The 53,435-nt window shown below is 67.7% G+C and carries 61 protein-coding genes, 4 tRNA genes and 2 pseudogenes; 49 read left to right on the top strand and 18 right to left on the bottom strand.

Annotated features, from left to right (window positions below):
- Positions 1-58: 58 nt before the first annotated feature.
- Together B4A39_RS05055 and B4A39_RS05050 are read right to left on the bottom strand one after the other, a co-directional pair.
- Positions 59-607, bottom strand: a complete 549-nt coding sequence (locus tag B4A39_RS05055) for a DUF924 family protein (RefSeq protein WP_292033986.1) — start codon at positions 605-607, stop codon at positions 59-61.
- 79 nt (positions 608-686) lie between these two features.
- Positions 687-763: transfer RNA gene (locus B4A39_RS05050), tRNA-Pro, on the bottom strand.
- Positions 764-975: 212 nt separating this feature from the next.
- Here B4A39_RS05050 and B4A39_RS05045 point away from each other — a divergent pair.
- Positions 976-1,049: transfer RNA gene (locus B4A39_RS05045), tRNA-Gln, on the top strand.
- 181 nt (positions 1,050-1,230) lie between these two features.
- On the opposite strand, the pseudogene B4A39_RS16450 reads toward B4A39_RS05045, so the two are convergent.
- From B4A39_RS16450 to B4A39_RS05030, 4 genes and pseudogenes are all read right to left on the bottom strand, one after another.
- A pseudogene (locus B4A39_RS16450) lies at positions 1,231-1,986 on the bottom strand (tyrosine-type recombinase/integrase); the annotation flags it as partial.
- Between the two features lie 223 nt (positions 1,987-2,209).
- The gene (locus B4A39_RS05040; RefSeq protein ID WP_292033983.1) at positions 2,210-2,461 is read right to left on the bottom strand and encodes a helix-turn-helix domain-containing protein; all 252 of its coding nucleotides are present in this window, start codon (positions 2,459-2,461) and stop codon (positions 2,210-2,212) included.
- The gene (locus B4A39_RS05035; RefSeq protein WP_292033980.1) at positions 2,461-2,829 is read right to left on the bottom strand and encodes a hypothetical protein; all 369 of its coding nucleotides are present in this window, start codon (positions 2,827-2,829) and stop codon (positions 2,461-2,463) included. Before B4A39_RS05035 ends, B4A39_RS05040 begins: the two co-directional genes overlap by 1 nt.
- 283 nt (positions 2,830-3,112) lie before the next feature.
- Positions 3,113-3,574: a helix-turn-helix domain-containing protein gene (locus tag B4A39_RS05030; RefSeq protein WP_292033977.1), complete on the bottom strand. Its 462-nt coding sequence runs from the start codon at positions 3,572-3,574 to the stop codon at positions 3,113-3,115.
- A 249-nt stretch (positions 3,575-3,823) separates the two neighbouring features.
- Between B4A39_RS05030 and B4A39_RS05025 the strand changes: the two genes are divergently transcribed.
- The 17 genes from B4A39_RS05025 (at position 3,824) to B4A39_RS04945 (ending at position 18,281) form a co-directional block, all read left to right on the top strand.
- On the top strand, positions 3,824-4,435 hold the full coding sequence (locus tag B4A39_RS05025; RefSeq protein WP_292033975.1) for a GntR family transcriptional regulator: 612 nt from the start codon (positions 3,824-3,826) through the stop codon (positions 4,433-4,435).
- Entirely contained in the window at positions 4,432-6,315 is a 1,884-nt protein-coding gene (locus B4A39_RS05020) for a type IV secretory system conjugative DNA transfer family protein (protein ID WP_292033972.1), read from the top strand. The genes B4A39_RS05025 and B4A39_RS05020 overlap by 4 nt, the downstream gene beginning before the upstream one ends.
- The gene (locus B4A39_RS05015; protein ID WP_292033970.1) at positions 6,308-6,724 is read left to right on the top strand and encodes a hypothetical protein; all 417 of its coding nucleotides are present in this window, start codon (positions 6,308-6,310) and stop codon (positions 6,722-6,724) included. The genes B4A39_RS05020 and B4A39_RS05015 overlap by 8 nt, the downstream gene beginning before the upstream one ends.
- Positions 6,721-7,680, top strand: coding sequence for a P-type conjugative transfer ATPase TrbB (trbB, locus tag B4A39_RS05010; protein ID WP_292033968.1), 960 nt, complete (start codon positions 6,721-6,723; stop codon positions 7,678-7,680). The genes B4A39_RS05015 and trbB overlap by 4 nt, the downstream gene beginning before the upstream one ends.
- 746 nt (positions 7,681-8,426) lie before the next feature.
- On the top strand, positions 8,427-8,747 hold the full coding sequence (locus B4A39_RS05005) for a TrbC/VirB2 family protein (protein ID WP_292033966.1): 321 nt from the start codon (positions 8,427-8,429) through the stop codon (positions 8,745-8,747).
- Positions 8,747-9,016 (top strand): VirB3 family type IV secretion system protein, encoded by a 270-nt coding sequence (locus B4A39_RS05000; protein ID WP_292033964.1) that lies wholly within the window; start codon positions 8,747-8,749, stop codon positions 9,014-9,016. The genes B4A39_RS05005 and B4A39_RS05000 overlap by 1 nt, the downstream gene beginning before the upstream one ends.
- Positions 8,955-11,438: a conjugal transfer protein TrbE gene (gene trbE, locus B4A39_RS04995; RefSeq protein ID WP_292033963.1), complete on the top strand. Its 2,484-nt coding sequence runs from the start codon at positions 8,955-8,957 to the stop codon at positions 11,436-11,438. The genes B4A39_RS05000 and trbE overlap by 62 nt, the downstream gene beginning before the upstream one ends.
- Positions 11,389-12,123 (top strand): conjugal transfer protein TrbJ, encoded by a 735-nt coding sequence (locus B4A39_RS04990; RefSeq protein ID WP_292033961.1) that lies wholly within the window; start codon positions 11,389-11,391, stop codon positions 12,121-12,123. Before trbE ends, B4A39_RS04990 begins: the two co-directional genes overlap by 50 nt.
- Positions 12,124-12,125: 2 nt before the next feature.
- Positions 12,126-13,514 carry a type IV secretion system protein gene (locus tag B4A39_RS04985; RefSeq protein WP_292033959.1) on the top strand — a complete coding sequence of 463 codons (1,389 nt, stop codon included), beginning with the start codon at positions 12,126-12,128 and terminating at the stop codon, positions 13,512-13,514.
- 1 nt (position 13,515) lies between these two features.
- Positions 13,516-14,199 (top strand): conjugal transfer protein TrbF, encoded by a 684-nt coding sequence (trbF, locus tag B4A39_RS04980; RefSeq protein ID WP_292033957.1) that lies wholly within the window; start codon positions 13,516-13,518, stop codon positions 14,197-14,199.
- The gene (trbG, locus tag B4A39_RS04975) at positions 14,178-15,056 is read left to right on the top strand and encodes a P-type conjugative transfer protein TrbG (RefSeq protein WP_292033956.1); all 879 of its coding nucleotides are present in this window, start codon (positions 14,178-14,180) and stop codon (positions 15,054-15,056) included. Before trbF ends, trbG begins: the two co-directional genes overlap by 22 nt.
- Positions 15,053-16,189 (top strand): TrbI/VirB10 family protein, encoded by a 1,137-nt coding sequence (locus B4A39_RS04970; RefSeq protein WP_292033954.1) that lies wholly within the window; start codon positions 15,053-15,055, stop codon positions 16,187-16,189. Before trbG ends, B4A39_RS04970 begins: the two co-directional genes overlap by 4 nt.
- Positions 16,186-16,689 carry a S26 family signal peptidase gene (locus B4A39_RS04965; RefSeq protein WP_292033952.1) on the top strand — a complete coding sequence of 168 codons (504 nt, stop codon included), beginning with the start codon at positions 16,186-16,188 and terminating at the stop codon, positions 16,687-16,689. Before B4A39_RS04970 ends, B4A39_RS04965 begins: the two co-directional genes overlap by 4 nt.
- Positions 16,686-17,285: a lytic transglycosylase domain-containing protein gene (locus B4A39_RS04960; protein ID WP_292033950.1), complete on the top strand. Its 600-nt coding sequence runs from the start codon at positions 16,686-16,688 to the stop codon at positions 17,283-17,285. Before B4A39_RS04965 ends, B4A39_RS04960 begins: the two co-directional genes overlap by 4 nt.
- Positions 17,282-17,557, top strand: a complete 276-nt coding sequence (locus B4A39_RS04955; RefSeq protein ID WP_292033948.1) for a hypothetical protein — start codon at positions 17,282-17,284, stop codon at positions 17,555-17,557. Before B4A39_RS04960 ends, B4A39_RS04955 begins: the two co-directional genes overlap by 4 nt.
- Positions 17,550-17,942: a helix-turn-helix transcriptional regulator gene (locus B4A39_RS04950; RefSeq protein WP_292033946.1), complete on the top strand. Its 393-nt coding sequence runs from the start codon at positions 17,550-17,552 to the stop codon at positions 17,940-17,942. The genes B4A39_RS04955 and B4A39_RS04950 overlap by 8 nt, the downstream gene beginning before the upstream one ends.
- A 90-nt stretch (positions 17,943-18,032) precedes the next feature.
- Positions 18,033-18,281 carry a DUF7662 domain-containing protein gene (locus tag B4A39_RS04945; protein ID WP_292033943.1) on the top strand — a complete coding sequence of 83 codons (249 nt, stop codon included), beginning with the start codon at positions 18,033-18,035 and terminating at the stop codon, positions 18,279-18,281.
- 13 nt (positions 18,282-18,294) lie between these two features.
- Here the strand turns inward: B4A39_RS04945 and B4A39_RS04940 are convergent, their stop codons facing one another.
- Together B4A39_RS04940 and B4A39_RS04935 are read right to left on the bottom strand one after the other, a co-directional pair.
- Entirely contained in the window at positions 18,295-18,552 is a 258-nt protein-coding gene (locus B4A39_RS04940; RefSeq protein ID WP_292033941.1) for a hypothetical protein, read from the bottom strand.
- A 59-nt stretch (positions 18,553-18,611) separates the two neighbouring features.
- Positions 18,612-18,848, bottom strand: coding sequence for a DUF378 domain-containing protein (locus B4A39_RS04935; protein ID WP_292033938.1), 237 nt, complete (start codon positions 18,846-18,848; stop codon positions 18,612-18,614).
- Between the two features lie 207 nt (positions 18,849-19,055).
- Here B4A39_RS04935 and B4A39_RS04930 point away from each other — a divergent pair, with 207 nt between their 5' ends.
- Positions 19,056-19,298 carry a hypothetical protein gene (locus B4A39_RS04930; protein WP_292033936.1) on the top strand — a complete coding sequence of 81 codons (243 nt, stop codon included), beginning with the start codon at positions 19,056-19,058 and terminating at the stop codon, positions 19,296-19,298.
- Between the two features lie 229 nt (positions 19,299-19,527).
- Here B4A39_RS04930 and B4A39_RS04925 read toward each other — a convergent pair whose 3' ends face one another.
- Positions 19,528-20,481, bottom strand: coding sequence for an NAD(P)/FAD-dependent oxidoreductase (locus tag B4A39_RS04925; RefSeq protein ID WP_292033932.1), 954 nt, complete (start codon positions 20,479-20,481; stop codon positions 19,528-19,530).
- A 238-nt stretch (positions 20,482-20,719) separates the two neighbouring features.
- Here B4A39_RS04925 and B4A39_RS04920 point away from each other — a divergent pair, with 238 nt between their 5' ends.
- The 3 genes from B4A39_RS04920 to B4A39_RS04910 all read left to right on the top strand — a co-directional run bounded on the left by B4A39_RS04920 (position 20,720) and on the right by B4A39_RS04910 (position 22,860).
- The gene (locus tag B4A39_RS04920) at positions 20,720-20,908 is read left to right on the top strand and encodes a hypothetical protein (protein WP_292033929.1); all 189 of its coding nucleotides are present in this window, start codon (positions 20,720-20,722) and stop codon (positions 20,906-20,908) included.
- A gap of 755 nt (positions 20,909-21,663) precedes the next feature.
- The gene (locus B4A39_RS04915) at positions 21,664-21,900 is read left to right on the top strand and encodes a DUF5961 family protein (protein WP_292033927.1); all 237 of its coding nucleotides are present in this window, start codon (positions 21,664-21,666) and stop codon (positions 21,898-21,900) included.
- Between the two features lie 96 nt (positions 21,901-21,996).
- Positions 21,997-22,860, top strand: coding sequence for a Ku protein (locus tag B4A39_RS04910; RefSeq protein ID WP_292033925.1), 864 nt, complete (start codon positions 21,997-21,999; stop codon positions 22,858-22,860).
- Positions 22,861-23,538: 678 nt separating this feature from the next.
- Here B4A39_RS04910 and B4A39_RS04905 read toward each other — a convergent pair.
- The 4 genes from B4A39_RS04905 to B4A39_RS04890 form a co-directional block, all read right to left on the bottom strand.
- A tRNA-Val gene (locus tag B4A39_RS04905) sits at positions 23,539-23,613 on the bottom strand.
- An 85-nt stretch (positions 23,614-23,698) separates the two neighbouring features.
- Positions 23,699-24,988: a dicarboxylate/amino acid:cation symporter gene (locus tag B4A39_RS04900; RefSeq protein ID WP_292033923.1), complete on the bottom strand. Its 1,290-nt coding sequence runs from the start codon at positions 24,986-24,988 to the stop codon at positions 23,699-23,701.
- A 117-nt stretch (positions 24,989-25,105) separates the two neighbouring features.
- On the bottom strand, positions 25,106-25,423 hold the full coding sequence (locus B4A39_RS04895; protein WP_292033921.1) for a DUF2834 domain-containing protein: 318 nt from the start codon (positions 25,421-25,423) through the stop codon (positions 25,106-25,108).
- Positions 25,424-25,449: 26 nt separating this feature from the next.
- A complete protein-coding gene (locus B4A39_RS04890; RefSeq protein WP_292033918.1) occupies positions 25,450-26,139 on the bottom strand; it encodes an HAD-IA family hydrolase in 690 nt (229 codons plus the stop codon).
- 72 nt (positions 26,140-26,211) lie between these two features.
- Between B4A39_RS04890 and glmU the strand changes: the two genes are divergently transcribed.
- Both glmU and rpiA read left to right on the top strand, forming a co-directional pair.
- Positions 26,212-27,567: a bifunctional UDP-N-acetylglucosamine diphosphorylase/glucosamine-1-phosphate N-acetyltransferase GlmU gene (gene glmU / locus B4A39_RS04885; RefSeq protein ID WP_292033916.1), complete on the top strand. Its 1,356-nt coding sequence runs from the start codon at positions 26,212-26,214 to the stop codon at positions 27,565-27,567.
- Positions 27,564-28,247 (top strand): ribose-5-phosphate isomerase RpiA, encoded by a 684-nt coding sequence (gene rpiA, locus B4A39_RS04880; protein ID WP_292033913.1) that lies wholly within the window; start codon positions 27,564-27,566, stop codon positions 28,245-28,247. The genes glmU and rpiA overlap by 4 nt, the downstream gene beginning before the upstream one ends.
- On the opposite strand, the gene B4A39_RS04875 is transcribed toward rpiA, so the two are convergent.
- On the bottom strand, positions 28,237-29,205 hold the full coding sequence (locus B4A39_RS04875) for a hypothetical protein (RefSeq protein ID WP_292033910.1): 969 nt from the start codon (positions 29,203-29,205) through the stop codon (positions 28,237-28,239). The genes rpiA and B4A39_RS04875 overlap by 11 nt on opposite strands.
- Before the next feature lie 333 nt (positions 29,206-29,538).
- Between B4A39_RS04875 and gor the strand changes: the two genes are divergently transcribed.
- From gor to B4A39_RS04790, 17 genes and pseudogenes are all read left to right on the top strand, one after another.
- Positions 29,539-30,924, top strand: a complete 1,386-nt coding sequence (gor, locus tag B4A39_RS04870) for a glutathione-disulfide reductase (protein ID WP_292033907.1) — start codon at positions 29,539-29,541, stop codon at positions 30,922-30,924.
- Between the two features lie 79 nt (positions 30,925-31,003).
- Positions 31,004-31,747, top strand: coding sequence for a class I SAM-dependent methyltransferase (locus B4A39_RS04865; RefSeq protein WP_292033904.1), 744 nt, complete (start codon positions 31,004-31,006; stop codon positions 31,745-31,747).
- Positions 31,748-31,775: 28 nt separating this feature from the next.
- Positions 31,776-32,525: a class I SAM-dependent methyltransferase gene (locus tag B4A39_RS04860; RefSeq protein WP_292033901.1), complete on the top strand. Its 750-nt coding sequence runs from the start codon at positions 31,776-31,778 to the stop codon at positions 32,523-32,525.
- Positions 32,526-32,551: 26 nt separating this feature from the next.
- A pseudogene (gene mmsB / locus B4A39_RS04855) lies at positions 32,552-33,508 on the top strand (3-hydroxyisobutyrate dehydrogenase); the annotation flags it as partial.
- A gap of 41 nt (positions 33,509-33,549) precedes the next feature.
- Complete coding sequence (locus B4A39_RS04850) at positions 33,550-34,701, top strand: sialidase family protein (protein WP_292033898.1); 1,152 nt, start codon at positions 33,550-33,552, stop codon at positions 34,699-34,701.
- Between the two features lie 201 nt (positions 34,702-34,902).
- The gene (gene hemA, locus B4A39_RS04845) at positions 34,903-36,129 is read left to right on the top strand and encodes a 5-aminolevulinate synthase (RefSeq protein WP_292033896.1); all 1,227 of its coding nucleotides are present in this window, start codon (positions 34,903-34,905) and stop codon (positions 36,127-36,129) included.
- Positions 36,129-36,311 (top strand): DUF6898 family protein, encoded by a 183-nt coding sequence (locus tag B4A39_RS04840; protein WP_292033893.1) that lies wholly within the window; start codon positions 36,129-36,131, stop codon positions 36,309-36,311. The genes hemA and B4A39_RS04840 overlap by 1 nt, the downstream gene beginning before the upstream one ends.
- Before the next feature lie 79 nt (positions 36,312-36,390).
- Positions 36,391-37,674, top strand: a complete 1,284-nt coding sequence (gene glyA / locus B4A39_RS04835) for a serine hydroxymethyltransferase (RefSeq protein ID WP_292033890.1) — start codon at positions 36,391-36,393, stop codon at positions 37,672-37,674.
- 12 nt (positions 37,675-37,686) lie between these two features.
- Positions 37,687-38,166 (top strand): transcriptional regulator NrdR, encoded by a 480-nt coding sequence (gene nrdR, locus B4A39_RS04830; protein ID WP_292033887.1) that lies wholly within the window; start codon positions 37,687-37,689, stop codon positions 38,164-38,166.
- A complete protein-coding gene (gene ribD / locus B4A39_RS04825; protein ID WP_292033884.1) occupies positions 38,166-38,798 on the top strand; it encodes a bifunctional diaminohydroxyphosphoribosylaminopyrimidine deaminase/5-amino-6-(5-phosphoribosylamino)uracil reductase RibD in 633 nt (210 codons plus the stop codon). The genes nrdR and ribD overlap by 1 nt, the downstream gene beginning before the upstream one ends.
- A 59-nt stretch (positions 38,799-38,857) precedes the next feature.
- The gene (locus B4A39_RS04820; protein WP_292033881.1) at positions 38,858-39,448 is read left to right on the top strand and encodes a riboflavin synthase; all 591 of its coding nucleotides are present in this window, start codon (positions 38,858-38,860) and stop codon (positions 39,446-39,448) included.
- Complete coding sequence (ribB, locus tag B4A39_RS04815) at positions 39,448-40,581, top strand: 3,4-dihydroxy-2-butanone-4-phosphate synthase (RefSeq protein ID WP_292033879.1); 1,134 nt, start codon at positions 39,448-39,450, stop codon at positions 40,579-40,581. The genes B4A39_RS04820 and ribB overlap by 1 nt, the downstream gene beginning before the upstream one ends.
- Positions 40,575-41,039: a 6,7-dimethyl-8-ribityllumazine synthase gene (ribH, locus tag B4A39_RS04810; RefSeq protein ID WP_409449568.1), complete on the top strand. Its 465-nt coding sequence runs from the start codon at positions 40,575-40,577 to the stop codon at positions 41,037-41,039. The genes ribB and ribH overlap by 7 nt, the downstream gene beginning before the upstream one ends.
- A gap of 41 nt (positions 41,040-41,080) precedes the next feature.
- Entirely contained in the window at positions 41,081-41,575 is a 495-nt protein-coding gene (gene nusB / locus B4A39_RS04805; RefSeq protein WP_292034198.1) for a transcription antitermination factor NusB, read from the top strand.
- On the top strand, positions 41,562-42,551 hold the full coding sequence (gene thiL, locus B4A39_RS04800) for a thiamine-phosphate kinase (protein ID WP_292033877.1): 990 nt from the start codon (positions 41,562-41,564) through the stop codon (positions 42,549-42,551). The genes nusB and thiL overlap by 14 nt, the downstream gene beginning before the upstream one ends.
- Positions 42,552-42,590: 39 nt before the next feature.
- Positions 42,591-43,016: a hypothetical protein gene (locus tag B4A39_RS04795; protein WP_292033874.1), complete on the top strand. Its 426-nt coding sequence runs from the start codon at positions 42,591-42,593 to the stop codon at positions 43,014-43,016.
- Between the two features lie 181 nt (positions 43,017-43,197).
- Complete coding sequence (locus tag B4A39_RS04790) at positions 43,198-45,348, top strand: sodium-translocating pyrophosphatase (protein ID WP_292033869.1); 2,151 nt, start codon at positions 43,198-43,200, stop codon at positions 45,346-45,348.
- 122 nt (positions 45,349-45,470) lie between these two features.
- Here the strand turns inward: B4A39_RS04790 and bamE are convergent, their stop codons facing one another.
- Positions 45,471-45,950, bottom strand: a complete 480-nt coding sequence (gene bamE, locus B4A39_RS04785; RefSeq protein ID WP_292033865.1) for an outer membrane protein assembly factor BamE domain-containing protein — start codon at positions 45,948-45,950, stop codon at positions 45,471-45,473.
- A 138-nt stretch (positions 45,951-46,088) separates the two neighbouring features.
- Here bamE and B4A39_RS04780 point away from each other — a divergent pair, with 138 nt between their 5' ends.
- The 7 genes from B4A39_RS04780 to B4A39_RS04750 all read left to right on the top strand — a co-directional run bounded on the left by B4A39_RS04780 (position 46,089) and on the right by B4A39_RS04750 (position 50,184).
- Positions 46,089-46,565, top strand: coding sequence for a ubiquinol-cytochrome C chaperone family protein (locus tag B4A39_RS04780; RefSeq protein ID WP_292033863.1), 477 nt, complete (start codon positions 46,089-46,091; stop codon positions 46,563-46,565).
- Complete coding sequence (locus B4A39_RS04775; RefSeq protein ID WP_292033861.1) at positions 46,562-47,095, top strand: YceD family protein; 534 nt, start codon at positions 46,562-46,564, stop codon at positions 47,093-47,095. Before B4A39_RS04780 ends, B4A39_RS04775 begins: the two co-directional genes overlap by 4 nt.
- 96 nt (positions 47,096-47,191) lie before the next feature.
- Positions 47,192-48,265, top strand: a complete 1,074-nt coding sequence (gene plsX, locus B4A39_RS04770; RefSeq protein WP_292033859.1) for a phosphate acyltransferase PlsX — start codon at positions 47,192-47,194, stop codon at positions 48,263-48,265.
- Positions 48,262-49,239 carry a beta-ketoacyl-ACP synthase III gene (locus B4A39_RS04765; protein WP_292033857.1) on the top strand — a complete coding sequence of 326 codons (978 nt, stop codon included), beginning with the start codon at positions 48,262-48,264 and terminating at the stop codon, positions 49,237-49,239. The genes plsX and B4A39_RS04765 overlap by 4 nt, the downstream gene beginning before the upstream one ends.
- A gap of 71 nt (positions 49,240-49,310) precedes the next feature.
- The gene (locus B4A39_RS04760; RefSeq protein ID WP_292033855.1) at positions 49,311-49,619 is read left to right on the top strand and encodes an integration host factor subunit alpha; all 309 of its coding nucleotides are present in this window, start codon (positions 49,311-49,313) and stop codon (positions 49,617-49,619) included.
- The gene (locus B4A39_RS04755) at positions 49,620-50,036 is read left to right on the top strand and encodes a MerR family transcriptional regulator (RefSeq protein WP_292033853.1); all 417 of its coding nucleotides are present in this window, start codon (positions 49,620-49,622) and stop codon (positions 50,034-50,036) included. It abuts the gene before it with no gap.
- A gap of 71 nt (positions 50,037-50,107) precedes the next feature.
- Positions 50,108-50,184, top strand: a tRNA-Pro gene (locus B4A39_RS04750).
- 64 nt (positions 50,185-50,248) lie between these two features.
- Here the strand turns inward: B4A39_RS04750 and B4A39_RS04745 are convergent.
- Complete coding sequence (locus B4A39_RS04745; protein WP_292033850.1) at positions 50,249-50,455, bottom strand: DUF2842 domain-containing protein; 207 nt, start codon at positions 50,453-50,455, stop codon at positions 50,249-50,251.
- Positions 50,455-50,709 (bottom strand): transglycosylase, encoded by a 255-nt coding sequence (locus B4A39_RS04740; protein ID WP_292033848.1) that lies wholly within the window; start codon positions 50,707-50,709, stop codon positions 50,455-50,457. Before B4A39_RS04740 ends, B4A39_RS04745 begins: the two co-directional genes overlap by 1 nt.
- A gap of 131 nt (positions 50,710-50,840) precedes the next feature.
- Between B4A39_RS04740 and B4A39_RS04735 the strand changes: the two genes are divergently transcribed.
- Positions 50,841-51,908, top strand: a complete 1,068-nt coding sequence (locus tag B4A39_RS04735; RefSeq protein WP_292033846.1) for a COX15/CtaA family protein — start codon at positions 50,841-50,843, stop codon at positions 51,906-51,908.
- Here the strand turns inward: B4A39_RS04735 and B4A39_RS04730 are convergent.
- Positions 51,877-53,286 carry an alkaline phosphatase PhoX gene (locus tag B4A39_RS04730; protein ID WP_292033843.1) on the bottom strand — a complete coding sequence of 470 codons (1,410 nt, stop codon included), beginning with the start codon at positions 53,284-53,286 and terminating at the stop codon, positions 51,877-51,879. The two genes, B4A39_RS04735 and B4A39_RS04730, sit on opposite strands and share 32 nt — an antisense overlap.
- Positions 53,287-53,435: the final 149 nt, after the last annotated feature.

The following is a 53,435-nucleotide window of genomic DNA, read 5'->3' as shown; positions in this document are numbered from 1 at the left end:
GAATCACCCATCCGCCAATCTCTGACCTTCATGCCGGCGATCACGATTGTGGATCGAATCAGCCCTTGAAGCCGTCGCCGGACAGGAAGGCGGCCTCGTCCGCCGTGGTCTCGCGTCCGAGGCAGGCGTTGCGGTGCGGGAAGCGGCCGAAGCGGGCGATGATGTCGCGATGGATCACGGCGAACTTGAAGGTGTCGGGCGATTCCGTTTCGTCCAGCAGGGTCAGCAGGGCCTCCTGGTCGGCCAGGGATTCCGAGTGCATCAGCGGCATCAGGATGAAGGGGCGCAGGTCGGCCGCTACCTGCCGGTCGTCGCCGCGTGCGATCGCAGACCTGGCGAACATCAGGGCCAGGGAGTCGGTGGCGAACATATGCGCCGTGTCGCGGAAGGCGTTTCGCGGCAACTGATCCAGCAGAATGATGAGGGCCAGCGCGCCCTCTGGCGTCCGGGTCCAGGAATCGAGCTGCCGAGCGGCGGCGGCGAAATGCGTGTCGCGGCATCGCTCGGTGAAGGCCGCATCAAAAGCGGCGTCCTTGGCGAACCATTTGTCGGGTCCGGCCTCGATCCAGAAGGCGACGACTTCGGCGGGGGTAAGCAGTTGGGTCATGGCCAGAAGTCTAGCGCGCACTCGCCGGCGAATGCACGACCCCGCGAGGGGGAAACCAACTGGCGATGGAAGGAAAAAATGGTCGGAGTGAGAGGATTCGAACCTCCGACCCCTGCGTCCCGAACGCAGTGCTCTACCAGACTGAGCCACACTCCGACATTTCGTCCCGACGCGGGCCAGGGGCCGTCGTTGCGTCGAGGAGGGGGCTTATAGCCACGGGTTCAGGACCTCGCAAGCGGGGAAATTGCCGCTTTCAAAAAAGTCGCTGCTCGATGAAAATTCTTCTGTTTTCAGGTGTTGCATCCCAGAAAGCCTTGGCGTATCTCACCGCTCCTCGCAGCAACGAACTGCGGGCGCACTGATCCTGCTGGGGAATGGTGTAATGGTAACACTACGGTTTTTGGTACCGTCATTCTAGGTTCGAGTCCTAGTTCCCCAGCCATCTCTCTCCCCGTATTTGAGCGCTTTTGACCCCTCCTGAGAGAGGCGGGTTTTACACTGGGTTTTACAGTTGGCCTTCTGTTCTGGGTCTCCTGAAGCCTCGCGATCATCCCTAATCCGATAGCTTCGCCGGTGACGTAACGCCGGGCGATCTCCCTCACCCGCTCGAGTTCCCAGCCCAGGATGGTCGCCACATCGTCGAGCGGCAGGCCGGCCAGAATGTAACTGGTCGCCGCCGTGCCGCGCAGGTCATGGAAGCGGAGGCCGTCCAGACCTGCGGTGGCTTGCGGCCCGGCCCCCTTGCGCGCCGACTCTTCCGCACCGTCTCTCGCGCGCTGAACGCCGCTGTCGAGGCCGCGACCCGGGGGCGTCCACGGTTCGCCATCAGAGGTCGCCAGGACAGTCGGGCAGGCGCCGCGCTCCAGTGAATCGAGGACTTCGCGAACGGCGTCGGTTATGGGCAGGACAACGGTCTTTCGGCCCCGGCTTTTGCCGGTTTGCCAGACGATCGCGTTCTCTTTCACAGCGGACCAGGGCAGGGCGATCAGATCGTTCTTTCTTAGCCCCGTCACCGCGGCGAGCCGGATCGCCGCCGCGATGGGCGGGTCGGCATGGGCCAGAATCGTTCCCAGGTGATGCGGCTCCCAGATGATGTCCGCCCGATTGACCTTGTAGATGCGCGGAAAGTTGGCGACCGGGTTTGACGGAAGCTCGCCACGATTCACGGCCCAGTTGAGCACCAGCGACAGCGCGCCCAGAAGTTCGTCTGCGGTCTTGGGGGTGTTGGCGCGCTTGTCGCGCCAGGTCAGGAGGAACGACCTCGCCTTGGGGGCGGTGAGGGCGGTCAAGGTCAGCTCGCCCAGTTCCGTGCGCACAATGTCGAGGTGCTTGCGTCGGTCGGTCTTGGTCCGCGGCGCCAGCGACTTGTCCCTATTCATAAGGTCGAGGTAGCGCGTGATCAGCGCGTACAGAATGTCTTCCTTGGCGACGGTCTTGTGCGTCTTCAGCTGCGACCGGTAGGCCTCCATGGCCGCCGAGGCCTTGCGGGCGACCTCACGCGCGAGCGACTTCGAACTGGAGGCCTGCGCCGCCAGAATCTGCGGACCGCCGCGCCAAGCGTACCAGTATTCGAAGACCCGGTTCGCCTTTGCGCGCTTGATCCTATGGACCCCCGGCAGCATCCGGGTGATCGGCAATGAATCGGGCGAGTTCGGCATTGGCCTTGTTCACGTTCGGTTCCTCAGAAGAATCCAATCCCGCCATCCGGTCAAGGGCGGCGTCCAAGGCTTTGCGATCATAGCGGTGACGGGTCCCCAGGCGCACGTGGCCGAAGGGCAGCTTCCTCACGGTCGCGGCCGGCAAGCCCAGGTATGCAGCGGCCTGGTCCTCGGTCAGGAGGCGTGGTGCCGTCATCATGCTCCTCCTGGCGGTCGCACAGCCCGCGGCGCGCGCTCGCCAGGGCCCTTGTTGCTCAGGCGACGGCCACGGCCATCTTCCAGAAGCGCAGCCTCCTCGAACTGACCCGGTTCAATCCCGGCCCACCGGTCGATCCCCCTCCCGAGGGCCGCGCCGCTGTCGCTGGGGCTCGCGACACCCATGTCGATCAGTGCTTCAGCCTTCTCGGTATCCCCGACCAGGAGACGGCCGTCCTCGTCCGTCGTCAGCCATGGGACGCAGTCCATCAGGCAGTCGTAGCGGTCCCGCGCAACGTCCAGGATGAGGATGTCGGTGTCGATCGTCGCGAAATGAACGTGCGGCGCGGGCCAGAGAGGGAGCGTCATGGATGGGGTCTCGCGCAGGGTAAGGCGGGGTGCGGGCGGCCGCGACGGCGGCCGCCCGCGGTCCGATCAGCCCATGGGCGGGTAGAGGCTGTCCCGGACTTCCTTCTCGGTGACTCGCCGATCAGGCCGTCGCGGGTCAGGACCCGGGCGCGACCGAAGCCGACGAGGCGGAGCTTGGAGGTGTTCATTGTCTCTCTCCCTTGGTTTGTCGCCACGGAGGTGGCCCCCGAAGAGAGCGCCCGGTGGGGGCGGCATGGAAGCTATATCCGGCGTATATTCAGGATCAGCGGCCCGGCCGGGGGCGTCGGGCGGCCAGGTCGTCGAGGCCGGCGCCGAGCCAGTCCCGTTGCGGATCATCGCCCAGAACCTGGTCCCGCAGGCTTTCGAACAGAGCCGACACCGCACTGACCAGGCTGCGCGTGTCCAGCTCGGCCACGCGCTCGCCGAGCGTCTGTTCAAGCTTTTGCACCCCTATGATCAGTATGGTCGACAACATGTTGTCGGCGGCGCTCAGGGCGTAGCGGGGAGAGCCGATCATGACCGCATGGATGATGGCGTAGGGATCGCTGGACGTCGCCCTGGCGAACCGGTGAATATGGTCGAGGTTCAGGCGGGTCACGCCCGCCTCGAACCTCTGGTAGGTGCGCACCGACATGTGCATGGCGGCTGCGGTCTGGCGGGCCGACATGCCCCGCGCCTTGCGCACCTCTCTGAGGGCGGCGGAGAGCAGCTGGCCGTCACGCACGGGCTCCGACGGAAAGCTCACCGCTCACCCCCGATTTCGACGCCTTGCCGACGCCTGCCGGGCGATAGTGCACACACAACCTCCGGATGCTGACAGAAATCCCCGTTCTGCGACAAAAAGCGGCGCATTCCGACGCGCTTTATGGCGCGATGGCCGTCATTCTGCGTCGCCGCAGTCCTTTTTCGGGCGATGGCTCTGGCGTGGTCGCGGGTTCTGGCCGCAACTCGGGCTTCACGGTCGGAGGCGATCATGACACGAAGACGCGATCCCTTCGCGGCGGCCCTCGAGAGCCTGCGGGGCCGAGCGGAGCAGGGAGTCTACCCGCCGGGCGGCCCGGTGGTCATCATGGACGAGGCGAGACGTCTGAGCCTGTCGACCACCCCGGTGCGCGAGGCCCTGGTCTGGCTCAGCGGCTACGGCCTGATCGAGCGATCGCCGACGGGCGGCTTCCTGGCCCCTCGGCTGGAGCGGGCCATCGTCAGGGACCGTTTCGCCTTCCGGCTGCAATGCGTGACGGGCAGCCTGACCGCAGCGGGCGATGTCCATGGTCATGACCTGGGGCGCGGAGGCGGCGACCTCGCGGGACTGGACCTGGCCGGTCACATGCTCAGCGCCGTCCGGCGCGCGGGCAACGCCGCCCTGATCGACGCCTATGTGCGGGTGTGCCGGCAACTGATCCAGCTCGAGCCCGCCGAGCGGCGGCTTTTCCCCGACCACCAGGAGGAGGATCGAGCCGTGGCCGACCTGTTCACGGTGGGCGGGGACGCGCTCGCCGAGGGCCTGGCGCTCTACCACAGGCGGCGGATCGAAGCCGCGCCCCTGCTGATCCTCGAGGCCGAGGCGGCGAGGCGCGAGACATGAACCGTCGGGGCCTGATCCGTCTGGCGGGCCTGGGCTTCGGTCTCGTCCTCGGCCTGCAGGCGGCGACCCAGGTCGTCGCCTGGCGATACGGGCAGGCCGAGGCGCTCGGACCGGGCCTGAGGGTCGCGGACGGCGTCCTCGTCTATCCCCCATGGTCCGTTCTGGCCTGGAAACAGGCCTTTGGAGACGAGATCAGGAACGAGGTCGCGCGCACGGGGCCGATCCTCCTCCTTGGCGCCGCCCTCGGACTGGGACTGGGGGTTCTGGCGACCGGCGAAGGCGCCGGGCGGGCGCGCGGCTGGGGCGGCATGGCCGAGGCCCGTCGTGCAGGGCTGACGGCCTCGGGAGGCTGCGTGATCGGTCGCCTAGACGGACGGCTCCTGGCCACCACGGACCTTCGCCCGACGCTCGTGACCGGCGGGACGCGTTCCGGAAAGGGCAGGGGACATGTCATGCCGACCCTTCTATCCTGGGGAAGCAGCGTCCTGGTACACGATCCGAAGCGCGAGCTCTGGCGTCTCAGCGCCGGCTGGCGCGCGGGGTTCAGCCACGCCCTTTTCCTTGATCCGAGGGATCCGTCATCGGCCTGCTGGAACCCTTTGGCGGAAATACGGCCCGGGGCGGGAGAACTCGCCCAGGTCCAGCGTTTGGTGGCCATCCTTTCCGACCCCGCCGGGGGGCGCGAGGACGAGGCCATCTGGGATAAGGCGGCCTCAGAGATTCTCGAGGCTGTGGTGCTGCACGTCCTCTACACGGCGCCGGACCCGGACAAGAACCTGCTGACGGTGCGGCGTCTTCTGGCTGACCTGGATCATACGGCCGAGGTCATGACTCGCGCCCTGCACCGGCCAGGATCGGACGGACGGGGCGAGACCCACCCCTTCATCGCTACGGCCGTGCGAGGGTACGCCGCCATGCACGATCGTTTCCGGACCTCGGTCCAGGGCACGGCGCGGTCCTATCTGAAATGGCTGGCGGGCGAGGACCTCGAGCGGACGCTGTCCAGCTCCGACTTCGCCTTGGGCGATCTCGTCTGCGGCGAGCGGCCCGTCTCCCTCTACGTCCAGGTGGCGCCGGCGGACGCCGTGGCGCTTCGTCCCCTGGTGCGCCTCCTCTTCTACGCGGCGGCCCAGGCGCTCACCACGGACGGGAGCCGCGTCGCGGACGGCCGGCTGAAGCAGCGCAGCCTGCTGATGCTCATGGACGAGTTTCCCCTGCTGGGAAGGATCAGCTTCTTCGAGAAGTCGCTGCGTCTGCTGAGCGGGTACGGGGTCAAGGTGATGTTCGTCGCCCAGTCCCTCAACGATATCGTCGAGACCTACGGCGCCGCCAACACCATCCTCGACAACTGCTCCGTCTACACCGCCTTCGCCGCCCTGGATCCGGCGACCCAGGACAAGGTGTCGAAGATGACGGGGCAGGTGCTGGAGACGCGGACCTCGCGCAGCGCGCCGGCGGGGCTTGGAGGCGGCGGACATTCCGTCTCGCGCTCCCAGATCGAGCGTCCCTTGCTGGGGCCCGGCGAGGTCAGGGGATTGCCGGACGATGTCCAGATCGTCTTCGCGGCGGGCGTACGCCCGCTCCGGGCCAGGAAGCTGAAGTACGACAGGGTCGAGCCCTTTCGCTCGAGGGCCAGGACCATGGCGCCCGACCAGGCGGTCCGGCTCGACACGCCGGGGGCGCCGCCCCACCCCTGGAGCGGCCGCCGCGGCGTCGGCGAGGATGCGACCGCGAGCCTGCCGCTCTTCAAGGAGGTGGTCGGGGCCATGGATGAACGCAAGGCCGCCGCCCGCATGGCCCAGGCCTATGACGAGGTGTTTCGCGGGATGGCCGCCCAGCAGGCGGTCCTGGACCAGTTGCATGGAGGACGGAATGGCTAGGCGAGGCGGCGAGACCTGCAGGGTCCAGGTCTATCTCAGCGACCCCAAGGTCGTGACCGGGCTGAACCGGGAGGCCCGGGCGGGGCGGATGGCGCTCAGCCAGGCGGCGGGCCGCGCCATAGCCCGCGGCCTGCAGCACAATCCGCGCGCCGACCCGGAAGACCGTCTCGAGACCCTTGAGCGGGCTTTTCGGGATCACATGCGCAACGCCGCGCGCGACATGCAACTGGTGCAGGAACTGCTGGTCGAGATGGCCCGCGCCGTCTTCCAGCGCTTGCCGGAGGGGGATCTGGAAGAGGACCCCACGGTCCAGGCGGCGGTGGACCGGCGGATCGAGCGGATGCTGGACGATACGGCGGCGAGGATCATGGCGGGGCGGATGAGGGGCGGCGCGGAGCGTCGCCCGTGACCCCCGGCGCGGATCTGGCGGCGGCGCGGCGGCTCGAAGCCTTGCGGCATGCCCTGGGGCCGACCGTCCTCGAGGCGCTGGAGGATCCGTCCGTGGTCGAGGTCATGGTCAATCCTGACGGACGGATGGTTCTGGACCGCCTGGGACGGGGCCGCTCGGATACGGGCGTCATCCTGTCGGTCGAGGCCCGCGAACGCGCGATCCGGTTGGCGGCGGATTTCGCCGGAGAGACGGTGGGACGGAACGGGCCGCGACTCTCGGGGGTCTTGCCAGGGGGAGGGGAGCGCTTCCAGGCCCTGACGCCGCCCTTGGCGACCGGACCGACCTTCGCCATCCGCAAGCGCCCCGCCGTCATATGGTCCCTGGACGACTATGTGCAGGACGGAATCATGACGGCGGCGCAGGCCGGGGCCGTGCGTCGGGCCGTGGAAGAACGCCGGAACATCCTGGTGTCCGGGGGCACGGGCGCCGGCAAGACCACCCTGGCCAACGCGGTCCTCGCCGAACCGGCCTTCTCGGGCGACCGGGTCTTTCTGATAGAGGATACGGCCGAGCTCCAGTGCGCGGCCTGGGACCAGGTCTCCGTCCTGACCCGTCGGGTTCCCGAGCCCATCGGCGTGGCTGACCTCGTTCGGGACGCGCTTCGCATGCGGCCGGACCGGATCGTGGTCGGCGAGATGCGCGACGGCGCCGCGGTGCTCGAGACCCTGAAGAGCTGGAACACTGGCCACCCGGGCGGGCTCTCCACCCTCCACGCCAACTCGGCTCAGGACGTCATTCGCCGACTAGAGGATCTCGTCGGCGAGGTCGTCGTGCGCGCGCCCGAACGCCTCATCGCCCTGTCCGTGGACCGGATCGTCCACATTGGGCGCGACGACGGCGGACGACGGGTGGAGGCTGTGCTGGCGGTCGACGCGGGACGAGACGGCGGCTACGAGACCCGGCGCCTCGCCTGACACCGCTCGCGGCTCGCGTCCAGGCCCGGATCAGGCTCGTCGGCCCGGGTCAGGCGCTCCGGATCACCGCCCGGTCGATGGAGCAGACGTCGAGCGTCGTGACTTCAAACCTGAGGACCCTGGATGGTTCGGGACGGCGCCCAGGTCGGGATGGCGGCCCATGCGGACGGCCATGAGGTTCGCGAGCGGCGCGCAGCGGTCAGCATGGGCGGACGGCCAGGCGGAGGTTCTGGCCGAAGCCGAAACGGGGACCGCCATGGCCTCGGGATGGGCGGCGTCATCCCGCCGCACCAGACATCTTCTTCCCTTCCGTCGAGGCTGGGGACGCGGCGGCGGGAGCGGGCTGGGCCTGTCCCTTGTCAGGGGCCTGCCGGGGCGCAGCGCGATCCGAGATGTCGCCGCCATCGGGAGGTTGATCGGTTTCCGCTCGTTGGAACGCGTTCCAGGCCTCATAGGTGCCTTTCGGACGCAAAGCCTCTGTCGGCCAGGGGCCTCCGCCACGGCGACGATCCAGGGGGATCCCGTTCGGAGCGGCGTCTGGTGCAAGTCGGCCGCAACTCCTGACGCCCACAAGTTCCGGAGGGGGCTCAGGTTTATCGGGGCGGGTGGGGCGGGTTTAAATGACTTGATGTAGACTTTCATACAACTCGTTGAAATATCTTGTAAAAACCTATTGACCTTCTGTGGATAAGTCTGCTTGCAATGGGGCGCGGCGTGTTGAAGCGCCCTGCAACAGGAAGCTGACAATGTACGGACGTCTTTCACGCCGCCTTGGCGGCGTTGCGATGACCTGCGCCCTGACGGCGGCGGGACCGGCGCTCGCCGGAGGCTCGGGCATGCCTTGGGAAGGGCCCTTGCAGCAGGTGGTCCAGTCGATCACCGGGCCTGTGGTCCAGGCGGTGGCCGTCGTGGCGGTGGTCGTCTTCGGGGCGGCCGTGGCCATGAGCGAGAGCGGCTCGAACCTGAGGCGTGGCCTGGGCATCATGTTCGGCCTCTGCATCGCCTTCGCCGCCTCCACCTTCTTCCTCGACTTCTTCGGCTTCGCCGGCGGCGTGGAGGTCGCGTGATGTCCGCGGCGCTTCGTCCCGAGGGCTGGAGCCTGCCGGTCGCCCAGGCCCTGGCGACGCCGGTGCTGATGGCGGGTATGCCGCGTGACTACGCCATCGTCATGGGGACCATAGCTATGGTGCTGGGCCTGGCCCTTCGCATCTGGTGGCTGGGCCTTCTGTGGTGGGCGGCCGCCCATGCGCTCGGCCTGTGGGCGGCGCGGACGGATGCGCGCTTCTTCGACGTCCTTCGGCGCCACCTGGCGCTGCCTGGCCACCTGGACGCCTGAGATGCGCTTCCTCGACGAACATCGCCGTCGGCCCGCCAGCCTCGCCGACCACCTGCCATGGGCGGCCCTGGTCGCGCCGGGCGTGACGCTCAACAAGGACGGCTCCTTCACCACAGGCTTCCGTTTCCGCGGCCCCGACCTGGAATCCTCGACCGATCAGGAACTGATGGCGGTGCGGGCCCGCCTCAACAACGCCCTTCGCCGGCTCGGAACGGGCTGGTGCCTTCATGTGGAGGCGCGTCGCCGCAGCGCCGAGGCCTATCCCGAAAGCGACTTCGACATCGGCGTCGCCTGGCTGGTGGACGCCGAACGCCGCCGTCGTTTCGACGCCGCCGATCCGGCCTTCGAGACCGATTGCCGCCTGGCGGTGACCTGGCTTCCTCCCGCTGACGATGCGCGGCGGCTGGAGCGCTGGATGTTCGACGGCCTGGAGGCGCGCGGCGCCGACTGGCGTCAGGCCCTCGACCGCTTCGTCCGCGAGACCGGGACGATCGCCGACCTCATGGCGGACGCCCTGCCGGAGATGGAGCCGCTCGACGACCAGGCCCTGACCTGGCTGCACGACTGCGTCTCGACCACGCCAATGACGGTGACGCCGCCGAATCCGCCCATGTTTCTCGACGCCTGGCTCGCAGACACCCCCCTCACGGGCGGGGCCGCGCCGCGCCTGGGCGACCAGTGGCTCAAGGTGGTGTCCGTACGCGGACTGCCGGCCGCCACCGAACCGGGCCTGCTCGACGCCCTGGGCGCCTTGCCCTTTCCCTGCCGCTGGTCGGCGCGCTGGATCGCGCTCGACAAGGCGCAGGCGGAAATCGAGATCATCAAGCTGCGCAAGCGCTGGTTCGCCAAGCGCAAGGGCGTCGGCGTCCTGTTGCGCGAGGCCGTAACCCGGGAGGAGACCCCGCTCCTCGACACGGATTCGGTCGGCAAGACCGGCGAGTGCGACGAAGCCCTGGCGGCGCTCGGCGCCGACGTCTGCGCCTTCGGCTATCTCACCCTGGCGGTCTGCGTGCTGCACGACACGCCCTCCGGCGCGGCGGCCCGGGCGAGGGCGGTGGAGGCGGCGCTGAACGCCCGGGGTCTGATCGCCCGGGTCGAGGACCTCAACGCGGTCGAGGCCTGGCTGGGCGGCCTGCCGGGCGAGCCCTATGCCGATGTGCGACGCCCCCTGGTCTCGAGCCTCAATCTCGCCGACCTGCTGCCGGTCTCCGCCGTCTGGGCGGGGCCGGCGCGCGACCCGGCGATGGACGGGCCGCCGCTGGCGGTGGCGCGCACGACCGGCTCGACGCCCTTCCGACTGGTGCTCCATGTGGGTGATGTCGGTCACGCCATGGTGGTGGGGCCGACCGGGGCGGGCAAGAGCGCCCTGCTGGCCTTCCTCGCCCTGCAGTGGTTCCGCTACCCGGACGCCCGGGTGGTGTTTTTCGACAAGGGCCGTTCGGCCCGGGCCGCGACCCTCGCGGCCGGAGGCGTCTGGTCGGCGCTCGAGCCCGGCGGGGCCGTGTCCCTGCAGCCCATGGCGGAGATTGATGAGCCGGCGGAACGGGCCTGGGCCTCCGAGTGGATCGCGGAGGCGGTCCGCGCGGCCGGTCTCGAGCCCGCGCCGGAAATCCGCGAGGAGATCTGGTCGGCCCTCAACGCCCTGGCCGAGGCGCCCCGGGACCAGCGCACGCTGACGGTCTTCTGCGCCCTGGTCCAGAACCGGGCAGTCGCCGCCGCCCTCGAGCCGCTCACGGTCAAGGGCCCCTATGGCGACCTTCTTGACGGCGCCGAGGCGCCCCTGGAGGCCGGGCGGTTCGATACCTTCGAGATGGAGGCCCTGATGGCCGCCCCCTCGGCGGTCGCGCCCGTCCTCTCGGCCCTGTTTCACCGGCTGGAATCCGACTTCGACGGGCGGCCGACCCTGATGATCCTGGATGAGGCCTGGCTCTTCCTCGGGGAGGGCGCTTTCGCCGCCCGGATCAGGGAATGGCTGAAGACCCTGCGCAAGAAACGGGTGGCCGTGGTCTTCGCCACCCAGAGCCTCGACGACGTCGCCGCCTCGCCGATCGCGGCGGCCCTGATCGAAAACTGCCCGACCCAGGTCTTCCTGCCCAATCCGCGGGCCCTGGAGCCGGCCTCGGGCGACCTCTACCGGGCCTTCGGCCTGACCCGTCGCCAGCTGGAGGTGATCGCCTTCGCCCCGCCGAAGCGCGCCTACTACTGGCGTCAGCCCGGGGGGAGGCGCCTGTTCGATCTTCGCCTGACCGGGGCCGCCCTGGCCCTATGCGGGGCGGGGTCGCCAGATGACCAGACCCTGATCGACGCCGTCCTGGCCCGGAGCGGACCCGACCGCTTCGCGCGCGAATTCCTCAAAGCCAAGGGAGTGCAGAATGTCGACGCCGTTCTCGACGCCTTCGATCCGCCGCTGGCGGCGGAGTAGGAGCCGGATCGCCGCCGTGGTCCTGGCCGCCGCGAGCTGGGTCGCGCCTGCGGGCGCCCAGCACGTCGTCTTTGACCCGCGCAACCACATGGAGAACGCCCTCCAGGCGGCGCGGCAGCTGGAGAGCCTGGCCAATGAGGCGCGCAGCCTGGCCGCCTCTCCCTACAGCCACCTCGCCCAGAACAGCCGGACCCTGCAGGAGATGGGCGCGCTCGCCCGCAGCGTCGAGGGGCTTGCGGCCTCGGCCGCGGCCCTGGAGCGCCAGTTCGAGACCCTCTATGCGGTGAACCCGGGCGATGGCGTCGACGGACTGCTTCGCCAGACCGAGGGGCGCAGCGAAAACGCGCGGCGAACGGCCCTGGACCTGGCGCGGCACGCGGCCGAACTGGAGCGGCTCGGCCAGGGGCGGGAAGGCCGCGTCAGCGGCGCCCTGTCCGCCAGCCAGTCGGCCAGCGGGCAGACGGCGGCTGTGCAGTCCTCCAACCAGCTCCTGGCTGTTCTGGCGGAGGACCTGGCGGCCCTGCGGGCCGTCATGCTGGCCCAGTCCCGCCTGCTGGCGGAGCAGGGGGCGCGGCAGGCCGCCGATCAGGCCGCAGGCGACGCGGCGCGGCGGCGGGCATGGGCGCGGGAGCCGGCCGCCCCGGCGCCCCCGCGTTTCGATCCCCTTCCTCGGGCGAGGGATTGATCATGGCCGTCGGCATGGAGACGCCCAATGCGCTGATGGTGGTCTTTTCGGACACCGTCACCGCGGGGTTCGCGGCGCTCGAAGGCCCGGTGAACGGCGTCTTCGGCCTGCTTATCGCCCTGGTCGTGGCCCTGACCGGCATCCAGTGGGCCCTCTCGCCGCAACGCGAGATCCTGGCCGCCGGATTCGGCAAAATCCTGCTGATCGGCGCCTTCGCCTGGCTGATCAACGACTGGCAGGCCCTGGCCGAGACCCTCTACGCCGGCTTCATCCAGCTGGGCCTGACGGCGGGCGGCGGGAACCTGTCCCGCGAGGACTTCCTCAACCCGGGCGCCATCCTGGCCCAGGGGTGGTCGATCGTGAAGGCTTTGGGCGACACCCCGGCCCCGGTGAACAACCCGCTGGACGTGGTCGGCAATCTCGCCGACGCCCTCATCCTCAGCCTGGCCATGATCGGCATCATGCTGGCCTTCGCCGTTCTGGCGCTCCAGATCATCGTCGCCCTGGTCGAGTTCAAGATCGTCACCCTGGGCGGCTTCGTCCTTCTGCCCTTCGGCATCTGGTCCCGATCCGCCTTCCTCGCCGAGCGGCCTCTGGGCTATGTCGTCTCATCCGGCCTCAAGGTTCTGGCCCTGGCCATTGTGGTTTCGGGGGCGCGGACCGTCTTCGACCAGCTACAGCCCTCGACCAATCCCGACATCTACGAGGCCCTCAGCATCCTGGTGGCCGCCATCCTTCTGGCCATGCTGGCGGTGTTCATTCCCAACCTCGCCTCGGCCCTCGTCACGGGCGGACCCGCCCTCGGCGCGGGAGCGGCCATGGCCGGCGGTCTGGCGGTGGGCGGCGCGGCCCTCCTCGCCGCGGCCGGCGTCGTCGGCGCGGGCGGGGCCGCCGCCGGCGCGGCGGGCCGATCGGCCGCCACCTCGCGCGCTGCGGCGGGAGCCGGCGGTCCTGGCGGCGGAGGAGGGCGCGCCGCGCCGGGCGGCCCCGCCCCTTCGCCCGGCGGTTTCCCAGGGGGTTCCTCGGGCGGCGTCGCGCCGGGCCGGGGCGGACCAGGGCTTGCGCGTGATCCGGCCGCCGCGGCGTCGGAGACCGCTCCGGTCCCGGACACGCCGGCGCCGCAAGGCGACGGCGCGCGTGGCTCCGGAGGCGCGGACCCGCAGGGACCGGCCCTTTCGGCGGCCTTCGCCCGCCGCCAGGCCCGGGACGCCGAGGCGGCGCGGCGAGATTTCCACAAGGCCCTCGGAGACGAGGCGAGGCCGACCGGGTCGGAGAGCCGCCGCTCCCGGGCGCTCCAGGCCTTCTTCGTCGCCAACGCCGGGCGCGGCCTGGCGCCCTCCAGTGAAACCAGCGGGGTCCTGGCGCCCAGCCTGAGGACCGAGGAGACCTGACATGCATCCCTTCTTCCGATCGCGTCGCGCCCTGTCTTCCGCCCCCGAGGCCACGCCCTATCAAAGGGCGGGGCAGGCCTGGGACGACCGGATGGGCCTGTCCATGGCGCATGCGCGCAACTGGCGACGGATGGCCGTGGCCAATCTCGGCCTCGCCGTCTTTCTCGGCGCGGGCTGGTGGGTCCAGTCGGACCGGGCGGTGGTCAAACCCTTTGTCGTGGAGGTGTCCGACTGGGGCGAGACCCAGAGGATCACGGCGATCGGCGGGCGCTACGAGCCGAGCGACGCCCAGATCGGCCATGCCCTAGCCGGATGGATCCGCGACGTCCGCTCCAAGAGCATCGATCCCGTGGTTCTTCGCCAGAACTGGCTGAGGGCCTACGACCTGCTGACGCCGAAGGCGGCCGGTTTCCTCAACGCCTGGGCCCAGACGCGCGACCCGTTCGCCGAGGTCGGCCGCGAGGCCGTCGCCGTCGAGGTGCTGAACGTGGTCAGGCGATCGGAGCGGACCTTCGATCTCCAGTGGCGGGAGACCCGCTACGTCAACGGCCAGTCGGCCGGAGCCGAGCGCTGGCGGGCCCTGATCACAACGGGCGTCCAGCCCCCGCGCAACGAAGCTGAACTGATGAAGAACCCCCTGGGCCTGAAGATTGAGGATGTGTCATGGACCCCCGACGCCTCGTGATCCCGCCCGTCGCCTGTCTTCTGGCGGCGGCTTCGCCCCTCCCGGATCCTTCCGTCGACACCTCGAGGCCCTACGCCGCCGCAGGAGACGAGGCGCCCGCGCCCGTCAGGACGGGGCGTCGCGCGATCGCCGCCGCGGTGAACGGCTCCTTGGCGGCGTCGCGTTCCGACCGGTTCGAGGAGGGCGTCCAGGTCTTCGACTGGGCGCCGGGCCGGGTCTACGAGATCTGGACGGCGCCCTTGCGGGTCACAAGCCTCATTCTGGGGGAGGGCGAGACCCTCGTGGCCAAGGCGGCCGGCGACACGGTCCGCTGGCAGGTGGCCGAAGCCCGTTCGGGCGAGGGCGCGGCCGCGCGGGTCCATGTCCTGCTCAAGCCCCTGGAGCGGGGGCTCGAGACCAACCTGGTCCTCACGACGAGCCGCCGAGTCTATCTGGTCGCGCTGAAGAGCGGCGCGGCGGACGCCTTCAATCCCGCCGTGACCTGGGCGGCGCCCGAGCCGGAAGCGGTCGCGCCGGAAATTGTGGAGGCGGCCGCTCTTCCTGAAGGACCGGTGACGCCGGAAGGCCCGCTGGACGCCCGGTACGCCGTCGAGGCGCGCGGACGTCCCGCATGGACGCCCTCGACCGTATTCGACGACGGGCGACGAACCTTCATCGCCTTCCCGCCGGGCTTGCAGGCCGCGGAGGCGCCGGCGCTCTTCGTCATCGCTGCGGACGGCGAGGCCCAGTACGTCAACTATCGCCAGTCCGGCGGCTTCTACATCGTCGATCGGCTCTTCGATCGCGCGGAGCTCCGTATCGGCGACCGACGGCCCCAGGTGGTGCGGCTGCGTCGCCTGGGCGGAGAACGGCCATGATCGACCTTTCGGGCCGTGACGAGCCGGGCGTTCCGCCCAAGGCGCCGCCGCCGGGTCTAGACGGCCGGGCGCCGCGTCCCCGCGTCGTCAGGTTGAGGGGAGGCATGGTCAAGGCGGTGGCCGGAGGCGGTTGCGTCCTGCTCGCCGGCGCCCTGGCCTGGGCCTTCGTCGTCCAGCCGGAAATGCGGGCGGCGGCTCGCATGCGGGCCGTCGAGGCGCGCGATGAGCCGGCCCGTCGCTCTGTACGGCCCAGCGAGGTCGTGACGGGCCAGCCCGCCTCCTATGATCGTCTTCCGCCGCCGCGAGGCGAAACGGCGAGGTCCGCGATCGCGGAAGCGCCGTCGCCTTCGTCTCCCGCACCGAGGGGCGCCGGCTATTCGGTCCCGGCCTCTCGTCCCGCGCGCCCCGACGTCGGGACTATGGCCCTGGCTTCGGCCCTCATGTTCGAACCCGGCGGGACGGCGGCGTCGCCGTTTCCCGCCGCGCATCCGACGACGGCGTCCGCCACCGTCGTCGCGGCGCAGACCCGGGACCCGGGGCGGTCCGGGCTCGCGGCGCCGACCTCGCCCTTCGTGCTCCAGGCGGGAACCCTGGTTCCGGCGGTCCTGCTGACCGGGGTCGACACCTCCCGACCCGGGCCCGTGGTCGCCGCTGTGACCCAGAACCTCTACGACACGGTGACGGGGCGCCATCTGCTGGCCCCCCAGGGCTCGCGCCTGATCGGCAGGCACGACGGCGACAGCGCCTACGGCGACCGGCGCGCCTTCCTGGTCTGGGAGCGGCTGATCCTGCCGAACGGCAAGAGCATCCCCCTGGAAGCCGAGCCGGGGGTCGATGCGCGCGGGGCGGTGGGCCTGGAGGGGCGGGCGGACCGCCGCCTGAGCGCCCTGATCGTGGGAACCCTCTTCGCCGGCGCGATAACGACCCTGGGCCAGATGGCCCGGGACAACGGCGGTCCCGGCGGCTCCTTCCTGGGCGACGCAGGGGACGCTGCGGCGATCGAGGCCGCGCGGACCGGCGGCCGCCTGGTCGATCGCGAGCTCGAGGTGCGGCCCGCGATCCGGATCGCGCCGGGCGCGCGCGTCCAGGCCCTGGTCACCCGCGACCTTGTTCTGGAGCCTTTCAAGCCATGATCAGGACCTTCACGCCGCGCGGCTGGGCGCTTGTCGCAGGTCTGGGGGCCGCAGCGATCATCCCCTTCGCCCTGGGGCCTGTCCCGCCTCTGGCCCTGGTTAATGAAAGCGCCAGCCAGCCGCGCGGCGTCTACGTCCGCCGCCTGGACAGGACGCCGACGCGTGGCGCGGTCGTGGCGGTGCGTCAGCCGCCCCGGAGCCGCGCCTATCTCTCCGGCCTGGGAGCGCCCGACGACATGCCTCTGCTCAAGCGCGTGGCGGCGGTCAGCGGGGATGTCGTCTGCTACGACCGGGGCCGGACGGCCGTCATGGGCTTCGACGTCCTGGTCATGAAGCAGGACCGGCGCGGAACCGCCTTGCCGGTCTGGTCGGCCTGCCGTCGGCTGGAAGGCGACGAGATCTTTCTGCTCGGCGACACCGTGTCCAGCTTCGACAGCCGCTACTTCGGTCCCGTGCGTCGTACCGACGTGCTCGGCGTCTATGAAAGGGTCGGTCGATGATCCGTGAAGCGCTTATCGCCGCAGTCTTTTGGGCCGGGGCGGGTCCGGTCATGGCCCAGGCCGTGGACTGGCGCGCCGCCGGAGGCGACATGTTCGGCCGCGCGCCGGCGGCGACGCCGGTCGAAGAGGCCGCGGCCGAATTCGTCCGGTTGCCGGACCTCGATCCTCCGTTCCGGGACGCCATGGCGGCGGCCGCCGCCCGGCATGGGCTGGACGTCAAGCTCCTGCACGCCCTCGTCGTGGCGGAGAGCGGCTTTCGCCCGGACGCGGTCTCTCCGGTCGGGGCGAGCGGCCTGACCCAGCTCATGCCCGCCACCGCCGCTGAACTCGGGGTCGAGGACCGGTTTGATCCGGTGCAGAACCTCAACGGCGGCGCCGCCTATCTGGTGCGACAACTGCGGCGCTTCGGCGACGTTCGCCTGGCCCTGGCGGCCTTCAACGCGGGACCGGCCCGCGTGGAGCGCCTGGGACGGGTTCCGAAGATCCCGGAGACGACAGCCTACGTAGACCTGGTCCTCTCCTGCTATCTGGCCCTGGCCGCGGGCCGCGATGTCCGGTCCGCCCGGGACTGCCGAAGCCGGGAGGAAGGCCCATGATCCCGCAGACAGGTCTGACGGGGCAGGATGAAGAGGCGGAGGACCTTTTGACGCGCAAGGAGGCCTCAGCCTTCCTCGCCGCCATGGGCGTGCGCCTGAAACCGGCCACCCTGGCCCGCCTTTGGTCCATGGGCGGGAACGGGCCGCCATGCCGTCACGTGAGATCGCGACCCTTCTATCCCCGCGGCCTGTTGCGGGCCTGGGCCCTGGACCAGATTTCCGAAATCCGCACGGCGGCGCCGGCGGCCGCCCGAGCGCGTCGCCGTGACTGAGGACGGGTTTTCGGGCGAGGAGGGCGCCGTGCCCCAGGGGCGTCTGCTGGTCTGGTCCGAGGTCCGCGCCCTGGTCGGCGTCAGCCGGACCACGGCCTGGCGTCTGCAGCGGACAGGGGGTTTTCCGGCCTCTGTCGCCCTGTCGCCCGGACGGGTCGGCTGGTGGGAGAGCGAGTTGGAGGCCTGGCGGAAAAACCGTGATAGACGCCGCTGGCGCAGTCCTTCCAGCCCGCGCCTCGAGGGCATGGGCCGGCGCAGCCGAAAACCCCGGGAAGAGAGCCTGGCCTCGGAGCCTGAGGTGAAGGCGCCCGAGACGCCCCCGCGCACCGCGCGGAGGACGCGCAGGTCAGCCGTCCATCCCGATCAGATCGACTTCGACTTCTGATGCGGCCGCGCCGCCGGCGCGGTCTCGGCGTCCATTCAACCGACGGCGCGCGCGGCTTGCGTCTTCGCGGGTTTCACGGTCATAGGCGTCATGGGGAAATATGATCCGCTTCGCCGATACCTGAAGAAGCAGAAGGTCGAGACGCTCGAGTTGAGCTTCGCCGAGATCGAGCTCATCCTGCGCGCCATGCTTCCCAAGGGCGCGAGCCTTCCCGAGTGGTGGGCCGACGGCGTTGAACGGACGTCCCGGCAGGTCCAGCGGGACGCCTGGCGCTCAGCCGGTTTCCACGCCCGTCTCATCATCGGCAAGGACCGGGTGAGATTTGAACGCCGGCGTTGATCGTCGAAACAGGTCAGGCGGCGGCGCCGGGAAGGAGAGGCGCGCCGAACGGTTCGCGATCCATCCTGCCGAAGAAGGCGTCTTCCGACGCCGGCTCCCGGGACGTCTCCACCGATCCGACCGAGCGATCGCCGTCGAAGACGTAGCCGGTCCGACCGCCGAATCGGAGGGCTCCGGCCTCCCGCATCGCCTGGTCGTCGTCGACGGCTCCCAGCAGCTTCATTTCGACATCATGCTGGTCATCGCTCTCGATGAAACAGAAGTAGATCATGGTTCCTCCCGAAAGGGGCTGGACGGTCCCGGCTAGGGCGCGGCGGGCCCTGAGGCGTTTCAGCGAGCGAAGCGACGGCCGGCCTCAGCCCGCGGTTCATCGATCCGCAGGGCGCGGGCGAAGGGCGCGAGCTGCCAGAGACCCGAAAGTCCGACAAGGATGTAGACGCCGCGGGTGATCGCCGAGCCGTCGCCGAAGAGGGCGGCGACGAGGTTGAAATCGACGGCGCCGACGAGGCCCCAGTTCACGGCCCCGACGATGACCAGGAGAAGGGTGATGAGATTGACGGCTTTCATTGTCATTCCTCCGTATGAGATCGATCAATCGGGCCAATCGCGCCTGGTTCCGACAAGACGGGTATCGGTCTCAGACCGAGCCACCCGCCCGGCAGGGCGCGGGCCCGTCCCGCCGGACTCCTCATGGTCTCGATCCGCGCCGCTCGAACCCGCGCCGACGTCAGGGGTTGGTGTCCGGGGGGCGCATTTCGATGGAGACGCAGACACATGGTCACGAACGAAGCATCCGATGAGGCTCGGCCCGCTGATCAGCGCGACGCGCCCGCCCCGAAGGCGCCCCTTCAGGAAGGCGCAGCCGAGGCGGTCGATGATCTGACGGACGAATTGCTGATCGATGGGCAGGAAGAGGTGTTCTCCCGCACAGAGGTGGAGAGCGGGCGGTTCGAACACCATGTCGGCGAGGAGGGGACCAACCCAGCGTCGTCTTCCCGACCGACCTCCGCCGGCTAGGAAACCCGGACCGGGACCGGGTTCCGGATCGAACGCTCTCGGGAAACGGCCGCCCGGGGCGTCAGCGTGGCCAAGGGAGCGTCACGGACAGGCCTAGGGCCATGACGCCGTGGAGCATCCCAGGATGAAGCGGACGGCGGTCAGTCCCTGGTCTGCGGGCTTGCCCGGCTCTCCTTCCAGACACCGACGCCCTCTGGCGCAAAACGGGTGATGCAGCAGACCGCGACGTCTAGGTCGGGCTCTTGCTGGGGAGCGTGGACCGGTCCTGCGCGCGCAGCCAGTTGTGCGCCCTTGTGGCCGCCACGGCGCCGTGACCCATGGCCACGCTGATCTGATCCAGGCCTTCCACGAGGTCGCCTGCGGCGAAGACGCCCTTCACCGGGCTGTCGAAGGCGGAGTCGGACGTTACGCAGCCGGCTTCGGTGAGGGAGAGCCCAAGCTGCTTCGCCAAGGAGGAACGCGGTCTGCACCCGAGGGCCGGGTAGACGACGTCGAAAGTCAGCAGGACGCCTGTGTCGAGACGCACGGTGATGTCGTCGGGACCGGGCTCGAGAGCGCGGAGGGCGCCGGTCTCCAACCGGATTCCCGCATCGGCCAAGGCCCGGGCCTCGGCGGAGGAGAGCTCGGGAAAGTCCAGCGGCATGAGCGTGACGTTCCGGGAATACCCGCGCAGGAAGAGAGCTTCAGCGGCGCCATTGGTGTCGCAGCCGATCACGCCTATCCGTTCGTCGATATGCTCATATCCGTCGCAGACCGGGCAGTATCGCAACACTCCCGCCCGGATGGCCGCCTCATGGACGGCTTCGGGCAGATCGACCTGGGCGAGATCCACGCCGGTCGCCAGGACGACGGCGCGGCTCGACCGCCGGGAGCCGTCCGCGAGATGAAGGCGGAATCCGCCAGCTACGGCCTTGATCGCCGCCACCTCCGCCTCCTGGATGGCCGCGCCGTACCGAACGGCGTGGCGTGTCATGCGTGCGATCAAATCCGGTCCCCGAACCCCTTCCGGGAATCCGGGCGCATTGTGTGTGAGGGGAATGCGCAGGGCCCGGCTCTTCCCGTCATGCAGCACGAGAACCTTCCGGCGATATCGAGCCAGATACAGGGCCGCGGTGAGGCCTGCTGGTCCGGCGCCGATGACGATGACATCGGGTTCAAAGATCGGTTCTGCGTCTGCGGCCATGAGTTCGTTTCGTGGTGGGATTTCGTGCCAACAGATGAGGAAGCGCGGCGTTCCTTTTCGGTCGCGTCGAGCGAAGCCCTCCGGCGCTCGGGGACTGGGCTGGACCACGGGTTCGCTGGACCGCTAACCCTCAAGCCTGCCGCGCTACCGGACTTTAAGTGGCCGGCCGAGAGCTCTTTCGCACCTGGACTGCAACGCCCCAGCTCAACCGTCGTTGGTTCGGGCGAAGGAGCTCCCCATGAGAAAGCACATTGCCTTGCCGATCGGCGCCGCGACGCTTCTGACGCTCGCCGCATGCGGCAGCAGGGAGGCTGAACGCGCCGCCCCCGAAGCCGCCTCCACCGAGGCGGACGCCACTTCAAGCGTGTCCGCCGAGAATACGGCGACGACGGAACCGAACGGGATGGCTGAGACCCCGGCGCGCTAGGGCGACCCGCCCGGGCGAGAGGCGGCCAACGCGGCGGCCTTCTCGGGGCTCGCGCGATCCGCCTTCGCCGACCACAGGCCGCCCGATCTCACGCGTCAACCGCGCCTCTTCGTCCGGTCGAGCGGGCTGGACGCCGGATGTCAGGGTGCTGAACGACGGCGACATGGCGACCGCAGCCGTGGAGATGGAAGGCAAGGCTGACAGGGGATGTCCGGCGCTACGCCAGACGACGTTTTGGCGTGTGGCGAAAGGCGGGCGACCCAGGCCTTCCCATCCGAAGACAAGCCCCGGGCGCGCGTCCGCATACAGGATGGAGCGACCCTTGACGCCCTGTTGAACGCCTGCGGGAAGAGGGCGACGCCGTCGGGAACCTTCGGGGCTCGCCCGGCGCTGGTTTGATATGCAGATGCTCCTCGCCTTCCTTCTGGTCATTCTCGGAGCCGTACCGGTGGCCATGGGACTGTTTCTGGTCAGCCGCACTTTCAGACGCATTGGACGGGGATGGAGTCCGGGGGAGGGCGCATGAACGTCCTGCTTTTCGGTCTCGGTCTGGTCTTTGCGCTGGTGGCTGCGGCGGCGATCCGATGGAGCCGTCGTCATCCAGGCGGGCCTCGGAAGGGCGCCGATGGGTCGCGGCCGGACGCCTGACCTGCCAAGCGTTCGAAAGGAGGCGTGTCCGACTTGCGGGCCGCTCGGTCCCGGCCGAGGTTGGCGGTCAAATATGATTGGGCCTTCCCAAGGCTGAGGAGGTCTCAATGACCGGAACTGGACACAACCGCTTTTTTGTCTACGCCGAAAGTGCTGGCCGAGCTCATGGTCACGTGATCGAGGCTCCCACCTTCGAGGCGGCGGCGGTCGGGTACGCTGAACTATACTTTCCTCCTGTGAACGCCGGGAACGAGGTCCGTCTCTTCGTGGCGGATATGGAGGGAGGGCGCGAGCACTGCTTCGTCATCGACCTGGAGGACGGTCAGGCTGAAACTTGCAGCTGAGCCGACAGCTCCGGTTCGACGTCGCCCGGGGAGCGAAACCCGTCTCATCGTGTTGATTCGGCGCGACGGGCGCGGCGTCCGTTCCGGAGATCCGAAATGGCGTATCGCCCCACCTGGCAGGGACATTTGCGTCTGTCCCTCGTGACCTGCCCTGTCGCCCTGTACACGGCGACCAATTCGGGGGGCGAGGTTCACTTCAATCTCATCAATCCCGAGACCAATAATCGCATCCGGATGATCACCACCGACCCGGATACCGGCCCGGTCGAACGGTCGTCCCTGGTCAAGGGCTACGCTGTCGCCAAGGACGAATACATCCTCCTGACCGACGAGGAGATAAGGTCGGTCAAGCTGGAGAGCACGAAGACGATCGATATCGAGCGCTTCGTGCCTGAGGAGGAGATCGACCGCCTCTATTGGGATAATCCCTACTACCTCGCGCCGGCCGGGGCGCTGGCGGAGGAGGCCTTCGGCGTCATCCGGGAGGCCATGCGCTCGGAAGGCAAGATCGCCCTGGGGCGCGTGGTCCTCTCCACCCGGGAGCGTCTGCTGGCGCTGGAGCCCCGGGACCAGGGAATCCTCGCCTATTCCCTCCGGACGCAGGGAGAGGTCCGCGCCATGCGGGACGTGTTTGGAGCCATCTCGGACACGGCGCCGGATCCGGCCATGGTCGATATCGCGCGGCGCATCATCGAGCAGAAGGCGGGGCCTTTCGACCCCGACCAGTTTGTCGATCGATACGAGGAAGCGCTCAAAGCTCTGATCGCTTCCAAACAGAAGGGTCGTAAGCCTGTCCGCGCCGCCGAGCCGGAGGACACCAATGTCGTGGATCTGATGGCCGCGCTTCGCGCCAGCCTGAAGGCTCCAAGCGCTGAACCTCGCAAAGGCGCGCGGACGGCCAAGCAGCCAGCGGCTTCGGAAAGGGCGAAGAAGGCTACGCCCCGGAGACGGGCGGGCTGAGGTCGCAGGGACCCTGTGATCCTCGTCGGGACTGACCGGAAGACAACAGTCGCAACAATCCTCGGCCTCGCTCTTTCCGGTGTGTGAAAAGGGAGCTCGACATGAAGACCTATATCAAGATCGCGGCCGGCCTGGCTGTCCTTGGTCTGCTGGCCGCCGCCTGCAGCAGAGACGCCGACCGGCAGGCGCGAGAAGCGTCCGGGGCGGAAGGGGAGCCTGTGGGGGAGGTGGGGACCCTGACTGATGTTCCCACAGGGCCGGGGACGGCAGCGTCATCCAGCGAGGCGGTCAACGGCGCGGTCGCCACGGAGGCGCCGGACTCGCCCGTGCTTCAGGGGTCGGGGACAACCACCCCGTCCCCGAGCACGACCAATCCGAGTTCGCCTGCTGCCACCAGTATGCCTCCGTCCGCTCAGGACTGAGTGAACCGGCGCCGTTGGTATGCCTGGGTCGTTTCACCGCGGGGCCTTCGTCGGGCCTTGCTGGGAGCGTTCCGGGCAGGCGACGGTGATGCTACCCTGCTTGTTCGTGGAATTTCGTGCTTGAAACAGCCTGAAACGCCGTTTTGAGCGAGGTTTTCGGCGCCCCCCTAGCGCCCCCCTAACGAGGTCAAGGCTTGGGCATTGAGGGCAAGAGCCGATCGACGGGTTCTATGTTGTTGTACGATAAGGGGAAAAATGGTGGACGCGACAGGGATTGAACCTGTGACCCCCTCGGTGTGAACGAGGTGCTCTCCCGCTGAGCTACGCGTCCAGCGCAGAACGGCCAAATCAGAAAGGCTTGGGCCGTCGGGAGGCGCGATGTAGCCCGCGATTCCGACGACGGCAAGCCTATTCGATCAAATACCGGCGGTGCGAACGCCTTCCGGCGTCTCCGCCTCGGGGTCGCCGGGCAGCCAGGCGACGTGACCGTTGTAGATGTCCTCGTTCAGGACGCCTTCCTCCTTGGCCACCAGGACGGGGACCAGCATCTGGCCGGTGACGTTGGTGGCGGTGCGCATCATGTCGATGATCCGGTCGATGGCGACGATGTAGCCGATGCCTTCCAGCGGCAGGCCCGCCGTCGACAGGGTCAGGGTCAGCATGACGATGCTGGTCCCGGGCACGCCCGCCGTCCCCAGCGAACCCAGGACCGCGGTCAGGCCGATCAGGACATATTGCGTCAGCGTCAGATCGATCTGGAAATACTGGGCGATGAAGATCGAGGCGATGGCCGGATAGATGGCGCCGCAGCCGTCCATCTTCACATTGGCCCCCAGGGGCACGGCGAAGGCGGCATAGGCTTGCGGCACGCCCAGACGCTCGACCGTCTGACGCAGGGTGATGGGCAGGGTGCCCAACGAGGATGATGTGGCGAAGGCCGTCTGCTGGGCCGCAAAGGCCCCGCGGAAGAAGCTGCGGATCTTCAGGCCGTGCAGCTTCAGCAGGCCCGAATAGACGATCAGGATGTGGAACAGGCAGGCCGCATAGATGGCGAAGATGAACTTGCCCAGCGGCAGCAGCGCCTCCCAGCCATAGCCGCCGACGACCGAGCCGATCAGGCCGAACACCCCGAACGGCGTCAATTGGATCACCCAGCGGGTGATGCGAAACACCAGGGCCGCGCCTTCGTCCACCAGCCGGCGCGCCGTCTGCGCCCGGTCGCCCAGCGCCACCAGGGCCGCGCCCAGCAGGGCCGAGAAGAAGATGATCTGCAACACCTTGCCCTCGGCCAGAGAGGCGAAGGGATTGGTCGGCACCACGCCCAGCAGGACCTGCAGCGGCGTGGGGATGACCCGCTCCTTCACCTCGCCCAGCGGCAGGTTGGACAGGCCGACGCCGGGATTGATGATGTGGCCAAAGGCGAAGCCGACCAGCACCGCCAGCAGCGAGGTGATGGCGAACCAGACGATGGTCCGCACCCCCAGCCGCACCGCGCCGACCCCTTCGCCCAGCTTGGCGATCGAACTGGCGATGGTGAACAGCACCAGGGGCGCCACCACCATGCGGATCAGATTCAGATAGACGTCCCCGATCGGTTGCAGCCAGACCGTCGCCTGCTCGCGCAGAATCAGGCCGGCGATGATGCCCAGGGCGAAACCGGCGGCGGTGCGCTGCCAGAGCGGAATAGCGAAGAAGCGACGAAGCATGACAACCCTTGGGGAGGAGCGGTCGGTCTATGTGTTTCTCGCGCGCGCGGACGGCAACCGCGACGGGAGCGATTGACGCTGAGAAGTTCTGTCGCTCCTTTTAGTTTTTCTAGATCCTCATGATCTCAGCGCCCGCTCACGCAAATAGAGATAGAGCGGCAGCGCCAGCGACAGTCCGACACAGAAGCTTGCTGGAAGCACCAGCCACCAGCGCGGGACGCGGTGCCGGGCTGCATCCCGCCATGACCACACCCAGAATATGACTATGGTGATCAGCACATCGGCGGAGAAGCCGCCGGCTGCGCCGTTGGCGAACAGCGACTTCAGAAAGAGCGGAATATCGAGCCCGTTCAGGGCGAAGAAGGACCCGAAGAATAGCCAGGGGACCACGGCCCCGACTACAGCCATAGCCAGATAGAAGGTCTTGGTGTTCATCTGTCTCTCCCCCTGAGGCCGCCGCCTCAGCCGCCCATCACCTCAGCCAGCGCCGCTTCGAACCGGTCGTAGTGATCGATCACCACGTCCCCGCCCAGCTCTTCGCGCGGCACGTCGTTATAGCCGAAGCCGACGACGATGCAGGGCACCCCCGCATCATTGGCCGCCTTGGTGTCCGTGGTGCTGTCGCCGACCATGACGCAGCGCGCCGGATCGCCCCCGGCCTTCTGCACCGCCTCATGGATATGGGCGCCGCTGGGCTTGCGCGCCGAGACCGCGTCCGGCCCGGCGACGAAGGCGAAATGCCGGGTCAGGCCCAGCGCTTCGATCAGGGCCACCGACAGGTCGGTGCGCTTGTTGGTGGCGACGCACAGGATGGCGCCGCGCGCGGCCAGCCGCTCCAGCGCCGGGACCACGCCGTCGAACACGGTGCTTTCGTCGGCGATGTGGGCCAGATAGTCCTCGATGAAGCGCTCGAACAGGCCGGGCGCATGGGCCTCGTCCCAGACGGCGCCCGCCTCCATGAAGCCGTGCCGCAACAGGGCCATGGCGCCATGTCCGACCAGATGCCGGGCCGAGGACATGGGCACGGACGGCAGTTCATACTGGGCCAGCATCCGGTTCAGCGTGCCGATCAGATCGGGCGCCGAGTCCACCAAGGTCCCGTCCAGATCAAAGGCGATGGTCCAGCCTTGCAGATCGCGTTCAGTGCTCATGTCGTCTCCCGGCTCGCGCAGACCCCGGCAATGGGCTAGATCGCGCAGGACGACAAGCCGCCGGATCGACTCATGACCGCACCACATCCTCGCGCCGCCATCATCCTTGCCGCAGGCCAGGGCACGCGGATGAAGTCGCCGTTGCCCAAGGTGCTGCACCCCGTCGGCCAGCGCGCCATGCTGGACCACGCCATCGACGCCGCCGAGGCCCTGGGCTGCGAGCGCATCGTCGTGGTGGTCGGCAGCCATTCGCCCGAGGTCCGCGCCCATGTCGAAAAGCGTCTGGGCGAGGACTCCGTCGCTGTTCAGGATCCGCCGCTCGGCACCGGCCACGCTGTCCGCGCCGCCGAGGCCGTGTTGGGCGACTTCATCGGCCATGTGGTCGTGACCTATGGCGACGTGCCCTTGCTGAAGGCCGCCGACATCGAGCCGGTCTTCGCTGATGTGCACGAAGGCGTCACCGTCATCGGCTTTGAGGCCCGCGACCCCGGCGCCTATGGTCGACTGATCCTGCAAGGCGACGATCTGCTGGCCATCACCGAGGCCAAGGAAGCCTCACTTGAGGTTCTGGCCGTCACCGCCTGCAACTCCGGCGTCATGGCCGCCCCTGTCGGCCTGCTGTTCGACCTTCTGGCCGAGGTGAAGAACGACAACGCCAAGGGTGAATACTACCTGACCGACGTGGTCGAACTGGCCCGCAAGCGCGGCGCCCCAACCCGCGCCGTCTTCGCCGTCGAGGACTCAGTCATGGGCGTCAATGCGCAGGGCGAACTGGCCCAGGCCGAAGCCCTGTTCCAGCAGGCTCAGCGCGAGCACTTCCTGGCGGCCGGCGTCACCATGAGCGCCCCCGACACCGTCCATTTCGCCTGGGACACCCAGGTCGGCGCCGGCACGACCATAGAGCCCTTCGTCGTCTTCGGCCCCGGCGCGGTTGTGGCCGAGGGCGCGCGCATCCGCAGCTTCAGCCACGTGGAGGGCGCCAAGATCGCCGCCAAGGCCGAGGTCGGACCCTACGCCCGCCTTCGCCCCGGGGCGGATCTGGGCGAAGGCGTCAAGATCGGCAACTTCGTCGAGGTCAAGAACGTCCGCATGGATGCGGGCGCCAAGGCCAACCATCTGGCCTATCTCGGCGACGGCCATGTGGGCGCGAAAGCCAACATCGGCGCGGGCACGATCTTCTGTAACTACGACGGCTTCTTCAAGCACCGGACCACGGTGGGCGAGGGGGCCTTTGTCGGCTCGAACTCCTCGCTGGTCGCCCCCGTGACTATTGGCGCGGGCGCCATGGTCGGCTCTGGGTCGGTGGTGACGAAGGATGTCGCGCCGGGCGATCTCGCCCTGGCCCGCGCCGCTCAGGCCAGCAAGCCGGGCTGGGCCACCCGTTTCATGGACACGATGCGCGCGAAGAAGGCGGCGAAATCCCAATGAGCGACCTGCAGAAGAAGAACGCTGGCGAAGCCGCCGCCGCCTATGTCGAGGCTGGCATGGTGGTCGGTCTGGGGACCGGCTCCACCGCCGCCTGGTTCGTAAAAGCCTTGGCTGCGCGCAACCTGCCGGACCTGCGCTGCGTGCCGACGTCGGAACGCACTGCTGATCTGGCGCGCGAACTGGGCCTGACCCTATCGACGCTGGAGGACACCCCCCGCATCGACCTGACCGTCGACGGGGCCGACGAGATCGGCCCGGGCCTAGCCCTGATCAAGGGCGGCGGCGCGGCCCTGCTGCGCGAGAAACTGGTGTGGGAGGCGTCCGCCCGCTGCATCTGCATCGCCGACGCGGCCAAGGTGGTGCCGGCGCTGGGGACCTTCCCCCTGCCGATCGAGGTCGTCGCCTTCGGCCACAAGACCACCGCCAACCGCATCGCCGATGTCCTGACCGACCACGACATCCCCATGCCCGCCCGCGTCCGTCAGGCTGAGCGCGGCCTGGTCCGCACCGATGGCGGCAACCTGATCTACGACGCGGCCTGCAAAGTCATCGCCGACCCAGCCCGCCTCGCCGCCGACCTCAAGAGCCTGACCGGCGTGGTCGAACACGGCCTCTTCCTTGACCTCACCGACCTGGCCGTCATCGGCACGGACGAGGGCGTGGAGATGCTTAATCCGTAGCCGCGTCGGCTTCCTGGGGGGCTTCAGCTAGCCGGGTGTGGGCGCGTTGAATGGAGGCCTCGATTTCGGTTTTGCCTGAGCGCATGTTCTTCTGAGAACGTTCGGCATCGTACAATCCGCCCAAATAAGCCTTGTCCCATTCGGTCAGACCCGTTGCAATCGACGGGTCGGCGAAGACATTCAGGATTGACGCATAGGCGCTGGTGTCGGCTTCCGGGTTGATCTGGGCCAGGGACACCATGGCGATATAGTCCGCCAGTTGGGTGATGCTGACCTGATTAATGTCGTCCACGTCCACGATCACGACAGTGCGGAAGATGTTATCGACGATCTGGGTCCTCAACCGCGACGCTGAGAAGGTGTTGATGACCGGCGCATAATCCATGGGCGATTCGCAAGGGGCGCGGCATTCGCCGAAGATGCGAGTGGCGCGCTGACCGGTTTCAGAATCGACGGGCATGCTGACCTGCCACCACCGCACGGGACGATCCGTTTCCTGGAAGCGGCGCAGTGCGGCGCCGCCCTGATCCATGCCGGACCCGCCCATGCGAAGGGCCCGTTTGTTGTTCTCCGCCATGTGGGTGGCCAGAGCATTGCCGTCGTCGGTTGCGACGATGAGCAGGTTGGGCTGGCATCCGGGTGCACCAGGTGTCAGGCCGACATCCTCTGCGACCGTGGAAACGCGATCGACTATATAGTGCGCAGCGTCTCCGCGAAGGTTGGCGACGCCGACACAGATGGTTCTGTCCCAGCGCGCAATGCCTCGACCGGCGTTAGGCGCGGCGACTTCATTGACGAAGGACTGGATCAGCGAGTCCAGCCGTCGGCCCGTCACCTCAACGTCTTCCAGTCTAACCGCCTGTTCGCTTTCAGCACTTGAAGCCTGCGGCTGTGCAGAGGCTTGGCCTTCGGGCAGTCCTGTCGTGGCGAGCAGCGCGGCGAGCAATTGAGCGATCATGACCGTCTCCGTCGAAGTGATCCTCTAACTTAGCCTGCAATGTCACAAAACAAAACGACGTTCATCCTTCATCGTTCGGTCTTTCGGTCGGGGCCGAGTGATGCAGGTCGTCTGGATCGCCCGTGGTGGCGGCATTCCCGATCTGGGTGTGACCTCCGCGGATTGAGGCATGCCCTCGACCTTAGCTATTTGCGTAATCATCTGGTGGGCTGAACGATTGCCCCGGGAGGTTGTGGCGCCTAAGTCGGGTCAGCGCTGCGGTTCGGCCGTGCAGATTTTAGACGATTCAGACGAATTGGACTCTTTTTCGAGTCTGATTCCCCGGAGCCCCCGATGACCACGACCTACGACTACGACCTCTTCGTCATCGGCGCCGGCTCCGGCGGCGTGCGCGCCGCGCGCCTGACCGCCCTGGGCGGCAAGAAGGTGGCCGTGGCTGAGGAATATCGGGTCGGCGGCACCTGCGTCATCCGCGGCTGCGTGCCCAAGAAGTTCATGGTCATGGCCTCGGAAGTCAGCCACGCGTTGGAGATCGCCGAGGGCTACGGCTGGTCCTTCGACAATGCGAAATTCGACTGGCCGACCTTCCTTCAGGCCAAGGACGTCGAGATCGCCCGTCTGTCGGGCATCTACGCCGCCAACCTGGGCAAGGCGGGGGTCGATCTGGTCCACGGCCGCGCCGTGATGAAGGACGCCCACACGGTCGAGATCGTCGGCAAGAACCAGACCTTCACCGCCGAGAAGATCCTGATCGCCACCGGCGGGCGTCCGTGGAAGCCCGAGGACCTGCCGGGCGTCGAACACGCCATCACGTCGGAAGAAGCCTTCCACCTGCCGCAACTGCCCAAGCGCATCATGATCGCGGGCGGCGGCTATATCGCGGTCGAGTTCGCGGGCATCTTCGCGGGTCTGGGCGTCGAGACGACGCTGATCTATCGCGGTCCCAACATCCTGCGCGGCTTCGACGACGACGTGCGCGCCCATCTGGCGGGCGAGATCGAGAAGCGCGGCGTCAAGGTCATCCTGGGCTGCCAGCATACCTCGATCGAGAAGACAGAGACAGGCCTGGTCAGCCATCTCGGCAACGGCATGACGATGGAGCACGACGTCATCATGTTCGCCACCGGCCGCGTCCCCTACGTCAAGGGGCTGGGGCTTGAGAACGCTGGCGTCGAACTGAACGACGAAGGCGCCATCGCTGTCGATCCCTTCTCGAAGACCTCGGTCGACAACATCTGGGCCATCGGCGACGTGACCGACCGGATGAACCTGACCCCGGTCGCCATCCGCGAGGCGGTCGCCTTCCACCAGACGGTCTACAAGAACAACCCTCAGCACTTCGACTATGAAGCCGTCGCCACCGCCGTCTTCAGCCAGCCGCCGGTCGGCGTCGTCGGCCTGACCGAGCATGAGGCCCGTCGCGCCTGTCCGGGCGAGGTCGATGTCTATGTGACCCGCTTCCGGCCCATGAAGTACGCCTTCACCGGTTCGGATGAGCGGGTGCTGATGAAGCTGGTGGTCGACGCTGAAAGCCAACGCGTCGTCGGCGTCCACATCGTCGGCCCGGAAAGCCCTGAAATGATCCAGCTGGCCGCTATCGCCGTGAAGGCCGGCCTGACCAAGGCCCAGTGGGACGCCACCTGCGCCGTCCACCCGACGATGGCCGAGGAACTGGTCACGCTGAAGGAGAAGCAGTCGCCGTCAGCCATGGCCGGCTGATCGCCGCCGGATGGGACGGCTTGCCAGTCGTTCCATCCGAGCGCCTTATGCGGTTCAGCTTTTCTGGAAGGTCGTTCCCATGAAGTCCTGCCTGCTCGCCGCCGCCCTTTCGGCCCTGATGCTCGCCGGTTCGCCGGCTCTGGCACAGACAGCCGCGCCCGCCGCCTATCAGAGCGCCGTCGCCGGCAGCCTGCGTCCCGCTGACGAGGTGGCCCGCGATCCGCTGCGTCATCCGGCCGAAATCCTCGCTTTCGCCCAGCTTCAGCCGGGTCAGCGCGTCGCCGATATTCGTCCTGGCGCAGGCTACTTCACCCGCCTGTTTTCGCGGGTGGTGGGCGAGGGCGGTCACGTCTACGCCTTCGTTCCGAACAAGACCGCCGAGCGTGAGAACCCGCGCGCCGACGCTCTGGTCGCCGCCTATCCCAACGTCAGCCGCGTCAATGGCGACCTGGACGCCATGACCTTCGACGCGCCGCTGGACGTGGTCTTCATGAGCCAGGAGTACCACGACTTCCACATCCCGCGTTTCGGCGTGGACGTGACGAAAATGAACGCCGACATCTTCAAGGCGCTGAAGCCCGGCGGCCTGTTCGTCGTCATCGACCATCAGGCTGCGCCCGGCGCCGGCAATACGGCGGTCGAGACACTGCATCGCATCGAAGGCGCCCAACTGCGCAAGGAAGTCGAGGCCGCCGGTTTCGTCTTTGACGGCGAGAGCTCGGCCGTCGCCAACCCGGCTGACGACCACACACTGAACGTCTTTGACGAGGCCATTCGCGGCAAGACCGACCAGTTCGTCTATCGCTTCCGCAAGCCGGGCTGAACTGGCTGAAATCACAGGAGGAGTAGCTGTGCGTCCCTTCCTTGCTTTCCTCGTCGCCGCCTCCCTGGCGACGGCGGCGCCCCTCGCCGCCGCCCAGACGGCGACCACCGCCTATGAGTCCGCTCTGGCCAGCCCGATCCGCACGACTGAAGACCGGGCGCGCGACAGCGCCCGCCACGCCGCCGACACCCTGGCCTTCGCCGAGGTGAAACCGGGACAGAAGATCGGCGACATGATCATCGGCGGCGGCTATTTCACCCGCCTGCTTTCGGCCGCCGTCGGGCCAGAGGGTCATGTCACCGCATGGCAACCGGCCGAGTTCATCGGCTTCCAGGCCAGCTATGGCGAAGCCCTGACCGCGGCAGCTGCGCTCGAAAACGCCGACGCCATCAACTCGCCCATCGGCGCGCCGGAATGGCCCGCGGGGCTGGACCTGATCTTCACCGCCCAGAACTATCACGACCTGCATCTGAAACCCTTCGCTACGGACACGGCGGCTCAGGTCAACGCGGCGGCGTATCGGGCGCTGAAGCCCGGCGGCCTTTACGTCATCATCGACCATGACGCGGCGGCGGGGGCGGGGCCGGACGCACCCGACAGTCTGCACCGTATCGACATCGATCAGGTCAAGCGCGAGGTCGAGGCGGCGGGCTTTATTCTCGACGGCGCGAGCGACCTTTTGGCCCGCCCGGACGACCCGCGCACGGCCAATGTCTTCGACCCATCCATTCGCGGAAAGACCAGCCAGTTCATGCTGCGGTTCAGAAAACCGGCCTGAGCTGAAACTGTCGAACAGGTGACTGGCGAAGCGGGCGGGGAGGGGCTAACCCTGCCCCAAAATCCATAAGGGAAACGCTTCAGATGACTCGCATCGCCTTCATCGGTCTCGGCAACATGGGCGGCGGCATGGCCGCCAATCAGGCCAAGGCCGGGCATGATGTCGCCGCCTTCGACCTGTCGCCCGCCGCGCTGGAACGCGCCGCCGAGGCCGGGTGCCGCATGGTCGCCTCGGTCGCAGAGGCTGTGAAGGACGCGGAGGTGGTCATCACCATGCTGCCCGCCGGGCCTCATGTCCTCAGCGTCTATTCGGAACAGATCATCGGCGCGGCGCCCTCCAGCGCCCTGCTGCTGGACTGCTCCACCATCGACGTCGAGACAGCGCGCAAGGTCGCCGGTCTGGCAAGAGAGGCGGGCTACGCCTTCGCCGACGCCCCCGTCTCGGGCGGCACGGCCGCCGCCGACGCGGGGACGCTGGCCTTCATGGTCGGCTGCGACGAGGCCGACTTCGCCCGCGTCGAACCCGCGCTGGCTCCCATGAGCCGCATCACCATCCGTGCGGGCGATCATGGCGCGGGCCAGGCGGCCAAGATCTGCAACAACATGCTGCTGGGCATCTCCATGATCGGCACCTGCGAGGCCATCGCCCTGGCCGAGAAGCTGGGCCTGGAGCCGGAGCGCTTCTTCGAGATCGCCTCCAAGTCCTCGGGCCAGTGCTGGAGCGTCAGCAACTACTACCCTTGGGCCGGTCCGGTCCCGACCGCCCCGTCGAACCGCGAGTACGAGGGCGGTTTCGCCACGGCCATGATGCTGAAGGACCTGAAACTGGCTCAGGACGCCGCCGCCAAGGCGGGCGCCACGACCCCCATGGGCGCCCAGGCCGAGGCCCTCTACGCCCTGTTCAACGGTCTCGGCTACGGCGGCAAGGACTTCTCGGCCATGGTGCAGATGCTGCGCGGCCGCCTGGACACGCTGGCTCAGTGAAGGGGCGGAGGGGGTTTTCACTGCTGATCGGTCTAGCAGCGGTGGGGCTGATCGCCGCTGCTCCGGCTGATGCGCCTTATCGCACGGCCCCGGGGCTGTTTCAGGCGGGGACGCCTGATCTGGGTCTGAAGCCGGCGGCAGGGACCCAGACCTTCACCGTCTTCGCGCCCAGCGAGGCGACCGACCGGTTCAGCAACGGCGTGGTGCTGATGCCTTTTAAAGGGCGGCTCTACGCCCAGTGGCAAAGCTCGGCGCGTGACGAAGACGCGCCCGACACGTGGGTCGCCTACAGCGTCAGCGACAACGGCGAGACCTGGCCCGCGCCGACGGTTCTGGCTCGGGCAGGCGAGGGCGGGCTGATGCGTTCCAGCGGCGGCTGGTGGACGGACGGCGAGACCCTGGTCGCCTATGTCAACGTCTGGCCAGACGGTTTCCAGTCGGGCGCGGGCGGCTATGCCGAATACCGCCTGAGCCGTGACGGCGAGACCTGGAGCGAGCCGCGCCGTGTCATGGGCGCCGACGGCCGCCCCGTAGAAGGCGTGATCGAACAGGACCCGCATCTGATCGACGGACGCCTGATGACCGGCTTCCATATGCGGCCGGGTATGATCGCCGGGCCATTCTATACCGACGACCCGCTGGGCCTGTCGGGCTGGACGCCCGGCCAGATGCAGAACCTGCCGCGCGACGCCAGCGGCGCGGCGGCCGAGCACGAAAAGCGCCTCAGCCGCGAGATCGAGCCCAGCCTGTTCCAGCGCGGCGACTGCGCCGTCATGGTCTTCCGCGACGAGGAGCTGAGCTTCCGTCAGATCGCGTCCGAAAGCTGCGACCAGGGCGTTACCTGGACCACGCCGGTCCTGACTGACATGCCGGACGCGCGCGCCAAACAGAGCGCGGGCAACCTGCCCGACGGGACCGCCTATCTGGTCAATGCGCCCAACACCGATCGTCCCCGCATGCCGCTGGCTGTGACTCTGAGCAACGACGGGCGCGTCTTCGACCGCAGCTTCCTGTTGCGCGGCGCAGGGGATCTTCAACCCCTGCGGTATGAAGGTCAGTACAAGCGGCCCGGCTACCACTATCCCAAGAGCATCGTCTGGAACGGGGCGCTCTACGTCGGCTACGCGACCAACAAGGAGGACGTGCAGGTGACGCGGGTTCCGCTGATGGCGTTGGAGCGAACCACGGACTGATTGCTTAGGCCTGCCCGTGGGCAATCAAGCAGCCCGCGTTGGGGCGGGGGGTCCCGTAAGGCCGACGACCGCAGGCTACTCAAAGTGAGAACCGTTATCAATTAAGGGGTTGAGACGTTTTGTCCGGCCCTGAACATGGACAACGCTGAGCGGCGAGCGCAATTAAGCGCACAAAGCTGTATAAGCGAAAGAACTACCGTCTTGTTCGACTATAAGGCCGCCTTTCAAAACTCGGTGGAGCAGGTTCGCAGCGAAGGTCGCTATCGCGTCTTCGCCGACCTGAAGCGCCTGCGCGGCCAGTTCCCGCAGGCTGTCCGCCGCCGCGACGACGGCTCCGAACAGGACGTCGTGGTCTGGTGTTCCAACGACTACCTCGGCATGGGCCAGCACCCGGTGGTGCTGGACGCCATGACGGCCGAGATCGAGGCGGTGGGCGCCGGCGCCGGCGGCACGCGCAACATCTCGGGCACCACCCGTTCGGCGGTCGATCTGGAAGCCGAGCTGGCCAGCTGGCACCAGAAGGAAGCGGCCCTGCTGTTCACCTCGGGCTATGTGGCCAATGAGGCGACGCTGTCGACCCTGCAGAAGATCCTGCCGGGCCTGATCATCTTCTCGGACGCCCTGAACCACGCCTCGATGATCGAGGGCATCCGCCACGGCGGCGGTCCGCGCCATATCTTCCGCCACAACGATCTGGCGCACCTCGAGGAACTGCTGGCCGCCGCGCCTCTGGCTGCGCCCAAGCTGATCGCCTTCGAGAGCGTCTATTCGATGGACGGCGACATCGCCGACATCGCCGGCACCATCGCCCTGGCGAAGAAATACGGCGCCATGACCTATCTGGACGAGGTCCATGCAGTGGGCCTGTATGGTGACACAGGCGCGGGCGTGGCCGAGCGCGACGGCGTCCTGGACGGCATCGACATCATCGAATGCACCCTGGGCAAGGCCATTGGCGTCATGGGCGGCTACATCGCCGCCGACGCGGTGATCGTGGACGCCGTGCGCAGCTGGGCATCGGGCTTCATCTTCACCACCAGCCTGCCGCCCGCCCTGACCGCCGGCGCCCTGGCCTCGGTGCGTCATCTAAAGGCTCATCCGGAACTGCGCGACGCCCATCAGGAGCGCGCTGCGACCCTGAAACGCCGCCTGGTCGAGGCCGGCATCCCGGTCCTGCCCAGCGTCAGCCACATCGTCCCGGTCCATGTCGGCGACCCGGTCCACTGCAAGCTGATCTCGGACATGCTGCTGGAGGACTTCGGCATCTACGTCCAGCCGATCAACTATCCGACCGTGCCCAAGGGCACCGAGCGCTTGCGCTTCACCCCGTCGCCCAATCATGACGACGGAATGATCGACAAGTTGGTCGATGCGATGGACAGGCTGTTCTCGCACTGCAACGTCGCGCGTCGCCCGGTCGCCGCCTGATGCAGGACGCCGAACTGGGCGAGGTCATCGTCGAGTTCGTCCGCAACGGGACCTATGTGAAATGCTCGGCCATCCATACGGCCACGGGCGTCGAGGTTTCCGCCATGGGCCCGGCGCTGGAACCGCGCGCGGTCGAGCGGGTGGCCATCGCCAAACTGAAACGAGCGTTGTCGCAGCGCTGACCCCCTAGATGTTGTGGTGTTCCGCGACGCGGCCTAGATAGGGGCGCCGTTTTCGCTCCAGCCTCCGGGATGCCCGCCAGTGACCGCCTTCACCCACGACGCATACTTCTCCAAGAGCCTCGCCGACGCCGATCCGGCGATCTTCAAGGGCATCCAGGGCGAACTGGGTCGTCAGAAGGAGCAGATCGAGCTGATCGCTTCCGAAAACATCGTCTCGCAGGCGGTGCTGGACGCTCAGGGCTCGGTACTCACCAACAAGTACGCCGAGGGCTATCCGGGCCGCCGCTACTATGGCGGCTGCGAATTCGTGGACGTCACCGAGGATCTGGCCCGCGAGCGCGCCAAGGAACTGTTCGGCGCCGCCTTCGCCAACGTTCAGCCGCACTCGGGCGCCCAGGCCAACCAGGCCGTCTTCTTCACCCTCCTGCAGCCCGGCGACACCTTCCTGGGCATGGATCTGGCCTGCGGCGGTCACCTGACCCATGGTTCGCCTGCCAACCAGTCGGGCAAGTGGTTCCGCCCTGTGACCTACAAGGTCCGTGAAGACACCCATCTGATCGACTATGACCACGTCGCTGAAATGGCCCAGAAGGAGAAGCCCAAGCTGATCCTGGCCGGCGCCTCGGCCTACAGCCGCCACATTGACTTCAAGCGCTTCCGCGAGATCGCGGACAGCGTCGGCGCCTATCTGATGGTCGACATGGCCCACTACGCCGGTCTGATCGCCGGCGGCGTCTATCCGGATCCGATCCCGCACGCCCACGTGGTCACCACCACCACGCACAAGACCCTGCGCGGCCCGCGCGGCGGCATGATCCTGTCCAACGACGCGGACCTGGGCAAGAAGATCAACTCGGCCGTCTTCCCCGGTCTGCAGGGCGGCCCGCTGGAGCACGTCATCGCCGCCAAGGCCGTGGCCTTCGGCGAGGCGCTGAAGCCCGAGTTCAAGGGCTATGCCCAACAGGTGGTCAAGAACGCCCAGGCCCTGGCCGGCGTCCTGGTCGAGCGCGGCCTGGCGATCGTCTCGGGCGGCACCGACAGCCACCTGATGCTGGTCGACCTGCGTCCCAAGGGCGTGACCGGCAAGGCCACCGAGCATGAACTCGAGAAGGCGCTGATGACCTGCAACAAGAACGGCGTGCCGTTCGACACCGCGCCCTTCACTGTCACCTCGGGCGTCCGCCTGGGCACCCCGGCGGGCACCACGCGCGGCTTCGGCGAGGAAGAATTCAAGCAGATCGGCCACTGGATCGCCGACGTCGTCTCGTCGATGAACGGCGGCGATGAAGCCGATCCGGCCGTCGTAGCGGGCGTCGCCGCCCAGGTGCGCGAACTGACCGCCCGATTCCCGATCTACCGCTAAGGGACCGACCGGATGAAGTGCCCCTTCTGCGGAAACGCCGACACCCAGGTCAAGGACAGCCGCCCGTCTGACGACGGCGCGGCCATCCGCCGCCGTCGGTCCTGCCCGCAGTGCAACGGGCGCTTCACCACCTTCGAGCGGGTGCAGCTGCGCGAACTGGTCATCCTGAAACGGAACGGCCGCCGCACCCCCTTTGACCGCGACAAGCTGGAACGCTCGCTGGGCATCGCCCTGCGCAAGCGCCCGGTGCAGCCCGATCAGGTCGAGCTGCTGGTCAGCCGCATCGTGCGCCAGCTCGAAAGCCTGGGCGAGACCGAGATCCCCTCGCACATCGTCGGCGACTTCATCATGAAGGCGCTGAAGTCGGTCGATGAGGTCGCTTACGTCCGTTACGCCTCGGTCTACAAGGACTTCCGCCACACCGGCGACTTCGCCAAGTTCCTCGGCGACGAGGGTTTCGACGGGAGCGCCGACGAACCTGGCAAGGCGTGATGCGACCGCGCGTCACCCTGAAGCTGGCGACGTCGCTCGACGGCCGTATCGCCACGGCGTCCGGCGAAAGCCAGTGGATCACCGGACCGGAAGCCCGACAGCAGGGCCATCGCTTGCGCGCGAGCCATGACGCCATCCTGGTCGGCGTCGAGACGGTGCTGGCGGATGATCCTGAACTGACCGTGCGTCTTCCCGACTACGCCGGAACACATCCGCTGCGCGTGGTCCTCGACAGCCGCCTGCGCACGCCCGCGACGGCCAAGGTCGCTAGTGGAAACACCCTGATTCTGACGACCGCCGCGCCCCACGCCATCGGCCAGGCCGAAACCGTCGCGGTCGCCGCCGACGACGGCCACCCCGCCGTTTCCGCCGTGCTGGAGGCCCTGACCGCGCGCGGCGTCACATCCCTGCTGATCGAGGGCGGCGGCCGCGTCGCCGCTTCCTTCCTGCAGGCGGGCGTGGTGGACGCCATCGAATGGTTCCGCGCTCCGCTTCTGCTGGGCGGGGAGGGCAGGGCCTGCATTGCGTCTCTGGCGCTTGCAAAGCTGGCCGACGCCCCCAAGTTCCGTCGTCTGGGCGTCGAGCCTGTCGGAGACGACCTGTGGGAACGCTACGCGCGCTCCGGCGGCTGAATTCAGACGATTCAGACTATTCAGACTATGTTTTTGGGTCCGAAGGGACCGGAGTATCCATGTTCACCGGCATCGTCACCGACATCGGCCGCGTCCGCAGCGTCCGCCAAACCGACCGCGACCGTCGCTATGAGGTCGAAACCGTCTGGGATACGGCGACCATAGATCTGGGCGCTTCCATCAGCCACGCGGGCTGCTGCCTGACCGTCACCGAAAAGGGCGAGGGCTGGTTTGCGGTCGAGGTTTCCGGCGAGACCCTGTCGAAGACCAAGCTGGGCGATTGGGCCGAGGGCGCGCGCGTCAATCTGGAGCGCGCGGCCAGACTGGGCGACGAACTGGGCGGCCATATCGTCTCGGGTCATGTTGATGGGCTGGGCCAAGTCGTCTCCATCACGCCCGAGGGCGGATCGCACCGCATCGTGGTCGAGGCGCCCGCGCCTCTGCACCGATTTATCGCACCCAAGGGCTCAATCACCGTCGATGGGGTTTCCCTGACCGTGAATGGGGTGCAAGAGCGCCGCTTCGACTTGAACATCATTCCGCATACGTGGAATGCGACGACGCTTGGCGCCCTGAAGGCAGGCGACAGGGTCAATCTGGAGATCGACATGCTGGCGCGTTATCTCGCGCGCTGGCAGGAGACGGCGTGATGCAACTGGCGGCGAACATGAACGACAGCCCGATCAGCCCGATCGAGGACATTCTCGAGGACGCCCGCAACGGCCGTCCCTACATCCTGGTGGACGCCGAGGATCGCGAGAACGAGGGCGATATCGTCATTCCGGCCCAGTTCGCGACGCCGGACCAGATCAACTTCATGATCAGGCACGCGCGCGGGCTTGTCTGCCTGGCCGTGACCGGCGACCGCGCGCGGCAGCTTCGTCTGCCGCCGATGGCCGCCGATAACCGCGAGAGCATGAAGACCGCCTTCACCGTCTCGATCGAGGCGAAGGAAGGCGTGACCACGGGCATCTCGGCCGCCGACCGCTCGCATACGATCCAGGTCGCCACCGACCCGACGCGTGGCGTGGACGACATCGTCTCGCCCGGCCATATCTTCCCTCTGGTCGCGCGCGACGGCGGCGTTCTGGTTCGCGCGGGCCATACCGAGGCGGCGGTCGACATCAGCCGTATGGCCGGCCTGAACCCGTCCGGCGTGATCTGCGAGATCATCAAGGACGACGGCGAGATGGCGCGGATGCCCGACCTTGTCGCCTTCGCCCAACTGCACGGGTTGAAGATCGGCACCATCGCCGACCTGATCGCCTATCGGCGTCGCACCGAGCGCTTTGTCGAGCGCGTGTTGGAGACGCCGTTTGAGAGCGTCCACGGCGGACCGTTCAAGCTGATCCTGTACCGCAACACCATCGAGGGCGCCGAACACATCGCCCTGGTGCGCGGCGATATCGACCCCAGCAAGCCCACCGTCGTGCGAATGCACCAGATCGACTTCGCCGCCGACCTGCTGGGTCATGTCGAAGCGCGACAGGACTATATCCCCAAGGCGATGCAGGCCCTGACCGCCAATGATGGTCCGGGGGTCGTCGTCTTCCTGCGCGACCCGGGCCTTCAGGGTCTGGCCGAGCGGCTCGGTGGAACCAGCAAGCCCGCCGCCGTGGATCGTTCGCTGAAAGCCTATGGCGTCGGCGCCCAGATTCTGCTCGACCTCGGCGTCAAAGACATGATCGTGATGAGCTCGACGCGGCCCAATCCGACGGCGCTTGAAGGCTACGGCCTGCGCATCGTGGGCTGGCGCGATATGGACGGAGAAGACCAATCCTGAACGACCCCACCCGCGTCCTGATCGTCGAGGCGCGCTACTACGACGATCTGGCCGACGCCCTCCTGGAAGGGGCCAAGGACGCCCTGCGCGCGCAAGGCGTGCAGTTCGACGTCGTCACCGTGCCCGGCGCTCTGGAGGTCCCGACCGCCATCGCCATGGCCGAAGAGGCTGGCCGCTATCCGACCGCGCCGCGCTACGACGGCTATGTGGCCCTGGGCTGCGTCATCCGCGGCGAGACCTACCACTTCGAGATCGTCTCCGATCAGTCGGCGGCCGGCATCATGCATCTGGGTCTCAAGGGTTTGGCCATCGGCAACGGCATCCTGACGACCGAGGACGAGGATCAGACCTGGGCGCGCGCCCGGATGAGCGAAGGCGACAAGGGCGGCGGCGCCGCCCGCGCCTGTCTGGACCTGATTGCGCTGCGCAAGCGCCTGCGCGGAGGACTGGCCTCGTGACCGAGCCGACCAACACCACCCCGGCCACCGTCGCCGAAGTCATGGCGCAACTGGCCGAAGCGGATAGGGCTCGCGCCGAGCCGCAACTGACCAGCCGCCAGCGTCGCGCCCGCACGGTGGCCCGTCTGGCCGCCGTCCAGGCTCTGTATCAGATGGAACTGGCGGGCGAGGGCGTCGAAGTCGTCGTCAAGGAGTTCCGCAACCACCGCTTCGACGCGGACATCGACGGCGCGCCCCTGGCCGAGGCCGACGAGGACTGGTTCTCTGACATCGTCCACGGCGTGGTCGAGGACCAGCGTCGCATCGACGAGGCGGTCAAGGCGCGTCTTGCCTCCAACTGGCGGATGGAACGTCTGGACGCCACGCTTCGCGCCCTGCTGCGCTGCGGCGCGTGGGAGCTGAAGTCCAAGCCCGACGTGCCGCGTGAAATCGTCATCGACGAGTATGTCGAGCTGGCCAAGGCCTTCTTCGATGAAGCAGAGGCGAAGTTCGTGAACGCGGCGCTCGACGGCGTGGCGCGCGATGCCCGCGATTGACGTCGCTGGCGAATTCGAGACCATCCAGCGGCTGCTGAAGCCGCTGGCGCACCCGGAATGGGCGAGGGGGCTTGCCGACGACGTGGCCGTGCTGCCCTCGCGTCCGGGGCACGATCTGATTTTGACCAAGGACGCCATCGTCGAGGGCGTCCACTTCCTGCCCGACGACCCGTTGGACACCGTGGCGCAGAAGCTGCTGCGCGTGAACCTGTCCGATCTGGCGGCCAAGGGGGCCGAGCCCTTCGGCTATCTGCTGGCCTGTCACTGGTCCGAACGCTGCGGCTGGCCGGAGCGCGAGGCCTTTGTCGCCGGCCTGCGGCGCGATCAGGCCATCTTCGACATCGCCCTGCTGGGCGGCGATACGGTCAAGACGCCGGGGCCGGCCAGCTTTTCCGCCACCCTGATGGGCTGGGCGCCGTCGTCCTCGACCGTCAGTCGGGGCGGGGCCCGTCCCGGCGATCTGGTCTTCGTCACCGGCACGATCGGCGATGGCTGGCTGGGCCTTCAGGCGGTGCAGGGGGCGCTGTCGCTGGAGCCCGAGCGCATGGACGCGCTGGAGGCCGCCTACCGCACCCCCATGCCGCGCGTGGAGTTCGCCACCGTCGTGCGGGGCCTGGCCACCGCCAGCGCCGACGTGTCGGACGGCCTGCTGGCTGATGCGGCCCATATCGCCGAGGCCAGCAAGGTCGGCGTCGAGCTGGATCTGGAGGTCCTTCCCCTGTCGGCGGCGGCCCAGGCCTGGCTGGACAGCCGCGTGGATCCGCAAGGCGCGCTGGAGCTGCTGGCGGCCGGCGGCGACGATTACGAGATCATCCTGACCGTGCCGGCCGGGGCCGAGAACGCCCTGCGCCGAGAGGCCGAGCGCCGCCACCTCCGCCTGACGCGGATCGGCCGCGTGGTCGAGGGGCGGGGCGTCGTCGTGCGTCACCTCGGCGCGGAGATCACTCCGACCCGCATCGGCTGGACCCACGACTAGGCAACGGAATCCTAACCGGGACAGGCTAGGGGAATGGTCATGCAACGTCGCGCCTTGATCACGGCCGGAGCCGTCCTGACCGCCTCTGCCGTGGCTGGGGTCGCACGTGCCAGCGAGAAAGCCGCACCCGCCGCCGCCGTCCTGAATCTGCCTGGCATGGGCCTGCCCGTCATCACCGACGGCCGCGTGCGGAACTACGTCTTCATTTTGCTCAAGCTGCACCTCGGCGCCGGCCACACGGTGGAAGCGGTCCGCGCGAAGGAGGCTCACCTGCGCGACGCCCTGATCCGCGCCGGGCACCGAACGCCCTTCGTCCTGCCTGACACCTGGGTGGCGTTGGATACGACGGCGCTGAGCGCCAGCCTGATCCGTTCGGCCACGACCCTGATCGGGCGCGGCGCCGTGACCCGCGTCGAGGTTGTCAGCCAGTCCCCGCGCCGCCGCACGGGCATGCAGGGCGTATAAGCTAAGGCTCCAGAAACCGCTGTTGCGTCATGCTTCGGCTTTTGACACTGTTAAGCCGCAATTCCCGGGGGACGTGAGGTTGCGTCCGTAGGCGCACGGGGGGACCGGAAGGCGGAGAGAGGCGAAACGCCCGCCCGCGCCAAGGATCCGTGTGCTTGTTGCACAAGGGCTTGGAAACGCCATGACGAACTATCTATGGCTGGTCATCGCGGCCGGCGCGCTGGGGGTGCTTTACGGCGCTGTCCAGACCGCCGCCCTGATGAAGGCCGGCACTGGTAATGACAGGATGCGAGAAATCGCGGCGGCGATTCAGGAAGGGGCTTCGGCCTATCTGAAGCGTCAGTACACAACGATTGGTATGGTGGGGGTCGTGATCTTGGTCGCGGCCTTTTTGCTTATCGGGCCCTGGGCTGCGCTCGGGTTCCTGATCGGGGCGGTGCTGTCCGGCGCGGCCGGGTTCGCCGGCATGCTGATCTCGGTGCGGGCCAATGTGCGCACGGCGCAGGCGGCGTCCGAAAGCCTCGCCAAGGGGCTGGACCTGGCCTTCCGCTCCGGCGCCATCACCGGCATGTTCGTGGCCGGCGGCGCGCTCTTGGGCGTGTCCGGCTACTACGCCTTCATGACGCAGGGCATGGGCTTTGACGCCACCAGCCGTACGGTCGTGGACGGACTGGTGGCCCTGGGCTTCGGCGCTTCGCTGATCTCCATCTTCGCGCGACTGGGCGGCGGCATCTTCACCAAGGGCGCCGACGTGGGCGGCGACATGGTGGGGAAGGTCGAGGCCGGCATTCCCGAGGATGATCCCCGCAACGCCGCCACCATCGCCGACAATGTGGGCGACAACGTCGGCGACTGCGCCGGCATGGCCGCCGACCTGTTCGAGACCTATGCCGTCACGACCGTGGCGACCATGGTCCTGGCGGCCATCTTCTTCCGCAACCAGCCCTATGTCGAAGTGATGATGCTGCTGCCGCTGGCGATCTGCGGGATCTGCATCGTGACCTCGATCGTGGGGTCCTTCTTTGTCCGTCTGGGCAAGGGCGGCAACATCATGGGCGCCCTGTATCAGGGCCTGATCGTGACGGGCGTCCTGTCGGTCGGCGCGGTCTGGTGGGTGATCAACTCCCTGTTGCCTGGCGCGGTCGAGACCTCGGGCGGGCTGCTGATCCAGCCGATGAACCTGTTCTGGGCCGGCGTCGTCGGCCTGCTGGTCACGGCGGCCATCGTGGTCATCACCGAGTTCTACACCGGCACGGGCTTCCGTCCGGTCAAGTCGGTGGCCAACGCCTCGGTCTCGGGTCACGGCACCAATGTGATCCAGGGTCTGGCCGTCTCGCTTGAATCCACGGCCCTGCCGGCCCTGACGATCATCGTCGGCATCGTCGCGGCCTTCCAGTTGGCGGGCCTGTTCGGCATCGCCATCGCCACTACGACCATGCTGGGCGTGGCGGGCATGATCGTGGCGCTGGACGCCTTTGGCCCCGTCACTGACAACGCCGGCGGCATCGCCGAGATGGCGGGCTTGCCGCCGGAAGTCCGCGTCTCAACCGACGCTCTGGACGCGGTGGGCAACACCACCAAGGCCGTGACCAAGGGCTACGCCATCGGGTCTGCGGGCCTGGGAGCTCTGGTCCTGTTCGCTGCCTATGTGGAAGATCTGAAGCATTTCTCGGCCGAGGCGACGCCGGGCAGCTTCTTCCACGGCATGGGGGCGGTCGCCTTCGACCTGTCCAACCCCTACGTCGTCGTCGGCCTGCTGTTCGGCGGGGCGCTGCCCTTCCTGTTCGGCGGGATGTCGATGACGGCGGTGGGCCGCGCCGCCGAGGCCGTGGTGGCCGAGGTGCGTCGCCAGTTCCGCGAAAACCCGGGCATCATGACCTTCCAGACCAAGCCCGAGTACGGCAAGGCGGTGGACATCCTGACCAGTGCGGCCATCCGCGAGATGATCGTGCCCAGCCTCTTGCCGGTGCTGTCGCCGATCGTCCTGTTCGTCGTGGTTCTGTTCATCCAGCCGGACAAGGCCAACGCCTTCGCCGCCCTGGGGGCCATGCTGATGGGCGTCATCGTCACGGGCTTGTTCGTGGCCGTGTCGATGACCTCGGGAGGCGGCGCCTGGGATAACGCCAAGAAGCTGATCGAGGAAGGCTTCACCGACAAGAACGGCGCGGTCCACGGGAAGGGCTCTGAAGCGCACAAGGCCGCCGTCACCGGCGATACTGTGGGCGATCCCTACAAGGACACCTCCGGCCCGGCGGTGAACCCGATGATCAAGATCACCAACATCGTGGCCTTGCTGCTGTTGGCGGTGCTGGCGAGCGGAAAGATCGTCTAGGGACCACGCCAGATCCCTGAACGAAGAACGCCCCGGAGAGGCATCTCCGGGGCGTTTGATCATTCAGAGGGCCGTGCTCGCGACGCGATCGGCCCCTGGCTAACCGGAAGGACTTTCGTTTGTTAGTCCGGGCGGCGCTGACCGGGAACGTCTTCCTCGGTGCGCGGCAGCTGGCCGCGGCCGACGTTGCCCAGCAGTTGCTCGAGAATGGTCAGCTGGCGGCCCCGCGTGGGCGTCTCGCGACGCTGCATGGCGATTTCGCGACCGTCGGCCAGGCTCAGGGTGCGAACGGCGGCGACCTTGTCGTCGGCCTTGTTGAAGGTGATCTCGGTCACCGTCCGCTGCGACACCTGCGGCGTGTTGTAGGTGTACCGCTCCGTCATCTGGGTCATGTAGTACCAGACAGTTTCGGGCTCGAAGGTCGAGGTGGTCGATGGCGAGCCGAGGCGCGCCAAGACGGTTTCCTTGGTGTCGGTGCCAGCCACGACGTCCTGAGGCTTGGCGTCGACCGCCTGGAAGCCTTGGGTGGCCACGACGGGCGCACAGGCGCCGGCTGCGGCGGCCAGTGAAATGGCGGCGAAGATCGGAGTAAATCGGGGCATCAGCGTCGGCCTCAGCAGAACAAGGTCTTTGACCTAACCGTCGCTGCGTCCTAGTGCAACGGCGCGGCGAAAAAGGGGCTGTTGCTCATGCTTAGAAATCTCTTCCGACAACGGCCCGATGAGCGTCAGGGCGACGCCTTGTATGCCCTGGCGGTTGAACAGGCGCGTCAACCCGATTTTTACACCGCGCTGGGGGTGGCGGATCGGATCGATGCTCGGTTCGAACTCTACACCCTGCACGTGCTGATTCTCTTCCTACGGCTCAAGCAGGACGGCGAACGGGGCGAGGTCGCGGCCCAGAAACTGTTCGACACCTATATTTCGTCACTGGACAACACCCTGCGTGAGCTGGGCGTGGGGGACGTCTCGGTCGGCAAGAAGATGCGAAAGCTGGGCGAGTCGCTCTACGGCCGGATGAACGCTTATGAAGGGCCGCTGCGTGCAGAGGATGAGAGTGCTCTTGCCGCCTCCCTTGCCAAGAATGTCTATGAAAGCGTCGATGCCGAGACCGGAGTCGCACTGGCGCGTTATGCCGTGACCTCGCGCCGGAACCTGGCGGCGCAGTCGTTTGAAACCGTGTCCAAGGCCCCGGCCTGGGCGGAGATCGCCGCATGAATGTCATTCCTGACCTGGCCTACAGCGAGCCGTTGAGGCTGCATCAGATCGGCGCCGGCGTGCAGCGTCGCCTGTCGCCGGATGCGGATGCCCGCAAGCGGATCGCCCGCGCGCTGGATCTTCAGGCCCTTGAGGCCTTCGAGACCGATATCAATCTGGTGCCGACGGTTTCGGGCTGGCGCCTCGAGGGACGGGTGGTGGCCGATGCAGTCCAGACCTGCGGTCTGACGCTGGAGCCCTTGCCGGTGCACATCGATCGGAAATTCTCGGTGCAGATGGTCGAAGCGACCGAGCGCGAGGACGATGAGGACGGCGAAATCGACCTGGAGCTGGATGACGATTCGCCGGATCGGATCGAAGGCGGCGGCCTCGACCTCGGCCAGTATGCGGTCGAGCAACTGGCGCTGAGCCTGGATCCCTTTCCCCGCAAGCCTGGCGCGGTCTTCGAACAGCCGAAAGAGCCCGGCGAAATCTCTCCGTTCGCGGTCCTGAAGAGCCTCCAATCGAAGGACGGGTCCAGCGAAGGTTGACCTAACGTCGGCCCGGTAGCATCCCAAGGGTGCGACATTTGCGTCCTGCATCCCTATATGAAGCCGCGAAAAGACGGCGACGGAGTCCATTTCCACTTGGCATCCCCAACACTGATCTCGCTTGACGCCATGGGCGGGGACCACGGTCCCTCGGTCGTGGTCGGCGGCGTGAAGGACTATCTCTCTCGTCACGACGGCGAGGGCGTGCGCTTTCTGCTGCATGGCGACGAGGCGGCTATTCGCGCCGAGATGACGCGCTGCGCTCTGACCGACGCCGTCTGCGATGTGCGCCACACCGACAAGGTCGTGGCCATGGACGAAAAGCCCGCCCAGGCCATGCGCCGGGGCAAGGGCTCCAGCCTGTGGAACGCGATCGAGGCGGTGAAGACCGGGGAGGCGGCGGCGGCGGTGTCGGCTGGCAACACCGGCGCCCTGATGGCCATCTCCAAGCTCTTGCTGCGCATGGCGGCGCCGGGATTGGAGCGCCCCGCCATCGTCGCCAGCTGGCCCACAACGCGCGGCTACACGGCGGTTCTGGACGTCGGCGCCAATATCGGCAGCGACGCCAAGCAGTTGATCGAGTTCGCCATCATGGGCGAAGCCTTCCAGTCGGCGGTCCACGGTGTGGCCAAGCCTACCGTCGGCCTGCTGAACGTGGGCTCAGAGGACATGAAGGGCCACGACGAGGTGCGCGAAGCCCACGCCATCCTGCGTGAGGGCGGCATCCCCCTGAACTACCACGGCTTCGTCGAAGGTGATGACATCGCCAAGGGCACGGTGGACGTGATCGTCACCGACGGCTTCACCGGCAATATCGCCCTGAAGACGGCAGAGGGCACGGCGCGCTTCATTTCCGGTCTGCTGAAAGAGGCGCTGACTTCGGGGCCGATCGCCAAGCTGGGGGCCCTGATCGCCATGCCGGCGCTGAAGCGCATGGCGGCCAGGATCGATCCGAACGCCATCAACGGCGGCCCATTGTTGGGGCTGAACGGAATCGTCGTGAAAAGCCACGGCGGCGCCACGCCGCGCGGTTATGGAAACGCCATCCGCATCGCCGTCGATCTGGCGCGGAGCGACTACATGGCCAAGGTCGGGGCCAATCTGGGGCGTCTCGCCGCTCTGGAACAGCCCGCGCCCGCCGCCGAAACCCTTGGGGAGACCCACCAGTGAGCGTTATCCGCAGCGCCGTGACCGGCGTCGGTTCTTTCCTGCCGGAGAAGGTCGTCACCAACGCCGACCTGGCCAAGTTCGTCGATACCTCGGATGAGTGGATCATCGAGCGCACCGGCATCCATCAGCGCCATCAGGCCCGCGAAGACGAGCCGACCAGCGATCTGGCCGTCGAGGCCGCGCGTCGCGCCCTGGCCGACGCCGGCAAGACGGCGGCTGACGTTGACCTGATCATCGTCGCCACCACCACTCCGGATCAGACCTTCCCCGCCACCGCCGCCATTGTGCAGCGCAAGCTCGGCGCGCCGGTTGGCATCGCCTTTGACGTTCAGGCCGTTTGCTCGGGCTTCGTCTACGCCATGAGCGTGGCGGACGGCTTCGTCGCGCGCGGCATGGCCAAGTGCGCTCTGGTCATCGGCGCCGAGGAAATGACCAAGCTGATGGACTGGTCCGACCGGACCACCTGCGTCCTGTTCGGCGACGGCGCCGGCGCATTCGTGCTGGAACCGCGCGAGGGGCAGGGCACCAAGGCGGATCAGGGGGTGCTGGGCTTCGCCCTGCGCTGCGACGGCACCAAGTCGGAAATGCTCTACGTCGATGGCGGACCGGCCACGACGGGCACGGTCGGCCACCTCAAGATGCTGGGCAATCAGGTCTTCCGCCATGCGGTCGTCAACATCGCCGAAGCCATCGTCGGGGCGACCCAGGCGGCCGGCGTCGAGATCTCCGAGATCGACTGGTTCGTGCCGCACCAGGCCAACCAGCGTATCATCCGCGGGGTCGGCGAACGTCTGGGGCTGGATGAAAACAAGGTCGTCTCGACGGTGGCGCTGCACGCCAACACCTCGGCGGCGTCGATCCCTCTCGCCATGGATGCGGCCATCAAGGACGGGCGCATCAAACGCGGCGACCTGGTGGTGATCGAGGCAATGGGCGGCGGCCTGACTTGGGGCGCCTGCGCCTTCCGTCTCTGATTTGCATTCAGGGCTTTGATTCGGGGCGACTTTGCCCTTCTATGCGTGCGGATTGGCAGCGGAGAGACGCAGTGACGGGACAACAGACCCTGACCCGGGCGGATTTATGCGAGGCGGTGCATGACGAGGTGGGCCTTTCCCGCCAGGAATGCTCCGGTCTGGTCGAGCGTACGCTCGAACTGGTCGTCGAATCGCTTGAGCGCGGCGAGATGGTGAAACTGTCCGGCTTTGGCGTTTTCCAGGTGCGAGAAAAGCGCGCCCGGATGGGTCGTAATCCCAAGACGGGGGAACCCGCCGCGATCAATCCTCGCCGCGTCATCAGTTTCCGCGCTTCGCAGATCATGAAGAGCCGCGTTCACGGCGCGGTCGTCGAGGACTAGGTGGCCAAGAGCCCGAACGCTTTCCGCACCATTTCGGAGGCCGCTGACGAAGTCGGCGCGCCACAGCACGTCCTGCGCTTCTGGGAGACGAAGTTCGACTTCGTGGCTCCGGTCAAACGCGCAGGCGGCCGGCGATTCTATCGGCCCGAGGACGTCACGGTCCTGAAGGGCGTTCGTCGTCTGCTGCATGACGAGGGGCTGACGATCCGCGGCGTTCAGCGTCTTCAGAAAGAGCAGGGTCTGGCCAGACTGGCCGCCTATGGCGATCCGACGACGGTGCTGGAGATCGATGCGGATGTGGAGCGCGAGGCGCCCGCGGTCGCCGCCGCCGCGCCCTTCGAGGCCGCCCGCCTCGGCGCCCTTCTGGCCGACCTGGAGTCGGCGAAGACGCGGCTGGAGGCTGTTCTGCAGCGCTGAGGCGAACTTGTTGTTCGAAGAGCGTTTTAGCGTTTGCGGACTGCGGAATCGCCGTCTATACGGAGCGCCTTCGGAGCGTGGCGCAGCCTGGTAGCGCACTTGACTGGGGGTCAAGGGGTCGCAGGTTCGAATCCTGTCGCTCCGACCATTTCCCTAGGGAAATTGGTTGGTTAAAGGGGTCGCTTTCGGGCGGCCCCTTTTGCAATTCCCGACTATTTCGCCTGGGGCTCGCGCTCGGCCCAGCGCAGCAGAGGGATCAGCGGTATCCCCCAGCCGATGCCGGCGACGGCGAAGAAGATCAGGTCCAGCCACCAGATATCCGGCAGGCGATCATTGATCGCGACTGCGCCCCAGACCCAGAAGCTCAGAAACAGCAGAACGCCGATCGTGGCGACGAATCGTCGGGTGCGGGCGCCCATCAGCGCTTGCTCCGGAACAGGAAGAAGGCGACCAGGCAGGTCACCGCGACGATCATCGACCAGACGACCCAGATCCAGTCGCCCAGCGTGGCCACCGCGAAAACGCGAATGGCCAGGAAGGCGCCGCAGCCCGCGCCGACGGCGGCGACCAGGATCGTGCCGCCGAGGCCGCGACGACCGGTCAGCAGGTCAGCGATCCAGGCCAGAACCAGAGCGCCGACGACGGCGATGGCGATATCCGCATATGGCGCCACGGGCGCTCCTTCAGAATGGTGCGACGCCTTGGCGTCGAAAGCGACTCGATCTTGCCGCGCTTGGGGGGCATACCGCCCCGGTCGCCCGGTGGGTTTGGCGACAGTGTATCGGGGCGAACGGCAGGCGTCGAATGAACCGTTTTGTAAATCAGGATCGCAGCCGCGCGGTCGCTTTGTGGCTGTTCCTTAGCGCAGCCATGGTTTTCGCCATGGTGGTCATCGGCGGCGTCACACGTCTGACGGGCTCTGGCCTGTCGATCACCGAGTGGAAGCCCATCATGGGCGCCATACCGCCGCTGAACGCGGCGGAGTGGGCCGAGGCCTTCGACAAGTACAAGGCCATTCCGCAGTACGCCCAGGTCAACGCCGGCATGAGCCTGGGCGAGTTCCAGGGCATCTTCTGGTGGGAGTGGCTGCACCGGCTGGTCGGGCGTCTCATCGGCGTGGTCTTCGCGGTTCCTTTTCTGGTCTTCCTGCTGCGGCGGCGGATGCCGAAGCGGTTGATCGTACGCTGTCTGGTGCTGCTGGGCCTGGGCGGTCTCCAGGGCCTGATCGGCTGGTGGATGGTGTCCAGCGGGCTGTCAGAGAGGGTCGACGTGGCCCCCGAGCGTTTGGCGACCCACCTGGGTCTGGCCTTCCTGATCTTCGCCGGCCTGATCTGGACGGGGTTGGAGGCGTGGAGCGGTTCCGACCATTCGCGTTCGCCGCGCGGCTGGAGTTGGGGCGCGGGGCTGCTGCTGGGCGCGGTCTTCCTTCAGTGCCTGCTGGGCGGGCTGGTGGCCGGGGCCAAGGCGGGCTTTATCTATACCGACTGGCCGATGATGAACGGCGCGGTCTTCCCGCCGGTCGAGTGGGGCAAGGGCGCGATCGCCTTCCTGCACGATCAGGGGCTGGTTCAGTTCAATCACCGCATCGGCGCCTATCTGCTGCTGGCGGCGGGCACGGCCTACGCCATTCATGCCTGGCGCTGGCGGCTGGCCGAGGGTCTGGGCCTGTCGGCTTTCGTGTTGGCGGGCGGGCTGTGGCTGCAGGCCGGGCTGGGCGTGGTGACGCTGATGCACGCCGTGCCGATCGCCCTGGGCGCGCTGCACCAGGCGGTGGCGGCCCTGGTGCTGGGCGCGGCGACGGTCAACCTGTGGCTGGTGCGTCGCTCGCGCCCGCGCCTGTTCATGAGCGGACCGCGTTCCACGGGCCTCTGATGGCGATCGTCAGGCCGGGGTACATGATGTTCACGAACAGGACTTCGCCGTCCGGAGAGAACACGGCCCCGGCGAACTCGGAGTTCCCGGTGAAGACGTTGCGAGCGATGGTGTAGATGCGGCCGTCAGGAGTCACGCCCTTGATGTGGTTGCGCACCTCGTCGGAATAGTTGTCCTCGCAGACGATCAGGTGGCCCCACGGGGCGATGCACAGGTTGTCGCCCATATTCATGGTGCGCAGGTCCGTGCTTTCCACGAACAGCTGGACGCGGCCGGGGGTGCGGGCTTCGTCAGCGCCGCCTTCGTTCGGGGAGGGGACGTAGCGCATGATCTGGCCCCGGCGCAGCGGCCCGCCCGAGGTGGCGGTCAGATACAGCTCATTGTCACCCCAGAAGATCCCTTCGCCGCGCGCCACCTTCACGGCGCCCGCGGCGTGGCCGCGATGACGCAGGTCGCCGGCCGGATCCTCGACATCGTCCATGTCGATCCACTCGACCTCGCGCCAGTCATTGACCGACCAGATACGAGCGTCGTGGTTGGCGCTGTCGGCGCCGGGCTGGCCCTTGAAGGCCATGGCCTGCAGACGTCCGCCGCGCGCCAGTTGGCCCGGAACGGTCGGGATGAAGCGGTAGAAGAGGCCGTCGCCCTGATCCTCGGTCAGGTAGGCGATGCCGGTGCGGGGGTCGATGCAGACGGCTTCGTGGTCGAAACGGCCCATGGCCTTGAGCGGCACGGGATCAACGAGACCTGTCGCGTCGGCAGGGACCTCGAACACCCAGCCGTGGGCCTTGGTCACATCGGCGTCGGCGGGAGTCTCCACCGTCTCTTCACAGGTCAGCCAGGTGCCCCAAGGCGTGTGGCCGCCGCAGCAGTTGGTCGAGGTGCCGGCCAGCGACAGGTGCTGACGCACCGTTTTGCGGGTCTGGAGGTCGTAGACCAGGGTGGTCGTGCCGCCGGGCAGGGGGCGGCCGTCCTTGTAGGTGTCAAAGGCTCTGGAGGCGTCCAGCAGGTCGAGGCGTTCATGGTGGAAGCCGCCGGGCCCCATGTTGCGATGAAGCGCCCGTCCGCCTTTCAGCTCGTGGTTGCGGACCAGGGCGACCGTGGTCGGGCTCAGGGCGAAACAGCCCATGCCGTCAGGCTGACCGGGGACCAGCAGGCCGTCGTCCATGGTCTCGCCGCTCTGAGAGATGACCTGATAGGAAAAGCCCTCGGGCAGGTCGAGCAGTCCGTTCGGGTCGGCCTTGAGCGGGCCGTAGCCCTCCACCTGGTTGACGTAGGTTTCCTCGCCCGCTGACTGGGCGTGGACGTTGCGGGCGAAGCCGGCGAAGGCGAAGGCCGCAGCCCCGGTCGAGATCAGTTGGCGGCGTTGCAGGCGCATGGGGGACTCCGTTTGACGGCCGAGCTTAGACTGTCTGCGGACGACAGGGGCGATACGGTCGTGTGACGGTTGCGTGGCTGCGACGATTTGGGCGGAGAAGTAACGCAGACGCCCGCCTCGCTGACGCAGCGGGCGGTGGAGGGCTGGGC

This window comes from Brevundimonas sp. UBA4553, from assembly GCF_002387245.1.
Classification (GTDB): Bacteria; Pseudomonadota; Alphaproteobacteria; order Caulobacterales; family Caulobacteraceae; genus Brevundimonas.
The sequence above is the reverse complement of the archived record's forward strand: the minus strand, read 5'-3'. Positions and strand labels throughout refer to the sequence as shown.

Excerpts from the sequence above, each read along its gene's own strand:
- gor (WP_292033907.1), top strand. The coding sequence starts at position 29,539 with ATGACCACGACCTACGACTACGACCTCTTCGTCATCGGCGCCGGCTCC.
- B4A39_RS05020 (WP_292033972.1), top strand. The coding sequence starts at position 4,432 with ATGAACCGTCGGGGCCTGATCCGTCTGGCGGGCCTGGGCTTCGGTCTC.
- B4A39_RS05055 (WP_292033986.1), bottom strand. The coding sequence starts at position 607 with ATGACCCAACTGCTTACCCCCGCCGAAGTCGTCGCCTTCTGGATCGAG.
- B4A39_RS04840 (WP_292033893.1), top strand. The coding sequence starts at position 36,129 with ATGCAGGACGCCGAACTGGGCGAGGTCATCGTCGAGTTCGTCCGCAAC.
- B4A39_RS04820 (WP_292033881.1), top strand. The coding sequence starts at position 38,858 with ATGTTCACCGGCATCGTCACCGACATCGGCCGCGTCCGCAGCGTCCGC.
- trbG (WP_292033956.1), top strand. The coding sequence starts at position 14,178 with ATGGACCCCCGACGCCTCGTGATCCCGCCCGTCGCCTGTCTTCTGGCG.
- B4A39_RS04965 (WP_292033952.1), top strand. The coding sequence starts at position 16,186 with ATGATCAGGACCTTCACGCCGCGCGGCTGGGCGCTTGTCGCAGGTCTG.
- B4A39_RS05005 (WP_292033966.1), top strand. The coding sequence starts at position 8,427 with ATGTACGGACGTCTTTCACGCCGCCTTGGCGGCGTTGCGATGACCTGC.
- B4A39_RS04955 (WP_292033948.1), top strand. The coding sequence starts at position 17,282 with ATGATCCCGCAGACAGGTCTGACGGGGCAGGATGAAGAGGCGGAGGAC.
- trbE (WP_292033963.1), top strand. The coding sequence starts at position 8,955 with ATGCGCGCTTCTTCGACGTCCTTCGGCGCCACCTGGCGCTGCCTGGCC.
- B4A39_RS05040 (WP_292033983.1), bottom strand. The coding sequence starts at position 2,461 with ATGACGGCACCACGCCTCCTGACCGAGGACCAGGCCGCTGCATACCTG.
- B4A39_RS04960 (WP_292033950.1), top strand. The coding sequence starts at position 16,686 with ATGATCCGTGAAGCGCTTATCGCCGCAGTCTTTTGGGCCGGGGCGGGT.
- B4A39_RS04910 (WP_292033925.1), top strand. The coding sequence starts at position 21,997 with ATGGCGTATCGCCCCACCTGGCAGGGACATTTGCGTCTGTCCCTCGTG.
- B4A39_RS04730 (WP_292033843.1), bottom strand. The coding sequence starts at position 53,286 with ATGCGCCTGCAACGCCGCCAACTGATCTCGACCGGGGCTGCGGCCTTC.
- B4A39_RS04745 (WP_292033850.1), bottom strand. The coding sequence starts at position 50,455 with ATGGGCGCCCGCACCCGACGATTCGTCGCCACGATCGGCGTTCTGCTG.
- ribB (WP_292033879.1), top strand. The coding sequence starts at position 39,448 with ATGCAACTGGCGGCGAACATGAACGACAGCCCGATCAGCCCGATCGAG.
- bamE (WP_292033865.1), bottom strand. The coding sequence starts at position 45,950 with ATGCCCCGATTTACTCCGATCTTCGCCGCCATTTCACTGGCCGCCGCA.
- B4A39_RS04915 (WP_292033927.1), top strand. The coding sequence starts at position 21,664 with ATGACCGGAACTGGACACAACCGCTTTTTTGTCTACGCCGAAAGTGCT.
- B4A39_RS04945 (WP_292033943.1), top strand. The coding sequence starts at position 18,033 with ATGGGGAAATATGATCCGCTTCGCCGATACCTGAAGAAGCAGAAGGTC.
- B4A39_RS04895 (WP_292033921.1), bottom strand. The coding sequence starts at position 25,423 with ATGAACACCAAGACCTTCTATCTGGCTATGGCTGTAGTCGGGGCCGTG.
- nrdR (WP_292033887.1), top strand. The coding sequence starts at position 37,687 with ATGAAGTGCCCCTTCTGCGGAAACGCCGACACCCAGGTCAAGGACAGC.
- B4A39_RS04940 (WP_292033941.1), bottom strand. The coding sequence starts at position 18,552 with ATGATCTACTTCTGTTTCATCGAGAGCGATGACCAGCATGATGTCGAA.
- B4A39_RS04790 (WP_292033869.1), top strand. The coding sequence starts at position 43,198 with ATGACGAACTATCTATGGCTGGTCATCGCGGCCGGCGCGCTGGGGGTG.
- glmU (WP_292033916.1), top strand. The coding sequence starts at position 26,212 with ATGACCGCACCACATCCTCGCGCCGCCATCATCCTTGCCGCAGGCCAG.
- B4A39_RS04735 (WP_292033846.1), top strand. The coding sequence starts at position 50,841 with ATGAACCGTTTTGTAAATCAGGATCGCAGCCGCGCGGTCGCTTTGTGG.
- B4A39_RS05035 (WP_292033980.1), bottom strand. The coding sequence starts at position 2,829 with ATGACGCTCCCTCTCTGGCCCGCGCCGCACGTTCATTTCGCGACGATC.
- nusB (WP_292034198.1), top strand. The coding sequence starts at position 41,081 with ATGGCGCAACTGGCCGAAGCGGATAGGGCTCGCGCCGAGCCGCAACTG.
- B4A39_RS04875 (WP_292033910.1), bottom strand. The coding sequence starts at position 29,205 with ATGATCGCTCAATTGCTCGCCGCGCTGCTCGCCACGACAGGACTGCCC.
- trbF (WP_292033957.1), top strand. The coding sequence starts at position 13,516 with ATGCATCCCTTCTTCCGATCGCGTCGCGCCCTGTCTTCCGCCCCCGAG.
- B4A39_RS04795 (WP_292033874.1), top strand. The coding sequence starts at position 42,591 with ATGCAACGTCGCGCCTTGATCACGGCCGGAGCCGTCCTGACCGCCTCT.
- B4A39_RS04990 (WP_292033961.1), top strand. The coding sequence starts at position 11,389 with ATGTCGACGCCGTTCTCGACGCCTTCGATCCGCCGCTGGCGGCGGAGT.
- B4A39_RS04935 (WP_292033938.1), bottom strand. The coding sequence starts at position 18,848 with ATGAAAGCCGTCAATCTCATCACCCTTCTCCTGGTCATCGTCGGGGCC.
- B4A39_RS04930 (WP_292033936.1), top strand. The coding sequence starts at position 19,056 with ATGGTCACGAACGAAGCATCCGATGAGGCTCGGCCCGCTGATCAGCGC.
- B4A39_RS04865 (WP_292033904.1), top strand. The coding sequence starts at position 31,004 with ATGAAGTCCTGCCTGCTCGCCGCCGCCCTTTCGGCCCTGATGCTCGCC.
- B4A39_RS04925 (WP_292033932.1), bottom strand. The coding sequence starts at position 20,481 with ATGGCCGCAGACGCAGAACCGATCTTTGAACCCGATGTCATCGTCATC.
- B4A39_RS04920 (WP_292033929.1), top strand. The coding sequence starts at position 20,720 with ATGAGAAAGCACATTGCCTTGCCGATCGGCGCCGCGACGCTTCTGACG.
- rpiA (WP_292033913.1), top strand. The coding sequence starts at position 27,564 with ATGAGCGACCTGCAGAAGAAGAACGCTGGCGAAGCCGCCGCCGCCTAT.
- ribD (WP_292033884.1), top strand. The coding sequence starts at position 38,166 with ATGCGACCGCGCGTCACCCTGAAGCTGGCGACGTCGCTCGACGGCCGT.
- B4A39_RS04890 (WP_292033918.1), bottom strand. The coding sequence starts at position 26,139 with ATGAGCACTGAACGCGATCTGCAAGGCTGGACCATCGCCTTTGATCTG.
- B4A39_RS04985 (WP_292033959.1), top strand. The coding sequence starts at position 12,126 with ATGGCCGTCGGCATGGAGACGCCCAATGCGCTGATGGTGGTCTTTTCG.
- B4A39_RS05000 (WP_292033964.1), top strand. The coding sequence starts at position 8,747 with ATGTCCGCGGCGCTTCGTCCCGAGGGCTGGAGCCTGCCGGTCGCCCAG.
- B4A39_RS04970 (WP_292033954.1), top strand. The coding sequence starts at position 15,053 with ATGATCGACCTTTCGGGCCGTGACGAGCCGGGCGTTCCGCCCAAGGCG.
- B4A39_RS05025 (WP_292033975.1), top strand. The coding sequence starts at position 3,824 with ATGACACGAAGACGCGATCCCTTCGCGGCGGCCCTCGAGAGCCTGCGG.
- thiL (WP_292033877.1), top strand. The coding sequence starts at position 41,562 with ATGCCCGCGATTGACGTCGCTGGCGAATTCGAGACCATCCAGCGGCTG.
- B4A39_RS05015 (WP_292033970.1), top strand. The coding sequence starts at position 6,308 with ATGGCTAGGCGAGGCGGCGAGACCTGCAGGGTCCAGGTCTATCTCAGC.
- B4A39_RS04900 (WP_292033923.1), bottom strand. The coding sequence starts at position 24,988 with ATGCTTCGTCGCTTCTTCGCTATTCCGCTCTGGCAGCGCACCGCCGCC.
- B4A39_RS04775 (WP_292033861.1), top strand. The coding sequence starts at position 46,562 with ATGAATGTCATTCCTGACCTGGCCTACAGCGAGCCGTTGAGGCTGCAT.